This is a genomic window from Paenibacillus qinlingensis, assembly GCF_013204845.1.
In the GTDB taxonomy this organism is placed as follows: Bacteria; Bacillota; Bacilli; order Paenibacillales; family NBRC-103111; genus Paenibacillus_E; species Paenibacillus_E qinlingensis.
Genome location: NZ_JABMKY010000002.1, coordinates 230,685 through 288,355 on the forward strand (window position 1 = coordinate 230,685; position 57,671 = coordinate 288,355).

Annotated in this window: 40 protein-coding genes (2 of these 40 cut by a window edge); 2 read left to right on the forward strand and 38 right to left on the reverse strand. The window is 44.8% G+C overall.

Features of this window, described 5'->3' with window-relative positions; translation table 11 throughout:
* The 16 genes from HQN88_RS04500 to ybaK all read right to left on the reverse strand — a co-directional run.
* Positions 1-1,005, reverse strand: the 5' portion of a protein-coding gene (locus HQN88_RS04500) for an extracellular solute-binding protein (RefSeq protein WP_173109045.1). Its footprint begins 390 nt before the window's first position; the window shows 1,005 of its 1,395 coding nt (coding positions 1-1,005); the start codon lies at positions 1,003-1,005; its stop codon lies off the left edge, out of view.
* Between the two features lie 108 nt (positions 1,006-1,113).
* The gene (locus tag HQN88_RS04505) at positions 1,114-1,827 is read right to left on the reverse strand and encodes a DUF1361 domain-containing protein (protein ID WP_173109046.1); all 714 of its coding nucleotides are present in this window, start codon (positions 1,825-1,827) and stop codon (positions 1,114-1,116) included.
* Between the two features lie 195 nt (positions 1,828-2,022).
* A complete protein-coding gene (locus HQN88_RS04510; protein WP_173109047.1) occupies positions 2,023-2,379 on the reverse strand; it encodes a VOC family protein in 357 nt (118 codons plus the stop codon).
* Between the two features lie 134 nt (positions 2,380-2,513).
* Positions 2,514-3,068, reverse strand: coding sequence for a dihydrofolate reductase family protein (locus HQN88_RS04515; protein WP_173109048.1), 555 nt, complete (start codon positions 3,066-3,068; stop codon positions 2,514-2,516).
* A gap of 129 nt (positions 3,069-3,197) precedes the next feature.
* The gene (locus tag HQN88_RS04520; RefSeq protein WP_173109049.1) at positions 3,198-3,359 is read right to left on the reverse strand and encodes a hypothetical protein; all 162 of its coding nucleotides are present in this window, start codon (positions 3,357-3,359) and stop codon (positions 3,198-3,200) included.
* A gap of 258 nt (positions 3,360-3,617) precedes the next feature.
* The gene (locus HQN88_RS04525; protein ID WP_337995222.1) at positions 3,618-4,358 is read right to left on the reverse strand and encodes an LbetaH domain-containing protein; all 741 of its coding nucleotides are present in this window, start codon (positions 4,356-4,358) and stop codon (positions 3,618-3,620) included.
* 152 nt (positions 4,359-4,510) lie between these two features.
* A complete protein-coding gene (locus HQN88_RS04530; protein WP_173109050.1) occupies positions 4,511-5,545 on the reverse strand; it encodes a zinc-dependent alcohol dehydrogenase in 1,035 nt (344 codons plus the stop codon).
* Entirely contained in the window at positions 5,538-6,530 is a 993-nt protein-coding gene (locus HQN88_RS04535) for an SGNH/GDSL hydrolase family protein (protein WP_173109051.1), read from the reverse strand. The genes HQN88_RS04530 and HQN88_RS04535 overlap by 8 nt, the downstream gene beginning before the upstream one ends.
* 20 nt (positions 6,531-6,550) lie before the next feature.
* A complete protein-coding gene (locus HQN88_RS04540; protein WP_173109052.1) occupies positions 6,551-7,951 on the reverse strand; it encodes a sulfatase family protein in 1,401 nt (466 codons plus the stop codon).
* 51 nt (positions 7,952-8,002) lie between these two features.
* Complete coding sequence (locus HQN88_RS04545) at positions 8,003-9,649, reverse strand: ABC transporter substrate-binding protein (protein WP_173109053.1); 1,647 nt, start codon at positions 9,647-9,649, stop codon at positions 8,003-8,005.
* Between the two features lie 14 nt (positions 9,650-9,663).
* The gene (locus HQN88_RS04550) at positions 9,664-10,557 is read right to left on the reverse strand and encodes a carbohydrate ABC transporter permease (RefSeq protein WP_173109054.1); all 894 of its coding nucleotides are present in this window, start codon (positions 10,555-10,557) and stop codon (positions 9,664-9,666) included.
* 13 nt (positions 10,558-10,570) lie between these two features.
* The gene (locus HQN88_RS04555; protein WP_246320043.1) at positions 10,571-11,545 is read right to left on the reverse strand and encodes an ABC transporter permease; all 975 of its coding nucleotides are present in this window, start codon (positions 11,543-11,545) and stop codon (positions 10,571-10,573) included.
* 96 nt (positions 11,546-11,641) lie between these two features.
* Positions 11,642-13,447, reverse strand: coding sequence for a sensor histidine kinase (locus HQN88_RS04560; protein ID WP_173109055.1), 1,806 nt, complete (start codon positions 13,445-13,447; stop codon positions 11,642-11,644).
* Entirely contained in the window at positions 13,447-14,469 is a 1,023-nt protein-coding gene (locus tag HQN88_RS04565) for a response regulator transcription factor (protein WP_173109056.1), read from the reverse strand. The genes HQN88_RS04560 and HQN88_RS04565 overlap by 1 nt, the downstream gene beginning before the upstream one ends.
* A 251-nt stretch (positions 14,470-14,720) precedes the next feature.
* Positions 14,721-16,943 carry a glycosyl hydrolase family 95 catalytic domain-containing protein gene (locus tag HQN88_RS04570; protein WP_246320044.1) on the reverse strand — a complete coding sequence of 741 codons (2,223 nt, stop codon included), beginning with the start codon at positions 16,941-16,943 and terminating at the stop codon, positions 14,721-14,723.
* A gap of 192 nt (positions 16,944-17,135) precedes the next feature.
* Positions 17,136-17,609 (reverse strand): Cys-tRNA(Pro) deacylase, encoded by a 474-nt coding sequence (gene ybaK, locus HQN88_RS04575; protein WP_173109058.1) that lies wholly within the window; start codon positions 17,607-17,609, stop codon positions 17,136-17,138.
* A gap of 251 nt (positions 17,610-17,860) precedes the next feature.
* Between ybaK and HQN88_RS04580 the strand changes: the two genes are divergently transcribed.
* Positions 17,861-18,925: an LLM class flavin-dependent oxidoreductase gene (locus HQN88_RS04580; protein ID WP_173109059.1), complete on the forward strand. Its 1,065-nt coding sequence runs from the start codon at positions 17,861-17,863 to the stop codon at positions 18,923-18,925.
* A 214-nt stretch (positions 18,926-19,139) separates the two neighbouring features.
* Here HQN88_RS04580 and HQN88_RS04585 read toward each other — a convergent pair whose 3' ends face one another.
* From HQN88_RS04585 to HQN88_RS04630, 10 genes are all read right to left on the reverse strand, one after another.
* Entirely contained in the window at positions 19,140-22,355 is a 3,216-nt protein-coding gene (locus tag HQN88_RS04585; RefSeq protein ID WP_173109060.1) for an ATP-binding protein, read from the reverse strand.
* A complete protein-coding gene (locus HQN88_RS38280) occupies positions 22,352-23,023 on the reverse strand; it encodes a response regulator transcription factor (protein WP_274320564.1) in 672 nt (223 codons plus the stop codon). The genes HQN88_RS04585 and HQN88_RS38280 overlap by 4 nt, the downstream gene beginning before the upstream one ends.
* A gap of 137 nt (positions 23,024-23,160) precedes the next feature.
* Positions 23,161-31,842, reverse strand: a complete 8,682-nt coding sequence (locus HQN88_RS04595) for a fibronectin type III domain-containing protein (protein WP_173109061.1) — start codon at positions 31,840-31,842, stop codon at positions 23,161-23,163.
* Positions 31,843-32,106: 264 nt separating this feature from the next.
* Positions 32,107-33,039 (reverse strand): D-2-hydroxyacid dehydrogenase, encoded by a 933-nt coding sequence (locus HQN88_RS04600; protein ID WP_173109062.1) that lies wholly within the window; start codon positions 33,037-33,039, stop codon positions 32,107-32,109.
* Between the two features lie 898 nt (positions 33,040-33,937).
* The gene (locus HQN88_RS04605) at positions 33,938-35,005 is read right to left on the reverse strand and encodes a metallophosphoesterase family protein (RefSeq protein WP_173109063.1); all 1,068 of its coding nucleotides are present in this window, start codon (positions 35,003-35,005) and stop codon (positions 33,938-33,940) included.
* A 199-nt stretch (positions 35,006-35,204) separates the two neighbouring features.
* Complete coding sequence (locus HQN88_RS04610; protein ID WP_173109064.1) at positions 35,205-35,804, reverse strand: ABC transporter ATP-binding protein; 600 nt, start codon at positions 35,802-35,804, stop codon at positions 35,205-35,207.
* On the reverse strand, positions 35,794-36,711 hold the full coding sequence (locus HQN88_RS04615; protein ID WP_173109065.1) for an oligopeptide/dipeptide ABC transporter ATP-binding protein: 918 nt from the start codon (positions 36,709-36,711) through the stop codon (positions 35,794-35,796). The genes HQN88_RS04610 and HQN88_RS04615 overlap by 11 nt, the downstream gene beginning before the upstream one ends.
* A gap of 31 nt (positions 36,712-36,742) precedes the next feature.
* Complete coding sequence (locus tag HQN88_RS04620) at positions 36,743-37,600, reverse strand: ABC transporter permease (RefSeq protein WP_173109066.1); 858 nt, start codon at positions 37,598-37,600, stop codon at positions 36,743-36,745.
* Positions 37,597-38,589, reverse strand: coding sequence for an ABC transporter permease (locus HQN88_RS04625; protein WP_173109067.1), 993 nt, complete (start codon positions 38,587-38,589; stop codon positions 37,597-37,599). Before HQN88_RS04625 ends, HQN88_RS04620 begins: the two co-directional genes overlap by 4 nt.
* Positions 38,577-40,178: an ABC transporter substrate-binding protein gene (locus HQN88_RS04630; protein ID WP_173109068.1), complete on the reverse strand. Its 1,602-nt coding sequence runs from the start codon at positions 40,176-40,178 to the stop codon at positions 38,577-38,579. Before HQN88_RS04630 ends, HQN88_RS04625 begins: the two co-directional genes overlap by 13 nt.
* 195 nt (positions 40,179-40,373) lie before the next feature.
* On the opposite strand from HQN88_RS04630, the gene HQN88_RS04635 reads away from it, so the two are divergent.
* Entirely contained in the window at positions 40,374-40,811 is a 438-nt protein-coding gene (locus HQN88_RS04635) for a DUF6376 family protein (protein WP_173109069.1), read from the forward strand.
* Between the two features lie 86 nt (positions 40,812-40,897).
* On the opposite strand, the gene HQN88_RS04640 is transcribed toward HQN88_RS04635, so the two are convergent.
* From HQN88_RS04640 to hepB, 12 genes are all read right to left on the reverse strand, one after another.
* Positions 40,898-41,335 (reverse strand): SRPBCC family protein, encoded by a 438-nt coding sequence (locus HQN88_RS04640; RefSeq protein ID WP_173109070.1) that lies wholly within the window; start codon positions 41,333-41,335, stop codon positions 40,898-40,900.
* A gap of 5 nt (positions 41,336-41,340) precedes the next feature.
* Positions 41,341-41,838, reverse strand: coding sequence for a MerR family transcriptional regulator (locus HQN88_RS04645; protein WP_173109071.1), 498 nt, complete (start codon positions 41,836-41,838; stop codon positions 41,341-41,343).
* Positions 41,839-41,976: 138 nt separating this feature from the next.
* Positions 41,977-42,495, reverse strand: coding sequence for an SRPBCC family protein (locus HQN88_RS04650; RefSeq protein WP_173109072.1), 519 nt, complete (start codon positions 42,493-42,495; stop codon positions 41,977-41,979).
* A gap of 53 nt (positions 42,496-42,548) precedes the next feature.
* Positions 42,549-42,896, reverse strand: coding sequence for an ArsR/SmtB family transcription factor (locus HQN88_RS04655; protein WP_337995223.1), 348 nt, complete (start codon positions 42,894-42,896; stop codon positions 42,549-42,551).
* Positions 42,897-43,043: 147 nt separating this feature from the next.
* Positions 43,044-46,211 carry an ATP-binding cassette domain-containing protein gene (locus tag HQN88_RS04660; RefSeq protein WP_173109073.1) on the reverse strand — a complete coding sequence of 1,056 codons (3,168 nt, stop codon included), beginning with the start codon at positions 46,209-46,211 and terminating at the stop codon, positions 43,044-43,046.
* A gap of 144 nt (positions 46,212-46,355) precedes the next feature.
* Positions 46,356-47,984 (reverse strand): response regulator, encoded by a 1,629-nt coding sequence (locus HQN88_RS04665; RefSeq protein ID WP_173109074.1) that lies wholly within the window; start codon positions 47,982-47,984, stop codon positions 46,356-46,358.
* Positions 47,944-49,797 (reverse strand): cache domain-containing sensor histidine kinase, encoded by a 1,854-nt coding sequence (locus HQN88_RS04670; RefSeq protein ID WP_173109075.1) that lies wholly within the window; start codon positions 49,795-49,797, stop codon positions 47,944-47,946. The genes HQN88_RS04665 and HQN88_RS04670 overlap by 41 nt, the downstream gene beginning before the upstream one ends.
* 125 nt (positions 49,798-49,922) lie before the next feature.
* Positions 49,923-50,795, reverse strand: a complete 873-nt coding sequence (locus tag HQN88_RS04675) for a carbohydrate ABC transporter permease (RefSeq protein WP_173109076.1) — start codon at positions 50,793-50,795, stop codon at positions 49,923-49,925.
* Complete coding sequence (locus tag HQN88_RS04680) at positions 50,789-51,751, reverse strand: ABC transporter permease (RefSeq protein ID WP_173109077.1); 963 nt, start codon at positions 51,749-51,751, stop codon at positions 50,789-50,791. Before HQN88_RS04680 ends, HQN88_RS04675 begins: the two co-directional genes overlap by 7 nt.
* Before the next feature lie 80 nt (positions 51,752-51,831).
* A complete protein-coding gene (locus HQN88_RS04685; protein WP_173109078.1) occupies positions 51,832-53,451 on the reverse strand; it encodes an extracellular solute-binding protein in 1,620 nt (539 codons plus the stop codon).
* 111 nt (positions 53,452-53,562) lie between these two features.
* Entirely contained in the window at positions 53,563-55,041 is a 1,479-nt protein-coding gene (locus HQN88_RS38285; RefSeq protein ID WP_173109079.1) for an S-layer homology domain-containing protein, read from the reverse strand.
* Positions 55,042-55,088: 47 nt separating this feature from the next.
* Positions 55,089-57,671, reverse strand: the 3' portion of a protein-coding gene (gene hepB / locus HQN88_RS04695; RefSeq protein WP_173109080.1) for a heparin/heparin-sulfate lyase HepB. 3,492 nt of this gene lie beyond the right edge of the window; 2,583 of the gene's 6,075 nt are visible here — the last part of the coding sequence; its start codon lies off the right edge, out of view; the stop codon is at positions 55,089-55,091.

The window sequence follows — 57,671 nt, forward strand, 5'->3', positions numbered from 1 at the left end:
CGGCGCGATATCATAATCAAACCCCGCTTTACGCAAATGATTAAGGCTATAATAGCTCGTAACAATCATGGAAGCTTTTTGCTGTACAAAGTACATTTCGCAATCGGAATCCTGTTCAGACAAATAGGAGCTTTCCGGATTCAAACCCTCAAACAATTGCAGGCTTAAGCGCATCGATTCCCGAAAGGGTTCATTGTCTACTCTCAGCTTGCCACATTCATCGCGATCAAAAACGACCTTATTTTGCAGCAGAAAGAGCGGCCAACGATTAATCGATTGTAAATGAAAAAAAAGTCCGAACCTTTCATTTTTATGGGTCAACACACGCGCAGTGCGCTGTACATCTTCCCAACTCCAACTGCTGTCTGGCTCTTGTAGATTGGCTTCCCTGAAATGGTCTTTGTTGTAACCCAAGATAATTGGCGAAAAAGTGAATGGCTGCACATACAGATTACCAGCACGTGTAAACGGCCTCAGTAGAAAAGGATAAACACCTTCTCTTGGTTGAAGCGGTTCCAATATTTCCTCTACGACTCCCGTATCCGTAAAAGCCTCGTAGTTCTGCAAGTTTAGCGTGAGCACATCCAGTCCATCTCTCTCCATCACTTCTTGCATATTCAGTGTAAAATACGAACTCGACAGTGGAATCATGTGAAGTTCGATATGTGGATTCTGTTTTTTAAATGTATCGACTAGTTGTAAAAGATTAACCTCCGAGGTTAGTGTCGGGTAATACCCGAACTTCAACGTCAGCTTCTCGAATAAACCTGTTCCAATGACGCGTGTGCCGATTCGTGGCACTTTTTCAATCATTTGTTGGGCGAGTAATTGATTCAACCCTTTACGTATCGAGTTTTTACTCAAGTTATACTGCTCCGCAAGCATTAATTCGGATGGCAAGTAGTCACCGGGCTGAAGTTTTCCGGTTACGATATTATGGCGCAGAGAGGCAATCATCTCCTCCAAACGTGTTCGAAAAGTAGATCGACTAGGTTTACCTATCATGAAACTTCGAACCTCCGGGTCTTTCTTTATTGGTATGTATCTGGGTTATATTATATCGTACTAATCTGATTATTGTCATTTCAATATTCCACTCCATATGCCGTATATCTATAATTTCCTTACCCGAGTAATGACGTAGATCAGTACGTAACTAATAATTAAAACCATAAACATAAACTTGCAAAAAGTGAAAATATGATAGAGTTTACTCCTATCTGTTAACATGATAACTAATTCTTTTAATATATAACCTGGACGCATAATCACGTCCCAACTATTCCATCGAATGAATCTGCCAATGTAGATTCCGAAACTACTTAGCAGAAGAACGAAAATAGCAAAAGACCAGCTAGCCACGGCTCCATAAGATACTCTCACCAAATGCTGTACCGAGAAAAGCGAATACGCTCCCAGTAGAAGGCCTATCATAGCAATCGTAAATATCGTAAATAAATGCTGCCAAAAATCGACATCTGCCCAAAAACGCTTTGTTGGGTCAAAACTGTACCGAGCGAAAACATGAAGTAAATCAGTCACGAGGTAAGGTGCATTGGGATAGAAGAATAACCATGAAGCCCCGACGACTATGCTGATTAATGCACGTGTTTTCTTACGGGTATAACTAAATATGAGATCTAGCATTACGGCAATTCCTACCGGTACCCATGCAAGAAAAGTATCCCAAAAGATAAATAAATACGGTCTATTTCCTGACGCAGATTGGATTGTATAGACACTTAGTAAACTAATTAAAGTAGCAACACATAGAACAATAATAAGATAAATCTTTCCTGGGTAATGTAGAGATTTAAGTTTTTCCAAGATTCGCCTCCAGAATTGTGATGTACTAGATATTGGTTTTTTCAGCTTTTCAAAAATATTCCATATTAGGATTCTATCATTTTATTTTGGTTTTAGTTAATATTTTACTGTTATTTTAATTTTTTAAGTTAGACTCCTTTTTGGGAAATAAAAAAGACTGCCTCACGGCAGCTCCCATCGAATGAAATTTCGCACTTAAAAGTTCCCATCCTTTATCTCAATTCGATTACCTTCTGGATCAATAATGATGCCAATGGTTCCCCAATCGGCTCTTCTTACATCCACCTCTACACCTCTAAGCTGAAGCTCGAGCACGGTTTGGTCAAAATCATCCACATCCATTCTTAAACATACGGAACTCTGCGCTCTTGTTTTCTCACGCTGCGATGCTACTCCCTTTCCTTCGATTAATAAGTAACTATCCCCAAAATCTAAAAATGACAAATCTTCCTTCTGTAATCGTAATGGTAATCCAATTTGGTTTATGTAATAGTCCACTGCCTTCTCATAGTTCTCTGCAAATAAAATAATTCCCGATTCTTTAATTTTCATGGGTTATACCTCCTTTATAATAGTTATGCGCACAATTAATAAACTTACTATACATTTATGTTTATAAAGTAGCAAGAAATTTCTAGGAACTTAAAAAAGACCCCCAGCAATTGGCTGAGAGTCTACTTTACCCATTATTTCCCGCTCAATTGATAAATGAGTTGCACAACACCGGAGGAGTATGTTCGTGTTTTTACTATCTTCAAATTTAATCTCTGTTCGATATCACTAAACAACGGTTTTCCTTCTCCTAGAATAACGGGGTGAACAGATAATCTAAATTCATCAACAAGTCCTAAATTGATAAAAGTTGTAATAAGGCTTGCTCCACCATACAGCCATATATCTTTTCCTGGCTTTTTCTTTAATTTCATTACTTCTTCAAAAATGTCTTCATTGATATAGAGTGCTTTACTATCCGTACTTTTTTGTGTCTTGGAAAATACATATTTTTCTTTACTATGAACTAAGCTCCACATTTCTTGATCAGAATCAGCCTGTTCAATCTCTGGCGTGAATTCTCCCCATAAATCATAGCTTTTTCTGCCATACAAGATGGTATCAATTTGGTTTAAGAACTCAATAAATCCCATTTCAGGATCCATGACACACCAATCAACTTCCCCATTTTTCCCCTCAATATATCCATCTAACGTAACTGCTAAGTCTACAATTATTTTCCGTTCCACGTGTTGTTACTCCTTTCGTTGATCTACCACTACCACTTAGTATAGACATCGAATATGTCACCTTATGTCATAATAAAAAGCCGCGTTAAACGCGGCTGGGTTTTGAAATATAGTTATTTCGGAGATTTGTTAAGCTTTCTTAATTGTGTAAAAACCAAAGCGTTCGATTTCTTCAAGAGCTTTACTTCCAAATGACTCTACAAGCTCATCGGATCGGATTTTGGTTCCCCCTAGTGTAAGCCCGTCCCAGCGTACAATTCGACCGTCCTTAACCAAAAAATAATCATCCATATTATAGCCTCCCGAATTAATATTTTGGATATCTCTGTGTGCATGGATACGCAGAGCATGAGGTTGCCCTATCCATATTTTAACACACTATGACTAAGGAAACATAACGAACATTTAAAGATGCAGAAACTCTGCATTTATTACTAGGTTAACCACTTTTTACGTATTTCACCACATTTGAAATCATAAGTTTCCGATACTGGAAGGCCGCCGATTTTTTTACACGACAGCCTGTTGTATAAGGTGCGTTTAGTAACATTATTTCAATAACAAATTTTTCTCATAGGCAACCCCGCAGGAGCAGCGAGCTCTACCGAATAACAGATGATAAGAATGAGGAAACTCCCGGTTTACCCGTTGGACTTCACGTGCAAATTCAACTTGATCCTTGGGCACTCTGCGAAGGGAGTCTGCTTTCGCTTGCGTATCCACATGCGCGCCAGGCGGAACGAATCGATTAGGCGCTATTTTTACTCCGCCGGTAACTACGGCATCCATCGATATAACTGACCCATGACCAATAAAGGCATTAAATATGATAGATTTGAATCCTACGAATACTTTTTCCCCAATAAAACAAGGACCATGAATGAGTGCCCCATGAGCAATGGAGACACTGTTAGCGAGGTAGATCGAGTACTTTTTGTTATCGACCAAGATATATTCGTGAGCGAGACCATGTAAGACGACCCCATCTTGAATATTCGTATTCTCACCGATATAAAAAGGCGTTCCTTCATCTGCACGTAAAGTAGCATTTGGTGCTATATATATTTTTTTACTAAGGGTTACATCACCAACAACACTGGCATACTGGCTGATAAAAGCCGTGTTATGAATGTTTGGGAAACGTTGTTCGGGTGTGAATGATGTAATTGGATTCGGACTGATGTAGCGAGCAAACAAGTTAAAGGGCCCGCGAGGCAAATCGCCACTAGATTTCTTAATTCTAATCTTATTCATGAATACAGGTTTCCAAAGATTTCTGACCTTAGTCATAGTTTCACTCCTAGAAGATTTCTGCGTGTCTTACATTAAGCTATTCAGGATATAGGCGAATGTCACAGATCCGTCCACTTACATAGCAAAAAAAGCCCTAATGCACGGCAATGAGTAACCGGGGCACTATGGGCTTACTAAATCACTCACACCTAAACGTTCGTTTCACAATCAATCATGACGTGGATCGTGTCCCCTTTATGCTCATTGCGCAGCTTAAACGCTTCGGCAATGTTACTTAAGTGAACCACATGCGTAATCATTTCCTCCGTATTAACCAATCCATCCAGCACAAGCTGCAAGCCTCTATCAAAATAATGACGATTATCGATATCTCGCTTCGGTTCGGTTGAGAAAATGTCCAGTCTCTTCTTATGAACTTTAAAGAAATCGACCGGCTTATGGCAAGTACCAATACACCCGTACATGATAATACGCCCATTCTGGGAAGCCGCATCAATGGCATCAACCATTCCGTCCCCCTCCAGCAAGCAAGGAATGACGACATCGAAACCATCCGGGAAGTCTTTACCCACAATATCCATCGTATTCGCATCTGAAGAGGGGAGCTTATAGGTATGAGTTGCTCCATACTTGCGAGCCAGTTCCAGCTTCTCGTCGAATAAATCCGTTACGATAAGGTTACGAGGACTGTACAAGCTAACTACCTGCGTCATCACCAAGCCGCTGACACCTTGTCCGGTAATTAGCACATTTTTGTGAGGAGAGATATCGCCAAGTTCTGCCGCATGAATAATGCCGGGCAGCACTTCAATGAGCGAACCTTCAATGAGAGGCAGCGTCTGCGGAAGAACTTTTACAGAAAAAGGCGTACAGCAAACATATTCAGCAAAGGCCCCCCAAATATAACGTAATGCAACAGGATCCCCCACCTTAAGGCCAATCACATTGGGTCCTACTTTATCAATAACGCCAGCTACTTCGTGGCCTAGCCGTGTTGGATAGGAGACAAACTCTGGCTCACGAGCACCGCGAAAAACTTCTACATCGCTGCCGCAAATGCCAACCCACTTCACCTTTACCCGTACTTCCCCTTCAACGGGCTCGGGAATTAGTGCTCTTTTTAACGTAATATTCCCAATATCTTCTACAACTGCACAAAGCTGCGTACCCTCACCATCATAATCGACCAGCTGCATGGGAGGAACTGACATTTTTCTAACCATTCTTAGGACTCCTATCGTTTAACTTTCCGAGTACATGATGTGCCATTATTTTGTAGCCTTCAGCGTTGGGATGCAGATGGTCTGGAAGGTAGTCTACATAACCTTCTCCCATGATATCCAAGCCGTCTACATACGTAAGGTTCGAATCCCCGTAAGCAGTAAGGATATTCACTGCTTCTTGGATCTCTTTCCTCATGATAACCAAATTCATCCCTGCTACGTTTTCATCCGTCTCCCTGTGAGGACAATAAATAGGAGAAAATAAAAAGATTGGCGTATGGCGATGCTTTTCCCGAATGATCGATACCATGCCAATGACAGCAGAACGGAACGTACGGATATTTAAAGTTTGGCCCCCCATCACATTAATGCCGAGACACAGGGAAATGACATCTGCTGGAAGGTCACGAATGACGCGGGCAACCATCGGTTCCAAATGACATTGTCCAGCAAACCCCATACAGGTGAGGTCCCAACCGTTGTGGCGTGCGACGATTGCCGGCCACGTATGCGCTGGACTTTCAGCTGTGTTGCATTGCGTTATGGAGCTGCCGTATGTAATCCACCGGGGTTGATCGTTTGGCACGGGAATAGCCGATGTCCCGACATCGACTTTGAGTGCTTCCACGATGACGGCAGCATTTTGCGTAAAATAAATGTCAACTCGTTTCTTGCGGTCTGGTAAATTAGTAAATAAACAAATGTCATCTCCTGCAAGGAGTGTCTTCGTGCCAATGAATTCTTCTTCAATAACGATATCAAATTGCCTATCTTGATCCGATCTTGTGACATGCAGCTCTATGGACGTAGAGTCGGTTAGACAAGCTAGTCTTATCCCTGCTGTTTCTCCTGCTCTCTCCACTACTTTCGATGCAAATAAGTTAAGCTGACCATGAGGTAAACGCCATGGCCGGAAGTTCGCTTCATTCGTTTCTATTGAAACGGCCCCACGAAACCATGCTTCATTCATTTCAATTGTTTGCATGTTGTATTTCACCTTTCAATCTACACTAGAACTGGAATTACAGATTTATCTTGCAAAATATCACCGCTTGCTTTCATCCATGTGGCTAATTCAGAAGCAAGTCGTTCAATGTTCTCAACCTGTGAAGGTTCCTCTGACAAATCATTGGTTTCCCAAGGATCATTGAGCAGATCAAATAACTGGATACGTTCCGTCCCACTGTTCGTAATTGGCGAACGATAATATCGAATCAGCTTCCATCGACCATCCGTCACCATCCGCTGGAGATCTCGATAAACGGATCCCACGATCCCACGAACGCCATCACTCTCTTCTGATAAGATGGTATGCAACGAGATCCCTTCTGTTTCCTCTGGGAGGTTGACTTTGCATAACCCGGCAACTGTCGGGAAAATATCAATATTACTGGCAAGTGCTCGCAGCTGCTTGCCTTCTGGCACACCAGGCCCACGGAAAATAAGCGGAATTCGCACGCTATGCTCGTAAAGGTTTTGTTTACCCATCAATCCGTGTTGTCCAACCGCCAAACCGTGGTCCGCTGTATACACGATGAGCGTATTGTCATAGATGCCCTTCGACTTCAGCGTTTCGATGACCCTACCCATTTGTGCGTCCAAATGGCTTATCATTCCGTAATAATCGGCCATATGCTGTCGAATTTCGTCCTCATCCCTCGGCCAACCCGCAAGCTTCTCGTCGCGCACAACCATATCCCCAGTATCAAAAGGATGTTCTCCCATAAAGTTCGGAGGCAGCGTTATATCAGACTTGCTATACATACTTGCATACGGCTCAGGCGCAGTTCGCGGATCATGAGGCGCTGTATAAGCGATATACAGGAAAAACGGCTTTGCATCCCCATAATCCTCGATAAAGTTGACGGCTGCATTGGTAAATAACTCAGTAGAGAACGTATGTTCCGTGTATTCATTTTCTTTCGGATACAGCCCAGTCGCATCATAATCAAACACAGGAACCTTGGAATGATCACTCATCCCGTGAAAATGCAGCTTATCTCCCCCTTCGAAACTCCGGGTGAGGCTTGCCTTGTCGTTATGCCATTTGCCAACGGCATGCGTGTAATATCCGGCATCTCGCATCGTCTGCGCCATAAGACGAACATCCGAGCGAATTACGCTCGAATGTTCTCGGTTCGTCATATCCTTGCCGATCGTTGCCCGAAATAGTGGAATACCGGTATGGACGCATGCTCGGCTCGGCGCGCAAACCGCACCGGTTAGAGCACCGAAGATATGCGTATTCCGACATGCTGTCCCGCTAGTGACCAGCGAATCCAGCACCGGCGTCTGCACGGCTTCATTGCCGAAAGCTCCGATAGCTTCACCACGATGATCGTCTGCTATAAGAAAAACGACATGAGGTCGCTCAGCTACATGATTCTTGATGTTTTTCTCTTTCATAGTACATACTCACTCCCATGCGATATCATTCAGTATGAATCTGAATGTGTTCTATTTCTTGGCTTTAAATTGATCATAAGCTTGTTGATAAATTTCCAAATAGCGTTTAATGTTCATTTTGTCCAGCGTGCTCAAGTAGTTGTTCCATTCTTTCTCAACATCCAGTGAGCCGGTGACTGTTTTGGCGAAAAATTCAGTTCGATAATCGGTCAACGTCTTCTCAAGCGTAGAAAGTTCCTCTGCCTGTTCGTTGGTGAAGAATAATGGCGGTACAATTTTGCTCGGATTGGTTCCAAAAGGCTCGTATTTCTTAGTTTCATTATACAAAACAAGTTCAAGTGAATTTTTCGGATCCGCCGCCACGCTTAATCGCAATTCGTTCGTTCTCAGTGATGGTCCTGCCTGTGCCCAGTGGATATTTTGCAGCTTGCCGAATGTGGCAATCGGCTTCCATACCGCTTGCTTCCCATTTACACCAAGCTCGCCTTGTGCTGGACGTACCCACTCCTGATCTGGTCGGCCCTGTGTACTGCGAAGTGTCGCTTCCTCTGAAAGCAGCAAGTCAGCCATACGGAATGCGGCAGCAGGATTTTTCGCTTTGTTTGTAACGACATATTGACCTGCAGAAACTGCATATGGATTGTAGGCTGTAGAACGTATACCCGTCGGCCCTTTGAGCGGAGGTACAGAGACGTAATCTTTGAATCTCGCGTTGTCGACTTCAACAAACACCGTTTGATTTTGTGAAGCAATCGCGCCTAAGATTGGAATTTCAGGGTTCATCCCCATCTGTTTGAGCTGGTTTCTATCTTGTGTAAACGTTTGCGGAGAGATTAGGCCCTCAGCAAACATTTTATTCATATACTTCAAAGCCTCTTTCCACTCCGGTTGATTAAAAGCAAGTTGAACCTTCCCATCTTTCACGTAGCGCAGGTTGAAATCCTTTTCGATAAAAGCGCTGGGCAAGAATAGATCTAATGTCGAAGATGGTCCATTCGTTGCACCAACAAGCGGAATCTCATCTGCTTTGCCGTTGCCGTTTGGATCTTTTTCTTTGAAAGCTTTGAGTACTTGATAAAACTCTTCTGTCGTTTCAGGCATTTTTAATCCAAGCTTATCAAGCCAAGGTTTATAAATCCACATTTTCTGCCCAAGCGAGCAATGGTAACAATCATTCACCTGTGGAACGGAATAAATTTTACCGTCAGGCATCGTAATCAGATCTTTTACATAGGTAACCTGTTCAAACATCTTTTTCATTTCGACACCATATTTATCGATATAAGGATTCAGCGGAATAAATACGCCATCTTTCCCATAAATCGATTGTTGAACCGGCGATACATTCATGTTTAACAGTACGTCTGGATAATCACCACTTGCAAGTGAAACGTTGAGCTTCTCTGCGAATGTTTTTTCCGGAGCGACTTCCCAGTCAATATGAATGTTCGTTTTCTCTTCCAGCCACTTGGTGAATTCGTTCGTTGCAAAGTTTTCGACAATACTGGAGCCTTTGACCATAACCTTGAGTGTCGTCTTTTCTTTCGTAATTGGGAATTGTCCTGCTGGTGTTACTTGGTCATCGATGATAGCTTCTGTCTTCTGAGCAGCCTCCTTCGATCCGCTGTCTGAACATGCACTTAGGAGTAATACTGACGATGCTGTGATAGCTGCTAAAGCTTTTAACCCTCTTTTCATGTAAAAACCTCCCTTTAGCCTTTTAATGAGCCAATCATCATGCCTTTGACAAAATGCCTTTGTATGAATGGATAGATGATGAGCACGGGCAGCGTAGACACGACGATAAGGGAAAACTTCAACAGCTCCCGCAGACCATCTCTTGCCGCTTGATCAGCAATGTCGGTTATCATCGACGCGTCGACTTCGTTTTGCACCAAAATATCCCTTAACACCAATTGAATCGGGTATAACTCCTGATGTTTCAAATAGAGTAATGCACTGAAATATTGATTCCAATGTCCGACTGCGTAGAACAAGGAAATGACAGCAATGATAGGTCCTGACAACGGAAGTACGATCTTTCGGACAAAGGTAAAATCACTGCATCCATCCATCTGAGAGGCTTCAAGCAATTCTTCTGGGATGGTCGTTTGAAAATATGTGCGGGCAATGATCATATTCATCACACCAAGTGCTCCCGGAATAATTAAAGACCATCGTGTGTCAATCATGCCGAGCTCTTTCACAACGAGATAGGACGGGATCAATCCTCCCGAAAACATCATGGTGAATACGAACAACGCCATAACGGCATTCCGTGGCATAAAGTCTTTCCTAGAAAGCGGATAAGCGGCAATAAGTGTAAATAGCACATTGATCGTCGTTCCTACCACAGTGTAAAATACGGAATTCAAGAAACTCGACATAATCAATCGATGCTTAAATACGGCTTCATATCCCGCAAGCGTCGGCTCAACCGGATATAACCAAACTTTTCCAGAAATAACCGCGGTGGACGAGCTGAAGGAAGCACTGACAATGTAAATCAGCGGATATAGAATCGTAATTGTAAAAATAAATAGGATTATATAATTCAGAATTGTAAAAAGCCTGTCATCTGCACTTTCTTTAATGCTTCCCGTCATTGACGCGCCTCCTTTACCACAGACTGGTTTGTCCTAACTGTCTAGCTATCCGATTAACGAGAACCAGCAGAATTAAATTAATGACTGATTTAAACAATCCAATAGCAGACGAATAGGAATAATTGATTGCGGTTGATGCCAATCCAACTTTGTAGACAAACGTATCAATGACCTCAGATGAGCTCATATTCAGCGGATTCTGCAACAGCAACACCTTTTCGAAGCCGATGTCCAGCACGTGACCCGTGTTCATGATGAGCAGAATGACCGCAACCGGCATGATACCCGGCAAATCGACATGCCACATTCGCCGTACTTTATTGGCACCATCGACAACGGCAGCTTCATGGAGAGAAGGATCGACGGCTGCAAGCGCTGCCAAGTAAATGATGCAGGAAAATCCAACATTTTGCCAAATACCGGACCAGACAAAAACATGTGAGAACCATTCGGGTATGCCCATGAAATTAATAGTGGGTAATCCGAAGAATTTCATAATTTTCTGAATGAGACCAACCCGAGGGTCCATCATTTGCAAAATAATACCTACCATAACAACAACGGAAATAAAATGGGGTGCATAGGTGATCATCTGCACGGATTTCTTAAAGAACCGTGAATTGACGTAATTTAGAGAAAGCGCCAGGATGATCGGGAAAGGAAACCCGGCAAATAAACTATAAATGCTGAGTAAGACTGTATTTTTCATAATCCGAACAAATTCATAGGAATGGAAGAAGCGGTCGAAATGCTTCAACCCCACCCATTCGCTGCCCCATACGCCTTTTGTTGGAAGATAATTTTTGAACGCAATCAAAGCGCCATACATCGGCACGTACTTGAAAATGATCAAATAAATAATCGGCAGGAGCATAAGCAGGTAAAGCTGCCAATGGTTAGATGCGTTTTTCTTAAGTCTAAATAAGTAATTTTCTTTTTTAATAACAACTGTAGACATTGTGTTTGTCTTGCTAGCCGATATGTCCATAAATCCCTCCCTATTTCGATGACAATGACTCGGTATGTGTCATGTACTTCTGTCTATAGCATACAAAAAGTAGGGTATTGCGAGCATTGTGTTCATTTATACCGCTATGACTTTTTTTGCACTGGAAGATGGCATGTGAATCGTCACTTTCGTGCCGATCCCCTGCTTGCTTTGTATAGAAAGCCCATATTGCTGTCCGAACACCATCTGAATGCGATTATGCACATTAAGCAGCCCGATACTGCCTTCGAATGTGGGTTGCGTATCCACCAGCTTCTCTTGGCGGCTGTTCCCAAGTCGTGTGTTTAATTGCAGCAGGGATTCCGTGTCGATGCCGCAGCCATTATCTTGCACGATGACATAAAAATCCGCATCATTCTTCCAAGCGTCAATAATGATTGTGTGCTTTTCTTCGATCCCATAGGGAAACGCATGCTTAAATACATTCTCGACCAAGGGCTGCAGCGTCAAGCGAACCATGCTGTCCAGCAAATAATCCGTAGAGATTCGAACATCAATCTCGAATTCACGCTGGTTGCGATATTTCATAATGGACATGAAATACAGAATGTGTTTAAGCTCATTCGCTACCGTAATTTCCTCCAAATCCGTGCGTATCGAGTAGCGCAGCATATAGGATAGTGAACGTACGATGTCTTTAATCTCACTTGATTTCTGAATAACGGCATAACAAATAATAATTTCCAAAGTATTGTACAAGAAGTGCGGATTAATCTGTAATTGCAGGGATTGAAATTCGGCCTGCTGCCGTTTCATTAAATTGTCCTGATTGCGTAGTTCGGTCTCGTAAACCCGCTCAACAAGCTCTTCCAACCGAGAGACCATCGTATTGTAGCTGATAATAAGCTGATCCATTTCATCCAGGCTTCCCGTTAGAGGAACTCGGGTCCATTGACCTTTGGCCGTCTGACGCATGCCGTTCTCCAGTAGTCGAACTGGGCGAACAATGGATTGACCAAATCGATAAGCGAGGAATGTGGCCAGAATTAGAGTGACGATGCCTACAATTAGCGTGGTTTGCCGCAAGTCTGATATGGGCTGCCGCAGTTCAGAAATGGACATGCTTGCCACTAACGTCCAACCGGAGTAGTCCGACTTTCGACTAAAGAATACTCTTCCCGGTTCTCCTGGCAATTCAAATACTTGGTCTGTTTTGGCCTCAACTGTATTAAAATGCCTGCCATTCAACTGTTTCCCAATTCGGCTCGGATCTGGATGATAGAGTATTTTCCCGCGATCGTTAACAATAAAAAAATACCCCGAGTTCCCGAGTTTAATGCCCTTCCAAAGCGTGTTTAACTCCCCTATTTTTAGCTCAAACCCCATTATGCCTTTGAATACGGTAGATGAAGTTCGATCCGCCAATTTGCGAATGAGTGTGAGATGACCATCCAGAAATCCGGAATCTCGGATCGTCAGCTTCGCATTTATCGTGTCGTCTTCCTTCATCTGTTCCACGTATTCTTCAAACCCTTTGTAGTTAAAAGGGACAATGTGGACATTAAAATCGGTTGCTTTGAACCCGTTATAACCGACGATGTACGTCATGGAAATTTCTGGATTGTTAATGAGAACCGGTTGAAATACCCCTTTCATAGCCATTTCTGCCGAATAAAATCCAGACGTTGAACGAGCAGGAAGATCTAGTGCTTCCTTCACGACAGGAGAAATTAGAATAGACAGCGTTGCTCTTTCGTAACTTTTCAGAAATAAATCGGTTTCATGAAGGACATTATCAACGATCTGTGTTAAAAGTCCTTCATACTGATTCTCCAGTTCATTGGACGACCGCCAATAGCCGGTGACCCCCAACGTCACCAACGCCATCGTGATAATAACAACGAAGTAAATGTACACCTTCCGAACGAGTCTGCTATTCATTACTTGATCCCGAGCAGTCCGCGATATTCGGTGGGGGAATATCCAGTTGCCTTTTTGAATACGCGCGTAAAGTGCGGGTAGCTCTCGTAACCAACCTCGGCTACAATATCGATAATTTTGTAATGCGGTACAGCAAGCAGTTGTTTGGCACGTTCGATTCTTTTCCGCATTCGGTGTTGCACAAAGGTTTCATTCGTATGTTTTTTAAAATAATGGCTGAAATAGGTCGGCGTTAAGCCTAGTTTTCCTGCAACCTTGTCCAGTGAAAGCTCTTCCTCGAACAGATGCTCATCAATGTACTGAATCGCTGCCTCCAAAACATCGATTCTTTCATGATTACGATACTCGCTCAGTCGCCCAATCCAGCTTCTGATTTCGGACTGAAACTTTGCGTACGTAATTGTGATGTCCATGTTCTCATCTGCAAACGGCTTTACCTCCATCCTGTAAGCCCCTCTGGCATTCACTTTCTTGTGAAGCAGCCTGATAGCGTCAGATACCCGCAAGTGTTGTTGGAACTCTGTATCACGATCGAACATCTCTCGCTTGCCGTCCTCAAGCAACTCATCGACCCGCACACTGTCCATAATCCAAATCGCTTCCTCTAATTGATCGATCCACGCTTCAAAATGGGAGAAAGAAATAAGTGCTGCTTCCCGCATAGAAAGCATTTTATCCAAGACTGGAAATAGCTCGATTTCTGTAATTGGCTTCAATAAATATTCCTGTACACCGTACGACATACATTTTTGCGCATAGGCAAAATCCCCGTATCCCGAAAGCACAACGACTTTGGTAAATAACTTAAGTTGCTGAATATGTCGGCAAAGCTCTAAACCGTCCATCCGAGGCATTCGAATATCCGTCATCACGACGTCAGGAGGGTTAGCCATGATGTTCGACAATGCTGATTCACCGTCAGTAAACGTCTCGATTTCACTAAACCTTTTATATTCCTCAATTAATGTCTTGAGGCCAATTCCAATGATGGGTTCATCGTCTACAATACAGATTCTAGCCATTCAATCGCCCCTCTCGTGTTTCAAAAAGTGAAAACCTTCGATCGCCTCGACAAGAGGGCTATACCTTAATTATGTTCTGGTTCACTTTCGTCTGAATACCCCTCAAAACCTGAACAGCGTCATCAAAATCGAAACTGCCAACCTCTAATAATACGAGTGGGTATGCAAAATAAAGACAGACCACTCGGCAAACTTACCGAGCGGCCTATTGATGTCTGATTCATCGAGAATACAAAAGTCAGCAAAATACATTATTGAATCGGCAGTCCATATAGACGCCAAGGCTTGTTTCCTCCAAAAAATCCGCATAAATGGGTTGCCGCAGGTACGGGTGTGATTTCCCATGAACTTGATTCAGCAACGGTATGCTTGGCGTTGTAGAGAACAGCTTCCTCACCTTGCGGCAATTCAAGCTCATACAACCCATCGCCAAGAGAGCGAAGTTGTACCCCTGAATTTGCAGATAGACGAATGTCACCTAGCATATCCGTTTTCATGCGGCACGGCTGTCCCGCTAAGCTTTTTACTCGGATCCAAACAGTTGCACCTTCGGATCGAGTCGCACTGATTTCAAATGCGCCCTCGGTTCGCAAATTATGAAACACAACTTCCTTCCAAGTGGTAGGAACGGCTGGGAAAACTCGGATCTCTTCTCCCCAGCTTTGCAGCAGCATATCGTGGATAGCTTCGGCTCCAGCAAGCGGCGATTCGATGACCGGGCCTGCTTCCCTGTACATTGTGTTCGGCTTCAGTAGATGGATCAGGGTCTTTAAGTATTTGAGCGATTCATCCCCTTCCCCCATAGCAGCAGCAATGGAAGCAGCACCCGTAAAGGTGAATCCGCGCAAATCTCCTTCACGTGAAAACCAGTGGCGAAGCGAACGTACGATAAGCTCTCGTTCTTCAGGTGAATCACCGCTCATTAGATGAAGTGGGAACACAGCCATCAAATGACTGAAATGTCGATGACCAAATTCCAACGGTTGGCCAGCGCCAATCATGAAGCCAGTTTCATCGACAGGCAGTGGCGTTAATCGCGCCAACGTCTCCTCCCATCTTGCACATCCGGCGTCCTCAATATCAAGAATACTGCATATCCGCAGTAAAGTTTGGCAGCCCCATTGCAGCAATGCAAGATCATAATGGGTATCTGGTACGGCTAACTGCAGGAACGACCCATATTCAGGCGATATCATAGGAGGCAAATGCAGTTTGCCGTCATCGCGTTCCTCCAGCAGATGTAAATAGTATTGTACACTTCGTTTCAGCAATGGAAACAGCAGTTCTTCAAGCATGGAAGCGTCCATCGTATGACGGTAATGCCGCCATAAGTTATGGCATACCCACGTCAAATTGCCAACCTCGGTGCCTACACTGCCAGCTAAATCATAGCTCATACTACGACCCAAGCCGGCTGAATCTTCACGGTACTGCTCTGGAACGTTACGAATTAACTGCGCCATATTGTCTTGAAAAGCGTGAATGAGCGATTCGCCAAGTTCCAAACGGCCTGACGTATAAACAGGTGAATAACTCATCTGTACATTCATGTTGAACCAAACGCCTGCCCATGGCGTAGTCGTGAGCCACGGTCCTTGGTTGTCCATGATCATCCCGTCAGAGCGGGTCGCCGAGGCCAACTTGTACATTTGTATCCAGTAAAAACTTTCTAGTATTGTATCTGGTATGGAAACAAAGCTTTGGCGATAGTAATCATGCCACCAATGTCGGTGAACGTCTACCCAAGACTCCCATTGCTGGCTTGAAGCTAGTCGAACATTCGATTCTATCCTTTGCTTCACTTGCGAATCATAACCATTTCCTATCGAAAGCCAAAGCCGCCTTAGGTTTCTGCCCTCTTCTGCTTCTGCTTGCGCTTCCATCCACGCCGTCGTACAACCTCCGTCATAATCAAATCGTTGTACACCAATCGTCACCCCGTCCTCATTTGATTGGCGCATTACTTCTGCATTAGGGAGGTATTGATTGAGGTTGAAGCCGTCAGCATTTTTCAACACAGGATCAACTTCGCTGAAAGCATACCATGTCATTCGAGCGTCTTTCTCTCCCTCACTTGTTTCCAGTTCTACGGCCAGCACCTTGTCCAGGCTGTGTACGAAAGCGCGAAGCTTTACTGTGCCTACTGTCGTTGTAATCTCTGCCCGCATCTCCGCATTCCACAAATCAATCCGAATGCTTGACGGCTGATAATACCATCCTGCCAGTTCAAGGTGCAATTCCCCAACCGGGACGCGTGGTGGAAATCCGCCTCTAGGTTTTTGCGCTGTTACGTCCGTACACCCCAGCACAAATCGCAGCACATGACGTTTTTCCCGATGCTCCTCACTATATATCATGGCCCCGATAAATCCGTTGCCAATAAAAGCTCCTTCGTTCCACGAATTTGGTTTAACGGACCAAGTTAGATCATGTCTCGCCATAAAGGAAGGCCAGTCAATCGATGTCTTAATCATCCTATACCCACAACCTTTCATGCATCCTTCATCATAGAGGGCGGATTGGTTTTGGTCGCACCACACTCTACGTAAATATACGTTTGTATATGTGGCTTATCATTGTGTTAATTTATTGGCATATGACTTTTTTTGCTTTTTTGCTAGATCAAAAAAACCTTCTTTCCGCATTACGCAGAAGGAAGGTTTAAATTAGCTATTTGTTATATCCACAAGACATGCTTCAGTTGCAGTAATTAAATCCGCGCCGCTTAGGAAGATTTGTAACCCACGCCGACCGGCACTTATACTAATAAGATCCATAGATTTCGCAGATAAGTCTACGTAAATTGGATATTTTTTCTTAATACCTAGTGGTGAAACCCCACCTCTGATATAACCTGTAAGCTCTAAAATTTGCTTTAGTGGTACCATCTCGACCTTTTTATTTCCACTGACCGTTGCTAAACGTTTTAAATTGAGCTCACAGTCACCAGGAATACAAGACACCATCACACCTGTTTTATCGCCTTGGACAATTAATGTTTTAAAGATTTGATTAGATCGAACCCCAACCTTCTCAGACACGGTTTGAGCATCTAATTCATTTTCATCCCATTCGTATTCATGTAACGTATAAGGAATTTTAAACATATCTAACTTTCTACAAGCATTTGTTTTACTCATGTTCGCACCTTTCCATCTGTTACTAATCCGTTAAAATATAAAATAGGTAGTTCACGCAATTAGAGCATCCTAGTTCCCTTATCAATGGAGGACTTATGAGACAACCCCTTTTCGGGAAGTCTATCAGGTAGATTATTATACCACAATCCTAAATTGGCAGTTATTTTCAGCCAATAGGAATTAGCTTACTTTTGTTGAGTTACATTAAAATATATAGTATAATGAACATATCTTGAAAGGAGCGATCCACTATGTCCAATCATACAACTTCTTCTATTGAAATAGGAATAAGCACATTCCTCGAGGCTGCTCCAAGAGCCAATGGCATCACGCACGCTGAAAGGCTTCGCCAAGCAGTAGAGGAGATTAATTTGGCCGACCAAGTTGGCCTGGATGTCTATGCCATTGGCGAACATCATCGAGCAGATTATGCGAGCTCAGCACCAGCTGTTATTCTGGCAGCAGCAGCTTCCACGACTAAGCGAATCCGCCTCTCAAGCGCTGTGACCGTGTTATCTTCGGATGATCCTGTCCGCGTTTACCAAGCGTTCTCCACCTTGGATGGCATATCTAACGGACGTGCAGAAATTATGGCGGGCCGTGGCTCATTTATCGAATCATTCCCCCTATTTGGATACGACTTGAATCACTATGACAGCCTATTTGAGGAAAAATTGGAGCTCCTGCTCGCGATCCGTGAATCGGAGAAAGTAAACTGGAAAGGCGGCCATCGCCCAGCAATCAAGAACTTAGGCGTATATCCGCGAGCTGTACAAGAGCCCTTACCTGTATGGATCGGAACTGGTGGAAATCCAGAGTCTGCGGTTCGCGCTGGGATGCTAGGCTTGCCTGTCGTCTTTGCGATTATTGGCGGCATGCCGGAGAGATTCGCACCACTAGTCAACCTGTATAAGGAAGCAGCCGAAAAGGCTGGACACGATGTGAACAAGCTCCAGATCGCGACGCATTCGCATGGCTTCATATCGGATACTAGTGAGAAAGCTGCCGACATGTTCTATCCAGCAACGGAAGCAATGATGAACACCATCGGTCGTGAGCGCGGCTGGTCGCCTTACACGCGTGACACATTCGATGCCGCACGCAGTCTTCGCGGCGCACTGTATGTCGGCGATCCCGAATATGTCGCAGAGAAGATCGTGCTGCTTCGCAAGAATCTAGGCATAACGCGTTTCCTTCTCCACGCGGACGTCAGCACCTTGCCGCATCATGAATTGCTACGCACGATTGAGCTGCTCGGTACGAAAGTCGCGCCAATCGTTCGTAGGGAGCTTGATCGCGAGGCATCTCAAGGGTGAGGTTACGCAGGAAGCCGATTCGTATATCGGCTTCCCCTTCGCTCGCCTATACTCAACGTAAAGAGGGTCCCCAAAGCCACATATGTGGCGAGGGACCCTCTTTTTGCAATTGAGTCGCGGAGTAGCGCCGATTTCTTCCGAGTTAGTCGATGATTTCGACTAACTCTGCCCGCCAACGTCGATCTCTATCTCCAGTCTTCGCTTTTCACATCTATTAGAAGCCCACAACTGGCAATTCAATGATCAACATGCATCCGCTCGTGCCGGGCTCCTCGTCTCCATATATCCGAAGACTCCCTCCCAATTGTGTGATTCGCTCCATCATCGACTGCAGACCGAAACCTAGGGCAGTCGCCTCATAGCGCTCTCCGTCGTTCCATAGCGAGAAGATCAGCTTGTCATCCTGCGTTTTCAGCATAAACTGAAAACTCGTGCAGCGACCGTGGCGGATTCCGTTGGTGAGTCCTTCCTTGAGCGCGTGGTAGATCGCTTTTTTGTGCATAGAGCTTAGTGGCGGAAGCGGAGAAATGCTATGTTCGACTTTCATCCCTGCTATTTCAACCGTTTGCTCCAGCAACTGCTTGAGTGCAGAGTCCAGCTGGAAATCTGCTCCTTGCTGTTTCAAGGTACGGACCGATTCACGAATATCGTCCAATCCTTTGCGGACCAGCTGCTGTGAAAGAGCCAGCTTATCATTGCCGCGGGGATCGCCTCGTTCCAGCAGCATTTTGGCAGCCTCCATTTGCACGATGGAGGTGGTTAGTGTATGCCCGACGTGATCATGAATTTCCTGAGCGAGCAGATTCCGCTCTTCCATAAGCGTCAATTCGTTAAGCGTCTCCGCCGTTTCGCGGACGGACTCACGAAGACGATTCGTCGTAAACTCCAGTTCGGAGGTACGCTCCTGGACCATCCGTTCTAACTCCAACGTGAAGCGCGATAGCTTCAGTTGAATACCAACACGGGCTAGCAGCTCATGACGGGTGAACGGTTTCACGATATAATCATTTGCCCCGGCATCGAAGCCTTCGAGTAGATCCACCAGTCGTCCTTTGGCCGTTAGCAGGATGATCGGTAAGGTACTTTCGTCATATCGTTCACGAAGACGACGACAAATGTCATAGCCATTCATATCAGGCAAAAGCACATCCAGCAACAGGAGATCAGGCACCTGCTGCTCGATAAGCGCTAGCGCCTCTTGCCCATTCGCTGCCTTCAACAAGCGTAGTGAGGATCCGCTCAAATAATTGTCCAATACTTGGAGATTAACAGGCTCGTCATCCACAAGGAGCACCGTAGCGGAAGGCAACGGGTTTCGCATTAGTTGCGCAGGGAAACTCCCTGCCTCATTCGGAGACCAATCCGCTGCAGCAGCAGCCTCCCAAGCGGGCTGTGAATCAAGTACGGGCAGCAGGAAGCTGCTCTCCGAAACCGAAACATACGCCTCTTTCTGCCAAATGGGGATTGTAAAGCTAGCTGACGTTCCGATTCCCTCCGCCGCGTCTAAGTGAAACTGTCCGCCATGCATAGCAATCAATTTATGCGAGATGGTCAATCCGAGTCCCGTCCCTCCTCTTCTTGCACCAGATTCTGCCTGCTCAAATGGGGCAAGAACGGTATGCAGTTTGGCTGTGGGAATACCAATGCCTGTATCTACGATGGAAACCTCTACAAACTCCCCTACTTGTTGCGCGGTTACGCGCACCTCGCCGGTATCTGTAAATTTCACTGCGTTTCCGATCAAATTGTACAAGATTTGCTGCAACCGATTCGCGTCCCCGCTCACGAGTGGAAGATCTGCTGGAAAACTTTTCACCAGCTGAATGCCTTTTGTTGCAGCTTGCGGCTCGAAAGCAGCTAACACGAGCGAGACCGTATCCGGTAATGGTAGAGAAACGAAGTCTAAAGCGATATCCTGATGGTTAAGTTTAGACAAATCGAGCAAATCATGGATTAGTCTCGACAAGCGTTTGCCGCTGGACACGACGAGCTCCAGGTTTGTTTGAACTTTGGGCTGCAGTTCACCCGCAACACCATCTAGCAGGGATTCCGTAAGCCCGATAATGCCCTGAAGAGGTGTTCGGAGTTCATGCGACGTATTGGCCAGAAAGTCGTCTTTCAACCGATCGAGCTCTTGAAGCCGGCTGTTTTGGGCTTGAAGACGTTCGGAAATGACTTGATTTTGCACAAAAACGCTGCGTAATCTTGTAATAAAAACCATGCCTAAGGATAAGACAAAAATGAAAACGCCGAAAATCCCGATATTTTCAATCCAATAAATATAATAATAAGGTGCATGCTCATACGCGAATTTACCAAAGAGCGGAAAGAAATACGTAGCGTAATTCAAACATAATCCTAGTGTTATTGCACCTATCCCCATGACAAGCCATGCGGCTTCTCCATCTCGTTGTTTGTTGTATATACGCATTAAAGGAATGGCAAGAAATGGAATGATGATGGCCAGAACGACGAGGTAGATATGGATGAATCGGCCAACCCAAGGCTCATGAACATAAGCAATTAGTATACATGCCAAAGCAAATAGCGTTAACAAATAACGGCTTATACGGAATCGCTTATGAAGACTGATGTCTGTCAATCTTTCAAAAATACCGACAACGGCAACCATTCCGACAGGAATACAGACACTGTAATAATAGGTGATGTGCGACCAGTCTCCGTAGATCTGCAAGGTGTAGGTAAGTGCTAGGCAGGCAAATGCACAAGTGAAATTAAGCAGTGAGAAATAGGCATATAGAATATCTCGATGCATAATAAAAACACCCAAGGAGACCACGCTCAGAAATAAAAAACACGCAATAAGTGCCCATTTTATCGTATCTATTCGAATCAACTCGATCAGATTGTCCTCAGCTTCTACAATTCGCATAGGCAGATACATACCCATAGCCGAAGTTCCATAGGAAGTTCCGTCGGGGATAATCCGTACTTGAAGCCATTTGTCGGTAGCATCATCTGGCAGTGGAACCTGCTTCCAAATGAAGATGGATTTCGTCTTTGTTTTCTGGAGATCCGCATTAATAGAAGCAATTCTATGATCATCCACGAAGACTTCAAAAGACTTCGTATCTTGAATATTCAGCTGGGCATCACGCAGCGATGCAACGCCACTAGGAAGGCGAACGCGAACCCAAAATTCAGCCATATTGGTTTGTCCTTCTGGGGTCGAAGCTAGCTGCAAATAGGATTTCCAGTCGGATTCTGTATCCTGCAGCGTGTTATCCACAATCGGCAACTTTCCTAAGTGTGCCTCCCATTTGCTCATGCCAGGCAATACCTTCGGAGGAAGTACCTGTAGTCGGGAGAATCCGTCATTCACAAAATAGGTGGCTCCAACCGAGCAGAGAAGAATCAATAGCAAGAATAGGATTACACCTGTGAAACGGTTTGGGGCACGCCTGTTCAAGTATCCCCACCACCCAACAGCTGGCGTAAAGTCAATATGGCCACAGTTCGGTCATTCGTTCCGATTTTGGCATAGATAGCGCTCACATAGTTTTTAATCGTACCTTCGCTCATGAACATCCCTGCTGCAATTTCCCGATTCGTTTTACTCTCCAACATCCAGCGCGCGACTTCAAGTTCCTTGTCGGATAAGGTGATACCATCTGCGATCGCACGTACGGTATGCTTCATTCCCTGAATCGATGCCGAAGCAGACGACAATCGCGCAGCTAGTTTGCTAGCAATGACGGAAGGTAGCAGAAAGTGGCCCATAACAGCATCGCGTATGGACTGTGCTAGCTTCTCACCTGGAATGTCCTTGAGCAGGAATCCTGTAGCTCCTCCAGCAAGTGCCTCTATAATATAATCGTCATCGGCAAAAGTAGTAAGAATCAGTACTAGGGTGTCTGGATGCTCGGCTCGGATGTGCCGGGTGCACGCAATACCGTTCATGACGGGCATCTGAATATCCATTAGCACGACGTTAGGGGATAATGTCTTGACTAGCTGAATCGCTTCTGCGCCATCTTTGGCCATTCCTACTACATGGATATCTTCTTGCAGGCTGAGAATGGTTTGCAACCCATCCCGCATTAATGTTTGATCATCGGCTATTACGACTGATATCACTTGATCTACTCCCTGCCCTGTTGGAATCTACGTTCTTATCGAGTGAACCACACAAATCCATATTTTTCAATACAAAGGTTGATTACTTGTTCTGGAGAAAAAACCGTCAAGGCCAACAGCCCTAACGGTTTCTTCCATCACCATTTATATTGCAAGCATTGCTTCACTTTCGCTGCAGCTTCAAGCTTAACAGATGGTTTGAACAGATCTTTCACATTTTTGCGCAAATCATCAAATTTCCCCTTAATCGCGGATTTAGAGAGATCCGTGAGATCTAGCTGAACCGGTCCAGCACCCAGCTTGGCAATGAGAGATCCTTCCCCTTCTTTGCATGGATCCCATGCCTTGAAGTATTTGGCCCCTAATTCACCCTTCAATGGACCATACTGGGCTTTGGCTGCAGCTTCGAAAGAAGAGCCGCCTTTGGACAGGTCCTCGAAAGGATCGACTTCCAAGCCGCCGCCTGCGCCAACGCCTGCTTCCGCACAGGCGGATACGCCATCTTCTGTCGCGCACACTTTGCCGCCGATACCAACGCCGGCATATGCGGATACTCCTATGCAGAACAAACCACAGGGATCACGCAGTACGATTGGATTGTTACCGACATAGGCATAGACGTTCGCCTCCCCGCTGTCCAGCAGAATCGGATCACGCGCTGTCCATCTAGCGGATACAGGGTCATAATCTCTTGCGCCGAAGCGCACAAGACCAGTAGCCCGATCCTCGAGCCCTCCTGCGAAGCCAATTATCAGCTCGAATCCGGGATTGGAATCGCTTAGCAAAACGCCGAAGGAGCTATAGCGAAGCTTTTTAACAGAATCACCTTCCTTATTCAGAACTTCCTTCGGTGTACCTACATTGTCCGTCATCACATAATAGCGCTGACTTTCACGTTCCAAGCCGATAAGCAAGCCCTCTTCATTATAGAAATAATTCGTTAGTACACCGTTCTTATCGATGGAAGCCGTCAGCATTTGGATGAATTCTGGGTGACCATACAAGTATTTTTCCATAGAGCCGCCACCTTCCCGAGCTGTCCGTCGCCCAATGGCATCATAAGCATAACGGTAAGTATTGCCAGTGACAGTCGCTTCCAACAGTTCGCCACGTATCCCATAACGATAGGTTTCCCCGCCTCGATTTGTCAGGAAGCCATCAGCGTCAAAGGCATACCCAACGGATCCTACTGTTAAGAGCTGGCCATGTGTATCGTAACTATTCATTACTAAAGCAGAATCATTCACCTGTTTACTCATACGGTTCTTACTGATGTCGTAAGTGTAAACTTCATCATAGGTACCTTCTGTACCAGTTTTGAGCGCAGCTAAAAGTTGACCATCCGCGTCGTATTCGTAATGAGTTTGATTCACTGCACCTCCAGAGAAAGTTTCCTTTTCATCAGAAAGAAGTCCTCGTGTATCGTACGTAAACTCGCTGCTGGATTTGAGCTGGCCTCTCCAAAGGTAGTTTCGCTGTTCGAGTTTACCTAGATCATCGTAGGTATTCAAAATCTGAAACGAACCGTCTGTGATCGAATTCACAAGACCATTAGCTTCATGTGAGATTTGGAAAGGTCCGAACTCCGTCATTTGTTCGTCGCGATCCCAGCCTATCTCAGTGTTATGAACGATCGTCTTCGGCTGCCCGTAGACTTCCTCCGTAACAGTTGTGCGGATATTCGTAATGTTCGTCACATTGGCACCCCTATCAAAACTATAATCGAAAGTGGCGTTCGCTGCTCCTTGCAGCACCATCTGAAGGACCTCACCTCCGCCATACGTGTAACCAACAGATTGCCGCAGATTAGGATTCCCAACTTGCTCGGTTACCATCTGTGTAACGCGGTCTGTTGCGTCCCCGTACGTAAAGAATCGATTCAGATCAGGATCATTCATGCTTTGGATTCGCTTGCTGCCACCAGACTCAAATCCATACTGTAGAGCGCGCCCACTGGCAAGAATCGCCTGGTCAATGAATCCAGCAGTATCATGTGTCAGTGTTAGCCAAGGCTGCCCGCCTTCTGAGGTAAATGTGCTTAGTTGATTCAAGTTATTATACTGTTGCGTGTAAATGGTTCCATCGGGCAGCGTCGTTTGCGCTGGATTCCCATTCTCATCATAGTCTTTGTAGTAGGTCTTACCACTAGGTTGTTTGATCATAGTTAAGAATCCAGCCTCATTATACCCATATTCCTTCCTGTTGCCAGCTTCGTCAGTCTCCGAAACCAGCTCTCCGCTTGGGTTATAGGCATAAGTGATGGAATGACTGCCCTGTGAAATCGTATGAAAACGTCCACGCTCATCATATGTGTAGAGGATCGGCTGAAGCGGTTGATTCGGATATTCAACACGTACAATGCTGCCAGTATTGTCCAAATGGGATACTTTAATGAGCCCTTCCGCAGACGTCTCCACATACGTTCGTGCAGTTGCATCATATTTGATGGAAGACGAAGCACCATTGACAACCGAGGTTTGTGTTAAAGAAGTAAACTGACCTTGATTGTCTCTTTCTACGACACGCGTCTCCGAATACGTAACAACGCGTCCGTCAGGTGTTGTAATTTTCATCTGATTGAGTACAGGTGCATCCATGCCGTAACGAGGATCACTTTCGAGCTTTTGCGTAACCTTCGTGCCATCCGTATAGGTCATTTCTTTGGATCCATCAGATTTATAAACGACAACTGACTTGGCGCCACCTGGCTCCGTAATAGTACGCGTTGTAAAGCTGCCAACTTGGCGGGTCTCATACACCGTTTGACGATTAGCAGCATCGGTGAATGTGACGGAAAAACCATCGCTAAGTTCGTTGCGTGTTAACGTTTTCACCCCGCCAGCAGGTGTTTTCGTCTGAACAAGATAGCCTTTGTCATCATAGAGATAGTCCGATTTATGCCGATTCGGATCCGTAAAAGATGTCAGCAATCCTTTCGCGGTATACATCATGTCGTACTGATAGCCGAGCTTGCCACGTACGGTTATTAGTTGACCTCGCTCATTGACCGTTAGCTCTGTCCGTTGACCGCCAGGCGCAACAATCGCTGTAGGCTTGCCAGAAGCATCCCGCACGATCGTCGTACGATTACCGCTGCCATCTTCAAGCTGAATCAACCGCCCCTCTGCATCATAGCCGAAACTTTGCATCACTTTGCCCGTTAGGGCATGAACCGTCTGTGAATGACGTCCGTTTAACGTATCGATCTGAGTCAATGTGATACCGTCATCGTTCGGAATACTGGTCTTACTCACCTCAGCGCCAATACGGAAGAAATTTGGTGTAATTCCACGTTGGTCATACGTTATATACATCGGATTCCCCTTCTGATCCACACCAATTAGTCTCACGTAGTTAAGGGTAAAATTATTTCTCTTTACGTAGGCCAGCGCATCCGTCTGATCGACAAGATGTACAATGCCATCCGGCGTTATTTTGAAAATGGGTCCTAATGTCGTGTTGACGGCGTCTACCTGCATGTAGATATTTTCTTGTCCGTCCACAAAAATCTCTCGTACTAAGAATCGCGAGTTGATTGCGTTCCTCCCATCTGCTATGACGGGATCAAACTTGCCCATGCTTGCATCTCCTGCGATTAATTCCAGTGATCCGTTTTTGGTTATCTTCCGAATACGGCTCTTTACACCCCAATAGTCATACATGTTATCCAGCACATAGATCGTACCGTTTGGACTAGAGAAGATCCTGCCGTAACCGATATTAGCTGGTGTAGCTGATCCATTATCAGGGCCATATCCCGTCCTGCCTGCATGATAGACATAACCACTTGCATCAAGCTTATAGTATTGGATTGTAGTAATAGTGCTGCTAGGATGGTTGCCTTCAAAATACAAATTACCTTCGCTATCCGTCGAAAATGCGCTGAAGTCGCCGCCTCCAGTTTCCGTTCCCTTAGTTCCGTCTGGAATAACGGCTGAACCATAAGATCCCTTGCCGACAACACGCTGCCAATCAGAATCGTTAGGTCCTTTTTTATATATGCCATCAAACAAATAGGACAGATATAAGGTGCCATCCGGACTCACTGTAAAAGCTTTTGGAAAGCCTTGTGAGGGGAACGTTGCCACTTTGAGGGAAACATTGTCTGGTGTTACCCGCACGATCGACAATTCATTGAGCACACTCGTATTTCGAACTAAGAAATAAAAATCAGAGCCAACTATTGCGTACAGAGATTGATCTACATAATATTGTTGTTGCCCCATTTGCGGACTGAGCGGGTTGAATTGACCACTGTCCTTTTTCTGCGTTTGCCCATCACCATTAAGCAATTTCTTAGTCGTATTATCAAAAATATGATGCGTATCCAAGCTCCACCCTGCCACACCTTGTTCTTCATAAGGATTTACAGGTGAGATAATCATTCCTTCATACGATCTCGTGACCATCATTTCCGAGCTTCTTTGCGAACCGATCCCCCCACCAACAGAAGGAAGTCTTGCCCAACTCATTGCGAAGCCTTCAGGTGTAGGATAATATACCGGTTTATAATGATATCTCACCGTTACTTGATAAGGATGATCGCCAATAAGCTTGCGGCCATAGCCATCGACGCCATCCCATTTGAACGTATACCATTGGTTACGCGTTAATGGCAGCGATTCATAAACGGATTTGCCAGCCACATGGATGATAACTGAAATTCCTAGAACGGATGCTGGCAGCGGCGAGGAACTTGTAACTGGAAACTGAACCGTTGAACGTTCCTCATACCCTGCCGTCCGTTCACTTTGGTAACGAAGCGTATACGGTGTGCCAGGAATGGCTATCGTCTCGCCAATTGATTGATCCTGACAACCGATGATGGAGCCCGGCTGTTTGCAAGGTTCTTCTCTCGGATCCGGCTGAGGCGATTTTTTCGGTGTTGGATTCGGTGGCGCAATAGCGTCACTTGGCGGTCCATATGGCCAGTTATGATCCCAAGGTGTGAAATGAGGAATTGGTACACGCCACAAGCTTTGACCCACCGTGTATAACCCCGCTAGTTTCTGCAGTTCTTCGTCTGCGATTTGGTAGAATCCTAGCTTCGTACCGCTATCAGCTGCACCATCACCGTCCGTATCAACCAACGCCTTACCTGCTTCAATCCCAACAATCTGAATAATAACCCCGTTCTGTGCTGGCACCCAGATCCCTGACTTGCGGTCATAGTACGCATTAGGCACGGAAGAACCTACAGGGAATTCAAGGAAATTATCAACATAGTGATACAAGGGTTGGTTAAAAGTAACCTCTGTCGCCCCCGCCTCCACAGCTTCGTCAGCCGACAGCTCCACCGCATAGGTATAGCCGACATTCTGCGGCAATACGCCAGGCATCGCTTCAGTTCCTCTACTACCGACCGTATATTCCGTGGCTCTGAAATGGATCTGCGGAAGCGATTGAACGGTTCCATCTGGCAGTGTCATCGTGGCTGTTGTGCCCTTAGGTACAACAATCGTCGATGTACGTTCCCCATCTTCATCTTGGACCGTTGTTCCACGGGCTACTTGCGTGTCCGTTGCATTGGCAAAGTTAAGCTCCGTTACTTTGGCATCGTAGGCGAGCAGCACCACATCCTCCAATGTGGTATAGGTGCCCCATGTCATCTTCTCCGGACGCTGGGCTAGCAGATAACCTATCTTGCTGAACTGGACAGTTAGTAAACCTGTTCCGTTGACCACCAAATCATAGGCCCCATCCAATCGACTTAACGTTTGACCATATTCGGGATGATTCAGAATACTCACTTTCACTCCGCTTAGAGGCAGACCCTCCGCATCAAGCACTTTACCGCGCAGCACAGCTGAAACATCGGTACGAATCGCTCCTGGGATAACCCCTGCTTGCACGGCATTGCTGCCTGTATACAGGAATTGGGTTTGATCAGCGAAAGAAGGTATGCTCGTCAGCGGAATCTCAGGCGCTGCAGAAGCGGGATCGTCCGGAATGGCTTGCTTGACTGGCGTAAGATTGATAGATGCCGATTTAGCGGATTCATTGCCATTACTATCATAAGAGGTAACGGCGAAGTTGTAAGTCGTTCCATCTGTTAATCCTGCAACGGTATAAACAGTCAACTTCTTAGCGTCTCCATTCAAGTGCCAAGTGGCGCCGTTGTCCGTTGACGAATAAATGTTATAACCGGCTACATCGCTCTCATTGTTCGCTTGCCAGATGAGGGATGAACTGCCGTCAATTGCGCTGCCGTTCAGACCAACTGGTGCAGCAGGCGCTGTCTGATCGGCGCTGATCGGCGCAGCAGTTACCCATGCAGATTTGGCCGATTCGTTGCCAGCATAGTCGAGTGCTGTCACTGCAAATGTATATTGTTTTCGGTTGGTTAAGCCCGTTGCTTGATATGTTGTTGCATACCCCGTTGAAACACCGTTGCGCCATGTCGATGCGCCATCGTCGGAAACATAAAGCTTATAGCCTGCCAAATCTTCTTCATGATTCGGTGACCATGTCAGCTGAATTTTGGTGTCTCCGATGGTGGCAGCAAGCCCCACTGGTGGAGCCGGAAATTCTGTGTCTGGCTCCTCCTGTGGCGTGAGTGAGACCATATCGGATTTATCAGACTCATTGCCGTCATTATCATAAGCGGTAATGGCGAAGCTGTATGTTACGTCATAATTTAAGCCCGTGAATGTATAAGAAGATAGATAGGGATATATCTGCCCCTCCAATATCCAGTTGCTTCCATTGTCAGATGAAACATAGAGATTGTATCCGGCAAGATCGCTTTCGTTATTCATTTGCCAAATCACAGTCACCCGATCTTGGCTCGTCGTACCTGCAAAACCTGAAGGTATAGCAGGAGCCGTCGTATCTGGTATTACTTCTCTACCGGGGGTCAGCTCAAGAAATGAGGCAGCTGATTCTTGACCATCATGGTTATAAGCTGTCAACTTAAATTTGTATGGCTGACCGTTGGTTAAACCGGCCCACGTCAGCGTCGTGTTGTTGGCGGCATCCCATTCTTCGTAATAAGATGCGCCTTCATCATCGGCCGATGTGATTACCATATTATAACCTTCCGTAACCGTATCGATATTCGGGAGCCAGGTTAAGTAAACTTCACTGTCGCCAACCGTGCCGTCAAATCCTGTGGGTTTTGACGGCGTCTGCTGGCTGAGCTGCACGGTGAGCGGGCTTGATTTTGAAGACTCATTGCCGGTCTTGTCAATTGCCGTTACAGCAAAAGTGTACACGGTACCGTTCACTAAGCCTGTTGCCGTATAGGAACCCGTCGTTATGGCACCGGCTGCAAGTGACCACGTTACTCCGATATCTAAGGAGACATAAACGTTATAACCTGCCAGATCCGCTTCCGTATTTGCTGTCCAACTCAGCGTAGCCTGCTGATCTGCTCGCTGGGCTTGCAAGCCAGTTGGCATCGCCGGTGCTGTTACATCCGCTGAACCACCACCCGGAGAGACGCCTCCACTTCCTGGGCTTCCACCTGAAAAGCCACCAACTGGACTAACCGTTCCGTCCAGCGCGGACAACCGGCCAATTTCAGTTAATTGGCCCGGTCCTTTCGCGTGTACTTCTTGCTGTACCTGGACCAATTGGCAAGCACATCCGTGTTTCTTGCTGTCTTTCGTTCCTAGATCAAGGACCTTCAGGATGTCCTGGAATGCACCATTTGTAAGAATGGAATCCGCTATTCCTGTTTGATCCGTGAATAATTTCCAATTTTCCAACGAGAGCAATGATAATTGGTATGTACGATCTGGCAGTACGGACGCTTTAAATGTCCCATCTATCCCTGATACTGCGAAGAACGTCGGGTTCGTTGTGAAAGTCACGATAACACCCTGAAGCGGCTCTGCGTTCTCTCCTACAACCTTGCCCGAAAGTGTTGCAGCCGGGTTAGTTTGCACGTCAACCATTTGGTTGGGTGAGCTTAGCTCCACAACTTGATACGCAACGGATCCGCTATCGCTAGTAGCGTTGACATCGTAAGAACCATAGGGCAACTTAACTTCATAATCGCCCAAAGCATTCGTCCTTCCGGTAGCCAGAAGGGCTCGCTTGCCTTTGTCATGAATCTGTACGAGGGCTCCTTGCAGAGGACGTCCGTCAGGTGCTTTTACTAACAGCTTTAAGCTCCCCTCTTGTTTAACCGCTGACAATTTCCAAGCGCGATGCAGCATAACAGCAGCTTCAGCTCTCGTTACCTGATTGTAAGGACGATAGGTCTGGTCTTCATATCCTCGAACGATGGCCGCTTTGCTCATGGCCCCAACGGCTAGTGCTGCCCATCCTGGAATCTTAGACTGATCAGCAAAATCTGACGAGTGGGATGTATCCAACTTCAATACGCGTTGTAACATTACGGCAATTTCGATCCGGGAGATCGATGCACTAGGACGGAATGTGCTATCCTCATACCCCTCAATTAATCCCAATTCGGCTGCTTTGACAATATCACTGCTATGCCGTTGATCATCAATATCATTGAAAGTTGGGTTATTTTTTTTATTTGTAGTATCCATACCACTGAACTCGGCGACATGAAGGAGCCAGACGGCAGCATCCGCTCGAGTTAATGCTGTGCTCGACTGAAAAGTGCCGCTTCCTGATTGTTTATCTACAATACCTTTACTAAGCAGCTCCTCAATCTCAGCTTTAGCCCATATAGGTAGAACATCTTTCTCTGTCGTATTTGGAGTCGTTGCAGATGTTGCAGGTGCACCCTGCAGCATCTCATCTACCATTTCAGCACTCATCACGGCAGGTAAAGTCGATTGAAACAACACCAATAAGCTGAGCATCATCGCCCAATTCCTATACCACTTACGCATTCTCATTTGAAACCTCCTGACCTTATATCACATCTCCCTTCATTATGAGTTCGACTAGAGGCTCGGAGTAGAGACTAATTACATAAAAATCCCAGTGACTCGTCATCATTCTTCTCATGACAAGTCATACGTTCTGCATGCAATCGTCATGATTCATCCAGTTCAATGTAGCTTTTTTTGAGATTGTTAAGGTTTCACTCCTCCTAACTTATTCAAAATTCTTTTCTCGCCAACGCCAAAAAGAGCCCTAAGTGGGCTCATAGGTATGTTCTAATATCCTCTTTTGACATCTACCGATTGGCTAATTCGTTCCTGTCCACTATCCATTTCTCCGAGCACTTCGAGCAACCCTTCAATAGCTTCATCCACCCCAGTAATGGCAGAAATATGCGGAGTAATCACTACGTTCGAATGAGCCCACAACGGCGACTGTACGGGCAATGGTTCCTCTCTAAAAACATCGAGAACAGCTCTACGCACCTGTCCTAGTTCAATCGCTTCCAGTAGTGCGTTCGCATCCACCGAAGCTCCTCTCCCGACATTCATGAATCCCGCACTTTGCATATAGGAAAATAAGCGTCTTTCAAATAAACTTTCCGTGATGGATGTTAAAGGCAGCGTATTTATGACCCAATCGGCTTGAGGCAACACAACATGCATATCCGAAATCGGCAGAACTTGGTTAAACGGAAGGTTCGCTGCGCCACTGCGAGAAATGCCATATACAGTTACGCCAAATGTTCGAAGCATTCTCGCTACTTCCTCGCCAATCGTACCCGTTCCGAAAATGATGATGTTCAGTTCATGCAGCAGCTTCTGTTGTGTAGGCAGCCACACTCTTTGTGTCTGAGCATGTTGGAAATCTGCATGCCGTTGCAGATCGGCAAGTATATAACTTAAGCAATATTCCGCTATTTTCCGCCCAAAACTGCCTACCGTGCGCGTTAACACAACATCCTCTTTCCACTCTCGATTAGTTAGAAATGCATCAACACCAGCTCCAAGAGCATGAACCCACTTCAGCTTACCGAAATGAAACGACTCCGTCGGTTTAAATGCCACATAACCATCCGCCCATTCGAAGTGATTCGGACGTACGTCCGCTTCTGGCAGAAACAGATACTCCCTTTTCGTGTCCAGTAAAGCAAGCTGTTCTAGCTCTTTATACATTCGTCCAGTCACTATGATTTTTTTGATATCCAACAAAATTGCCCCCTCAGAGTCCGGAATAATACATGATAGTAACTTATTGTACCACGGTAGATAAATTAGAGGGAAATGTCGACTGGTCTAAGGGGCAGGGAATGGCTAGTGATAAAGATGGTTAAATTTAATGCTTGATACTGGATGCGGAATGGGGATCTGGGATCTGGGGTCTGGGATCTGGGATCTGGGATCTGCGGTCTGCGATCTGCGGTCTGCGGTCTGCGGTCTGGGTCTGCGATCTGCGGTCTGCGGTCTGCGCACTGAGATCTGAGTCTGGAAACTGAGATCAGGGAGTTTAGAATTTGTTGGTGGGATTGTAGAACGTACGCAACTTTTTTGTATTTTGTATTAAATGGAAAATGTCCATCTATTTCAGGCTGATTTCCTCGAAAAATTGATTTAACTGTAAAATATGTAGTTAAAACAACCTCTTTTAACCAGATCGAGAAAAATATCTAAAATTAACTGTAGGTTATCCATCTATTCTGATTTTGAACGCGAAAAACCAAATTTTAACTGTATAAAATCCATTTATTCTCATCGGATCCTAAGAGATTTACTAAACTTTCAACAAACCTACTCACCATTCGAACGCAACAAATTTCAGTACCCACACTTCCTTTCCTTTCCTTTCCTTTCCTTTCCTTTCCTTTCCTTTCCCCCTCCCTCTACTCCTACTCATATCCATCTACTTTCTACTTTCTAACTTCTCCCATCTCCCTTCTCCCTTCTCCCTCCCCCTACCCATACTCCTGCACATACTCCCACTCACTCTCTACTCGCTCCTAGCATGACACATAACGCACTTTAGTAAATAAGTGGGATCTTCAAAAAGAAAGGACATGCCCCATGAGCACGTCCTTGTCCTTATTTACAATTTACGTGGTTTATACAACTACGTTTCTTTTATATGAACCATTGGTACGGTGTACTTAGCCGATTCGATCCAGGTCTTATCGGAAAATTCTCGACCACGAACCACCACTTCGTTATTGTAGATTTGCACGTACATGCCCTGCGAACAATTGAGATTGTCAGCACTTCGTGTTTTGCCGACAGACGCATTATTGAACCAGTGAAAGGTGTTCTGTGTATTATAATGATTCTCCGTTGCAAAATTACGATGGGTATGTCCGGATAACACAAACACATTCTTATATGGCGCTAAAATGGCCCGGAATTCCTTCGCTCTGAGCAACTGAGGCGGTTTCCCATCCATATCCGGTGCTGGTAACGGCTGGTGGATGAAGATGAAAGCGGGCTTTCCATCCTCATGGGACTTCATACAATTCTCGAGCCAAGCAAGCTGCTCATCCGAATACCATGCGCCTTCCCCCACTTCTGGCTTCTCCTGCACATACGTCTCTTGAGACATTATAATTAGATGCACATCATTCATCCATACATCCTTATAAGGCTTATCCTTATATCCAAAAAATTTCATGAAGCGTTCGCGGGACATTGCGTCGGTTTTCCCATTAGGCACGGTATCAGCAGACCAATCTCCCTTACTACTTATCCAAATGTCGTAATAGTCATGATTACCCATATTCGCGTAAATAGGAGGTAGTTTGTATTTGTCCAATACTTTTCGGAACAGCTTGTAATCCACTTCACGGCCCACATCCGTAACATCGCCTCCGAAAACAATCGTATCTACCGGCGTTTCAAAGTGACTGATATCCTTCAAGGCGGAATGTAGTTTATCTGTAATCGTAGAAGTACCATTGTCTGAAATATGCACATCGCTGAGTAAGAAAAAAGATAGCAATAATCGATTATTGTTGGAATCAACCGAAACTGGTTGTGCGGAAGCTTCCGGGATGATTTGCTCCTCCGAGACATCAGCTAGCGCTACATTCGTTTCAGGCCCCTTTAGCGTTTGTTTGAGCAGCGCGCCAACACCAGTTAATGCGAACGCAGTTGCTAGCAATCTTTTGATAAACTGTCTTCTCGAGATCATGAACTTTCCCCCCAGGGATGTACCATCTTATTAAATTAGCTAGTTATAATTTAATTTTATCATATTCTGGCGTTGATTTTGGTAATATTCTTTGAGATTTTTTCAATAAAAAATCGAATCCTCTCTTCATGAAGAGTGACTCGATTTTCTTGTTGGATTTTATGGAAACAGTTTGCTTCGTTATTTTCGCATAAGTCAATCAACGCATAAACTCCACGACCCTATTGCATAATCTGTTCACTAATTGGCGCTCATGGCTAATCACCAGTATACTTGTATGATTTCGCTCAGCCCATTTCAGCACCGATTGCCAAATTTGTGCTTGCGTAATGGCATCGAGCATCGTAGTCATTTCATCCGCGATCAAATAACGAGTGCCGGAACCGAGCGCCCTAGCGACACAAATCCGCTGTAACTCTCCACCAGATAGTTCGCTAGGATAACGATTTAACCACTCTTCCTCAATGGCTAGCTCAGTTAGCAAGTTATCGTCCATTGTTCCAGACTCCGCTAAAGTTCTCCCCAGCTTCCATTTCGGGTTCACTGCCTGTTCAGGATGCTGCAGAACTAACTGCACTGGGTTTCGTACGCCTGAAGGAATCGGACCGCCATCAAGAAGAACATGACCTTCAGTAGGTTGAAGGTGTCCCGCAAGTAATTTCGCAAGCGTAGATTTGCCGCAACCACTTGGCCCGACAAGCCCGACGATCTCTCCAGCTTCCACCCCAACATTCATGTGCTGCAAAACCCATTTCCCTTTGTTATAGCGATAACCAAGAGATTTCCCTTCAAGTGGCATGCAAACACCTCACTTCACCGTTTCTAAGTGTTCGCGGCTCTGGTTGTAACGCTTCGCATTCAATTGTTGCAGACGAACAACGCGGAGCAAACACGCAGCCTTTAGGTAAAGAGTCCGGTAATGGTTGAGAACCGGGAATTGCGACAAAGTGTTGGCCTGGGAGCGCTCTCCATAACGCTTTCGTGTACGGGTGTCGTAATCGCTCTCCATTTCCCGTAAAATCGCTGCGAAGCGCAATTTCTACAACCGTTCCTGCATACAATACAGCAATTCTATCCGATACAGTTAGCGCTGCCTCGATATCATGCGTGATCAATATCACCGCGCAGCCATCATCCGCCAACTGACGGAAACGACTCCACGTCTCCGCCATCGCCAAAGTATCAAGTCCAGGCGTTGGCTCATCAGCGATTAACAATCGAGCTCCGCTAACGGTTGCAGTCGAGACAAGAATTTTACGCGCCATGCCGCCAGACAACTGAAAGGGAAACCATTTTGCCACATAATCAGCGAGATTATACTTGTTAAAAGCCTTCCGCCTAAGTTCCACTGGATCACCTTGACGAACGGATTGCTGGACTTGCTCCCCAACACGTATTAAGGGGTCTAGATACGCTACAGACTGTGGGATGAGCGCGATTTCTTTCCCTCGTATCCGTCTTTGTCTTTCAGGGGTCAATTCTTCGCCTTTAAATTGGATACTTCCCGAAACCTGTGCATTATTGGGGAGAATGCCTAATATCGCATGCGCGAGTAGACTTTTACCAGAACCGCTGGAGCCTACAACGGCTAGAATCTCATGCGCTGCAACGGAGAGATGAAGATTATGTATCGTTTCTGTATGTACCTGTCGCATCCGGCGATCCCACCGATTAAACCGGATGGATAGCCTGCTAATTTCTAGCATAAGCGAACTCCTCTCTCTTCCATTTCCGTCCTTATTTATCATGCGTATGTTGTGGATTCACGAAATTCTTTAAATTTTCACCTAGCAGTGCAATAGTCCGTACCAATACTAACAAGCACAAGCCAGGAAACAAGGCTAACCACCACAGACCTGAAGATAAATAACGCATGGATTCTGATAAAATAATACCAATAGCAGGCTCATGTGGCGATAGACCCATCCCGAGAAAGGTAATCGAGGCTTCATGTAGGATGGCATGTGGAACAACTAGAATGATGCCCACCAATATTTGTGGAACTAGATGAGGTAGGAAATGTCTCGTTGCGATCCACCAACGGGATTTGCCGAAATTCCGCGAGATAACAACATAAGGTGCCGTTTGAATCTGCATAACCTCGGCGCGAATAACCCTCGATAAGGCTGGCCAATGCGTCAACGCGACGCCGATGATAATGCCTTTAGCCCCCCCGCCTAGCACAAATGAAATCAAGAGCAGCGTCACTAAATGGGGCACGCTAAGGAATAAATCCGTCAACCAATGAATAAAACGATTCACAACTGGACCCATGACGGCAGCTGTAAGTCCCATAATACTGGCAATAACTACACTTGAAATACCAGCGGTTAGCCCTACTTTTAGACTCAGTAGTAATCCTTTCAATGTGCGGGTAAACATATCTCTGCCCAACCAGTCCGTCCCAAAGGGGTGCAAGATGGATGGCTCTACATTACGCTGTGCCAAATGAGTCGCTAGACCGGAGTCATCCCACCAAATGGACATAACCGTCAAAGTTAGTAATACGAATACAGCAATCATACTGGAAATCCATAATCTCAGTCGGTGATGAAGCTTGGGAAGCCCCATTCCAACGCGCAAAATCTGCTTCATGAACGACTCCCCTCCTTCATCCTCGGGTCAATCAACCGATAACTTAGATCAGCCATCGCATTTCCTGCGTACACAAATAAGGCACTAAATAACACAACGCCCATTAACAACGGGATGTCGCCGCGAAGCCCGGCTTCTACAGCTGCTTGTCCCAAACCAGGATAAGAAAATACTTGCTCAGCTAAGACGGCTCCACCGAACAGTTCACTGAATGACGCGAATTGAAGTGTAATAGCCGGTAAAGCCACATTTCTCAGCCCATGTCTCCAAAAAATAGTGAATCCTCGCTCGCCTCGAGCTCTAGCAAACAACCAGTATTCTTTTTCTGTCACATCGATTAGCTTTTCTCGCGTATGCAATGCAATGGCTGCGATCCCTGTCACGCTAAGCGTCAGCACTGGGAGGATCATATGCCGAATTCGATCTATGAAGTGAACCTGATCCGAAGTGGTGCCAGCAGGAACAGCAAGTCCTACGGGCAGAATGCCTAGCCATACCGCAAATACAAGCATAAGCAGCAAGCCGACCCAGAATGTTGGTGTTGAGCTAAGGGTATAACAGTACCAGCGAATACATCTATCGACCCACGTATTTCGATTCATGGCGGCTACTACGCCAGACACGAATCCGATCAGTCCGGACAAAATCCATGCAGCCCCCATAAGGGCTAGTGATGCGGCGAAACGCTCCCCGATCACCTCTAACACAGGCCGACGGTAAATCATAGATGTGCCTAAATCGCCACTCAATATAGCGCTCAACCAAGACCAGTATCGCAGGAATGGCGGATCATGTAATCCCCAATATTGCACGATGGCCTCGCGCTGCTCTGCACTAACCCTCATCATATCGGCGCCAACATAAGCTTGAATCGGATCAATTGGAGATAAGTGAACGAGCATAAATGAAATCGCACTCACAGCAAGCAGCAGTAGTCCTAAACCTAGTCCTTTACGTAGGATAAATCGAAAAAGTTTTATGAATTCCATCGCCATTCCTCAATGTTATCGGTGACTGGCCAACCATGTCCATGCGGATGAATCTTTTGTTTACCGATATCGAGACCAGATTTAACCAAATAGAGATGATCTAGATTCACTAACCATGCCCATGGCGCATCACCGTTAGCGCTTAACCCCGTTTCGCCATCCCATTGTGCCTTTTTCCAAAATGCCCAAGCATCTTTCTCATTCGTTGCCCGTAATGCTTGTGTCATATAGGTTTCAACCTTTGAATTGTTGTAATAGCCAGGATTGTAATATTCTACGCCGCCAAATTTATTGCTGTAGACATTATACATCTCCAGCGGATCATGGCTGCCCCAGCCCAAAAGGACCGGACTCGCATGCATCTGTTTCTCAATTTCATCCCAGCTTTTCCCCTCTGCCTTAACCTGAATACCTAGAGGTTTCAGCATATCTGCGGCAGCAATGGCAAGCGATTGACGAGTAACATCACTAGAAGGATAAAGCAGATTAAACGCTGCCTTTAATGCTCCTTTTTCAACAATGCCATCATTATCCGTATCTTTCCATCCGTTATCTGCAAGGAGCTTCTTCGCTGCACTCATGTCTGCATCCGTGATGACGGACTCTTGATTAAACCATGGGAGACCATCATTTAGAGTATAAGCTGGTGTACCATGACCTTCAAGAATACCTTGCACTAAGCTTTTTCTGTCAATGGCGAAATTAATAGCCTTCCGAATGGAGGAATCGGCTGTAACATCATTACCTATTGGATAGCCTTCTTTCGTTTTACTACCTGCTTTCACATAAGGAAACATAATGCCGCGATTGTCGACAGTTCTAACAGCTTTCAATTCCATTCCGCTCACCGCTTGTTTACTAAAAGCTGCTGGTATGGCAGCCATGTCAACCGTTCCCGCCTTCGCAGCAGCAAAAGCAGCATCTTCACCTAGGAAGAGGAATGTGATTTTTTGAAAAAACGGCTTATTCCCGTAGTAATCTGGATTAGCTTCCACGATCAATTGCTGACCTTTATCCCATTGAACTAATTTATAAGGCCCTGAGCCAATCGGTTTCAGCGCATAATCTTTGTCATGATCATGCTTGGGAACAATACCAGTTGAAACTAGCATTTGTGTAAACGTTGATTGGGGTTCTTTGAGCGTAAACTTAACCGTCGTTTCATCAGTGACTTCTACGCCTTTTAAGTTGCTCAGATCGATGGATGAACCGCTTGATGAAGCGACTTGGAAGGTATATTGAACATCTGTCGCAGTTAGTGGTTTACCATCGCTGAACTTGGCGTCATTTCGTAGTTTTACTGTCCAAACCATGCCATCCTGACTTACTTCATACCCTGTAGCTAAATCATTGACAACATGTAATTCTTTGTCTCGTTTGAGTAAGGTGCTTTGGAATAAGGGTGAACCGTAGCGCCCCCATCCCGTTGTGGGATCAAAACCTGACTCAGGCTCTCCCCCAATGGCTAGAACAATCTCCTTCTTAGCTGATTCAGGCACTGGCTGAGGCTTTGTTTTCGTACAAGCAGTTACGAAGGTTAGTACAGTCAATACAATCAGAATCATGGATAATCGGTGATTCAAATTCATCTCTCCCCTCAATGTTCACGTGTGCAGTGTTACGATTTGATAAAATAGTAACACAAGTTGAGCTGGAAATGAACTTATTTTTCCATTTTGCCGATAAGCCCAGCGATGCTTGAAACCCGCTTTCTAGAAAAACGTAATAAACAACAAGAGGAGTGTTTTCTATTCTGGAAAAAGAACCGTAAGGGAGTGAAAAACATGAGGATACGGATGTTACTATTTGTAGTTGTATCAACCCTTCTATTGAGTGCCTGTTCGTTAGTGGAAAAAGTAAACAGTTCGTTGGATTACGTAAATCTGGCCACTGAACATATCAACAAATTGAGTACTTTTGCTCAACAAGCCCCTCAAATGATGAAAGATGCAGCCTTGAATCCAGAGACCAAACAAGCACTCGAAAATCAATTAATCGGGATAAAAAATGACATCGAACAATTTAATTTGAAAAGTGTCCCAACGATCGCAAAGGATATTCATCAACAATTGGTAGAAAAAAATAAAGTGTTGCTGGATGAGATCAATAACGTGTTAGTCAATGGTCATTTGGCACTTGATTCGCTTCAAAATTCACAAATACTCACAACAATTAGTGATATTACAAACTTCATCAATCGAATTCAAAATTTAGGATCTTAAGAACTTCACACTGGTGTGAGGTTCTTTTTTTTATAAAGAACGCAATAAAACCGGCCTCTCGGCCGGTCTGTTTTATCGTTGATCTATTAATTTTCCAACTGCTTGCCCAGATTGTCCAACATGATCGTAGTCCCATGTTCACGTTGTTCAGGTGTATCATGGCCATCTAGAAAGACGCCTTGTTCAGTAAAAATCAGCTTGGTACCTGTTCCCTCAGGCTTGAACTCGACAGTTGTCACAGAACTCGACATCCGCTTCTCATCCATATCCAATGTGTAACTATAAACAATGCGCTCATTCGGAATAATATCTTGATACGTGGCATCAAAGGTGAAGATGGGTCCACCTGGAGGGCCTCCTTGACTCTTTTCCTTACCACCAACCCGGAAGTCGAATTCATCGGCTTTGGAAAACCACATCTCTTTTAGTTTAGGATCCTCCCAAGTAGCAAATACACGTGTCGGCGAGGCTTTATAGATGCGTTCAACTACGAAGGTGTTATGTACGGCAGTTCGTTCATTCATACTTGTCAGCTCCCTTGTTTTGAATCATCGGATTTCCCGTCTAGGAGTTCACCTAACAGATCTAAGCGGCGTTCCCATGACAACCGACGTTCGATAATCAATTTCTCATGACTCTTCTTCATGGTTTCCAATAATTTGGTGAAGTCATCAACCGTCACAGGTTCTTTCAACGACATCAGATTGGATACGTACTCTAATTCGAGTAAAAGATTCTGCTCCATCCGAATATTTTCTTTCAGTCGGGCAATTTGCAACGAAACGATCTCCAGTGGACTGAATTGCTCGCCTGTTAATACGGACCTGACCTCATCTAATGATAATCCGAGCTCTTTTAACGATAAAATTTGCTGTAGCCGCGACAGATCTCCCTCATTGTACAATCGATGTCCCGATTCGGAATGTGCTGAAGGCGAGAATAAGCTGATTTGATCGTAAAATCGCAATGTCCGTATCGTAAGTCCTGTTAGTTTAGCAAGCTCTCCCACTTTCCAAAGCTGCTTCATAATCATCTCCTTTAGGCTGTGCTAGCTGTTTACCGGTAACTATACTATAAATCATGACGTTACGTCAGGTTCAAGTGTTTCGATGATTTCTTTTGTCACACTGAAAAAAGGCCGCAAATTAGCGGCCTTATGAAACGTTTATGCACTTTCTTGTATAGACTCCAAATGTTCACCAAGTCTGTTCCAAGTATCCGTGATACCTTCCATCATGCCCATATCCAGCACCTGTTGCAGGCTTTCAGCTGATGCATATTCTCCGCGGTTAATGAGCTTGGTACCCGTTTCTGTTTCGATGAAGGTCAGCGTAACGCGCGTAGATGGCATGTTTTCCGCTTCATTGCCTTCTGCATCGGAGAAAAAGTCTACATACACTATTTTCTCGGGTACAACAATCTCGCTGTAAACTGCCTTACCCCATGATTCCATGCCAAAGTAATCGCCCTGATTCTTGTCTTCGCACTTCATGCAATAATGCCAAACTCCGCCGACGCGGAAATCAACATGACATACTGGAAGTGTCCAACCTCGCGGTCCCCACCAATGTTTTAGATGTTCTGCCTGTGTAAATGCCTGGAAAACCAGATCACGTGGAGCATTGAATTCACGCTCAAGAATAAGAACTTTGTCCTCTACTGTAGAAACCATTTGATTTGTCATGTTAAACTTCCTCCTCGAATTTTCATTATTTTGTATAAAGTAATCTTATCTGATTAATCTTGTTGTTCTTTCCGTACATCCTTACCCTGAAGTGTCTGTAAATAGTCATCTAGACGGTTATATCGTTCTTCCCAGATGACGCGGTAGTTCTCGAGCCAATCGTTCAACTCTCGGAAAGGATCTGGCAACAGCTTGTAGATACGGCGATTTGCGTCCACCCTTACCTCAACAATGGCAGCTTCACTAAGGATGCGTAAATGTTTGGATACTTGAGGCTGACGCAATTGCAGCCGTTCCGCGATTTCCCCTACTGTGAGTGGCCGTTCACGCAAAAGATCAACAATTCTCATGCGGTTAGGCTCTGCCAATGCACTCATGACGTTAGGATTCATGGTCATCATCCGTCCTCATGCTGTAATTGCATGTGTTTCTCATTCGTTCTTGGAAGTTTTTTCTTACTGAAATCAATATACCACATTGGGAATATTCTCACAAGTGAATATTGAAAAATAAGAAAAACGCTAACCACGAAGGTTAGCGCTGATTAGTCACTTCAAGCTATGATAAACCGCCATCATATCTTGTTTATTCAGTTCACGTATACGGTTGTAAATCGGTATATCTGCAACAGACTCGTTCACTTTGCTTTTATCAACAACATCACTAACTTTGCCAGTAAGCCATGTTTGCACAGTTACGCCATCGACGATTTCCTTGCGTCCCTCATCATTGATGCCACTAACATAACAACTTACACATGGGACGGATAATTTCTGTACACCATCATGAAGTCCATCCTCGGAAATGACTCTCTTACCGCCACAGAATGGGCACGGATGACTTCCTTTGATTTTATTAATTTGGGTAACAATTTTATTGTAACCAAATGCTTCATAGACATAAGTGAGTTTTTTATATTTTCCATTCGTGAAATACTTATCAATAATAGTTTCTCTTGTTTCCATAATATTGGCAAAATCACAGATGGTTATCAAGTTTTTGGAGCTGATCGCATCAAGATTACCTTTAATCCCATCCCAGAAAGGCACGGCATTTTGTAAAACCACTTCATAACCCACAAAGCTAGCAAGCTCTAGCTCGTACATTTTAAGGGCAACTTGTGTTTCCCTTGGCAATAACGAGACATCTTCCGAAAGTGCGAAGTCTCCGCCAACAATGGATCTTAATTGCTCTAATTGTGGCAAATTCCCTACGGCTTGAATGACCTTATCTACAGGTTGCTGAATAATTTCGCGAATATCCGCGCCATTAAATTTTAATTTCTTATGATGATTTAATACAGTTCCATGACATACAGGGCAGGTGATCATTTCTCTAGAGGCTTTCATTGCCTCTTTAATCGTCAGATTTTTCGAAATAACCATATACCGTCCGAGGATAAGATTAAAACCTTCCCACGTTCTCGATGCCTTACCCGCTTTATCATAAAATGACTTTTCCCAATATCCATATAGGAATGTATTCTTTTCTGCTTCTGTCATCTCATGATAACTTTTACTAATATCGTGACCAAGTTCATTCTTGATCTCTTCGAAAAGGAAGTGCAGCTTCGCATGCTGATAGTATTTCAAGACATCCATCACTTCTGGCAATAATAAGCCATCGAAAAATGGCACTGTTTTATCTTGAATGAGCACATCCATATCGAATCTTTCAATGACACGACGACCCGAGCAACATGGACAATGATTATCTTGATAATAGAAATCGAAGCTTCTTGTATCTTTATTGGTCGGATGAGAAGCTACAATATGGTTGATTAGCCCGCCGATTTCATAGAGAAAGCTATATTGACTATATAGGTGTCGTTCAAGATCAATCGCGATCACAGGTGCAATTTTGTCAGATTCATATTCTCCATAGATCAATCGAGCCATCGAAGATAAGCTTTTTAAAATGCCGCCCTTATAGATGTTTTCTGCCTGTTTAAAATAGTTGATCTGATTTTCTTGTAAGTGTTGAATACCTTTTTGTTGCTTAAGAGCAGAAGAAATATGCAAAGGAGCTGAATGATCTTCCTTATTTTTTAGACGATAGTAGTCATCATGAGAAACAACATCCAGATGCCCAATCGGTTCCTGCCGTCTTTTGCCAAAATCAACGATAAAATCAGAGCTTTCTAGCATATAGGCATTATGTTCAATCATCAGGATTGAGACCGATTCATCTTCCAGAATGACCCTCACGCTATCGATGAATTGGTTTAAAATATTTTGCGATAACCCTTTCGAAGGTTCGTCAAAAATAAACAGCGTATGCGGGTTTCTCGAATTCGCGAATAACTCCGATACTAAATGAACACATTGAAATTCACCCGTGGATAACGACTGTGTTTTTCTTTCTAATGTCAGATAGCCAAGACCAAGTTTATTCAATAAGCTCAATCGTTTACGAGCGATATCTTCGTTCGGCAAATCTTCAATAATATCTTCAATTGAACGTTGAAAAATATCATCCTCTGTTTCTTCGTTATACTTGGTTAGTTTCTTCTTAATATCAAGAAAAGTAGCAACGGTTGACCGGCTCGTGATCGATTGATTGCGATCTTGTCCAACCATGACCAGTTTATCTTTGGGATAACGTTTCTGAAAATCTTTGGACATACACTCATTCACGAGTGTTGATTTACCGCATCCTGACTCGCCAGTAAAGGTGACTAATCTATTCTTGGGAATTTGAATTTCAGCCATTTGAATATTCCGACAATAGAGGTCCAGAAATTGATAAAAGTCAGTTGGCGCCGCCGGGTTTTGTTCCCAAAGGACTGGTTTAGGACGCGGTGATTCTTCGACAATTTTCCCGCCATATTTCCCACTGCCTGGTCCGAAGAACAATTGCTCATCCGTTGTATCCAGCACCGTATCGGAATGATCAATGAGCCATATTTGATTCTTATAGCCTAATTGTTTTATTTGTTCTAGAATTTTCAAAAGCGTTTCATGGTCAAGACCAACAGAGATTTCATCAATAATAATGACCGTATTTTCACTGGTAGCCATGAATTCAGCCAAATAATGACGAGTTAATTCACCACCTGATAATGTTCCCATAATCCGATTTAAGGTTAAGTAACCGATATTCATAGAGATCAAATTTTGAAGAATATGCTGCTTGGCTTCACTGATATGTAATTCTTCTGCAAGAGAAAGGATTGTTTCAATGCTTAAGTTATTGATATCGGAGATGCTATGTAGTTCATTCCTTAGATTCAACTTATATTGCTCAACTTCGGGATTATAGCGCTTCCCTTTACACTTGGAACATTCAACATTTTGTGTTGTGCTGCGCCCTTTACAATCCGGACACCAGCCTAAAGGGTTATTAAAGGAAAATACTTCTGGAGATAGATTGAATTGTTCGGCCATACGATCGCGAATCTCTTTGAAGACGCCAGTATGTGTGCCAATGGTTGAACGAGGATTGGATGAAATCGATGATTTTCCGAGAAAAAGGACTAGCGGCATGTCCGCCATCTTGATGGCACTGAAATTTGTTTCCATAATCTCAGGAAATAGATACTGATATTCAGCTTTAGGTAATAGGGAAACGAGACGTTTCTTGGATTCTTCCCCGATAGTCTGACAGAAAGTTGTTTTACCCGATCCAGATAAACCAGCAATACCTAATGATTTATCTACGGGTATGGTTGCATCTAATCTGTTAATGTTATTCGAAATTAATTGATTGATTTGCATGTGTACATCCTTTCTATTGGTTATACGTATTGCTTCCATATTAGCACATTCTCTGTATTGTGATGCAACTACTGCCATGGTATAGTTTCGCGGCTATTAGCGTAGCCAGTTGTAACCCGACACCATTTGGTGTCGGGTTACCGTTTATGTAACTATTTTTTTATTCTTCACATCAGCGGGTGTAACCCCCCACATCTTGCGAAATACTTTTGTGAAATAGCTGAAATCCCGATATCCCAGAAGGTTTGCTGTCTCTGATACTTTCATGCCATCCGTCAACCACTGCATAGCCAGTTTCATTTTGCGTTCCACGATATAAGAAGTAAAAGATTGCCCCATATGTTGCTTAAATAACCTAGATAAATAAGAGGCATTAATATATAACTTGCTTGCTACCTCATGCAGACCAATATCTTCATCGATGCTCGCTTCGACCAAACCAATCATTTTACTAATCAGTTCGTGCCGGCTTTTATTCTTACTTTCGTTAACATATAAACAGATATGATCTACGATCCCATAGAGCCATTGAAGCGTCTGTTCTTTGGTAACTAAGGCACGAAGATTATGAAAATAATCGAAATGATGTCCGACAACTTCCTTCAGTGGCCACGCTTGTAATTGGATAAGATGAACGATGAGTGAGCTTAGGATTAAAATATTTTCGTGCACCTCGCCGCTTGACTTTGCCTGTTCCACATGAAGATAGAACCATTCATCGATTATCGCGATGGCCTTATCTCTTTGACCAGACTCCAAGGCATGAGCCAGCACCTTTTCCATCTGAATATCAGAAGCTGGAGCGTTATGCGGTTGTCGCTCGTCTCGATAAGGGACGACGATATCGTGCCCGTGCACCACTCTTTCTTTTAACGCATGAAAAGCTTCTCGGTAAGAATTGCTCACTGACATTTTCTTGTCAACAGCTCGGCCGATACCTGCGCTTGCGGTTGTCTTCAGAAACTCCTTAAATACAGACAATAGCCTAGTCATATGCAGGTGAACTTCCGCCATGAAATCATTCACCGGACGAAGTTCCTTCTCCTTATATGAAGATTCAAAGAATACAAGCACCGTGGCCCCATCAGATTCGGAGAAAATGAAGCAAGGTACTTTATCCAGAAATTCTTTTGCCATCCCAAGCAAAGAGATTTTCAGTAACGTGATATCCTCAGCGATAAATCTGCCATTCGAGTTAGTCAAAGGATCAGGATCGACGACCGCTACAGTCCATAAGCCATCATATGGAAGAGTAATCATTAATTCACGACTGCGCTGTTCGATTTCCCATTCCGCATATTTTCCTGCAGTCCAGTTTTGATAAAATAAGTCCTGAAGCCTTGGCAAGTGCTCCATCCACTGCTTTTGCATTAATTCCTGGTTATACTTTGCTTCCAAATCCTGTCGAATGATTTCGCGTGCATCCAATACCGCTTGCAGCACATCGGCATTGCTGGACGGCTTCAGAAGATACTTCACAACATGAAGCTCAATTGCGGTCTGCGCATATGTGAAATTATCATGCCCGCTAAGCACAATAATTTTCACGAGGGGATCGGCTTCGCGTATATGTTTAGCCAAAGTCAACCCATCCAATTCCGGCATCTGAATATCCATGAGTACAATATTTGGCTTTACTTGCTCAAATAGTCTGAATGCATCTGCTCCATTATCCGCTGTAGCAACCACCTCAATCCCCTGCTCTTCCCAAGGAATGTTGTGAGCGATATTATTAAGAAGCCGTAATTCGTCTTCCACGATCATCAGATTCATAAGCACCTCCGATTGGGATCCATAAAATAACAGTGGTTCCCTCATTTTCTACACTTTCGATTGTCAAATCTGCTGACTCGCCGTAATACAGTTTAAGCCTAGCTTTTACATTCCATAAGCCGTATAGATCGTTCCTTCTTATTTCTTGCACCCATGCTTTTCCTGTATATACCGAAACCTTCGCAAGTTCATCCCGAATATAGCTAAGTCTCTCTGGATGAATACCTTTTCCGTTATCGGACACTTCCAGACGAAGATTCCCTTGATCCAATCGACAGTCGATCCTGACAAGTCCATCCTTCTTCTTTTGTTCCAATCCATGCAAGATCGCATTCTCTACAATCGGCTGTAGCAGCAACTTTAAGACGAGATAAGGCTTGCATGTTTCGTCAACCGTGATGGACACAGAGAGTTTATCAATGAACCGTAATGCCTGAACCCGTAAGTAATATTGAAGATGTTCAATGGTTTCCTCAACGGTGAACTCATCATGGCCTTTACTTAAACTCAATCGGAAAAATTTGGATAAATTAAGCGCCATTTCCGTTATCTCTTCGGCTTCATAATTTTCAGCCATGCTATATATGGTATCCAGTGTATTATAGAGAAAATGCGGATTAATCTGCGATTGAAGAACACGAAGCTCCGCCTTCAGCCTAAGCAGCTGTTGTTCATAGATGTTCTCGATTAAATGCTTCTGCTCCAACGCCATGTCGTTGAAAGCATTCATCAAATATCCGAACTCATCCTCTCGCTTGTTCGGCAGATTCGTGTCCAGTCGGCCAAGCCGTACCTGCTTCATCCCATAAGCAAGCGAGCTCAGAGGCGAAGCTATGCCCCGATAAACGATCCACGAGATCAATATCGTCAATAAGAAGCTCATCCCGATAATAATGTACATAAACGTCCTTAACTGGTTTAGTTCTGCATACATGGCAGTAGCGGGTTTAACCATAATAACCGTCCATCCAGAAATGGATGAACGGTAACGTACTAACATTTCCGATTCACCCGTTTGCTCGGATTTGCGAATCAGCATGTTTTCCGTATCGTCTGACCATAAGGGAGGAACTTCATTTGTGCTCGTTCCTGCAATTAAACGGTTATCTGAAGTAAGAAGATAAACGCTTTCATAGTTGTCATTGATAAGCGTATCGAGATGCTTCCTAATATGATTGGCATCCAAAGTGATCATCAGTACATGTTTGCGGTCACCTGGTTTAAACGGGTCCATCGTGCGCATCAATGTGATATAACCCGGTTGAAACGTTTGGTCTAACTGCTGATATGAATTGAATTCGCTTGTCCGCGGAAGTAAGAGCTGACTCTTGCCTCCGGACTTTAATAAATTCATATACCAGGACTGCTCTGGCAACTCGTCCATCCTCCTGCCTCCGTATTTAGAAGATAGGACGGTTTGGGAGTACGCATGATAGATGGATAATTGCGCTAAATAAGTGTTGACAGAATTCATGTTCGACAGCTGCAAAAGCACTTTTTGAAAATCCATGGTCATCTCGGCAGTCAATTGCGGTTCCTTGCGGTTCAATAGTTCATTCAGATTGGTATCAGTAGCGAGCACCATGGACATATTCTCGATATTATCCATCGTCAAATCGATGGCTTCCAAAGCGGAAGACAGTGCGACCGTTGTTTGTTCGTTTACTTTACGCTCCAAAATGTGTTCAGAACGAAGACTGGCAAACATACTGACTCCAATCAACGGGACGAGAATGATCAGAAAATAACTCGTTAACCGAAACTGGACAGATCGTTTATACGCCTTTGTAATCCTTGTGAGTAAAGCGACCATTTGTAACTATACCTCCGATGTGAAGGATGGATGAAATCAAACAACTATGAACATAGTTTAACATATAACTAACATAGGGCTGCGGCTATTCGGAAAGTTCCGACTATGCCGAGCCCTTTATATCACTATCCCTTGATCGCACCGATCATGACGCCTTTTATGAAATACTTTTGCAGAAACGGATACACAAGTATAATGGGCAGGATCGCAACCGTTACTGTCGCCATCTTGATTGTTTCCGGCGGTAATTGCGCCAGATTCGTCGAGTTCAGCGATAGTTCCTGGCTCACGCTTGGTGTCTGAATCATGTTTCGCAAGACAACTTGTATGGGAGCCAAACTCTTTTCCGTTACGTACATAATGCCCTTGAAATATTCGTTCCAGTGACCGATCCCATAAAAAAGGCCGATAGTTGCCATAATGGGAGCCGATAATGGAAGCACAATTCGAAAAAGTGTTGCTAATTCACCGCATCCGTCAACGCGCGCAGCTTCTTCAACTTCCTGTGGAATTCCTTCAAAATAAGTTTTCATAATTAGAAAATTAAACGTGGATACCATCCCAGGCACGATAAGTGCCCAGACTGTGTTGTACAAGCCAAGTCCTCTTACGACTAGATAGGTGGGAATCAATCCACCATTAAATAGTAAGGTGAAGATGATAGCCAACAATATGCCGTTCCGCCATGGTGTAGATCTCTTGGAAAGCGGATAGGCCAGCAGCGTAGTCACAAGCAGATTCAAGAAAGTGCCCACGACAGTGACGAAAACCGTTATTTGTAAAGCATCTGGAATCCTTTTACTTGCGAATATTTGCTTATATGCATCCAGCGTAACCGAACTCGGCCATACAATAAAACCGCCATTACGCAGAACCTCCGTATACGGCGTTACCGACATAATAACCACGAAATACAGTGGAAACAACGTCGATAAAGCAAATAATGCCAGTACCGTATAAAGTACAATGTCGACAAGGCGATCTACTTTGGTTACCATATGCCTGAACCTCCGACTTTTTTGGCTATTTTGTTCGCCCCTAGAATGAAGACCAAACCTATAACAGATTTGAAAACCCCTGTTGCCGCTGCGAGGCTGAAATCCAGCTGTTCAAGTCCTTGTCGGAAGACCCACGTATCAATAATATCACCAACATCGTATACCCTCGCATTCAGAAATATATAGACCTGATCGAATCCTGCATCGAGAATGTTACCCATCCGAAGAATAAGCAGCAGTATGAATACCGATCGTATACCGGGCAGCGTAATATGCCACATTTTCCGCCATCTTCCTGCCCCGTCCACAACAGCAGCTTCATACAACTCTTGATTGATCGTCGCAAGTGCAGCCAAGTAAATAATGGCACCAAAACCTACATTTTTCCACAAATCAGAAACAATTAGCAGTGGGCGGAAATAATCTTCATCCGTAAGCAGATTCAGTTCGCCCCATCCCATATCGCGTACAAACGTTGATATTAGTCCCGCTCCAGGAGCAAAAAAGGAAAAAACAATTCCATAAACAATGATCCACGAGAGAAAGTGTGGACCATACGTAATGGTCTGCACAACACGTTTAAACCAAGGGGAACGGATCTCGTTAAGCATGAGCGCTAACAACATATCCGGAAGCATATTGAACGCAATCCGATAGAAGCTTATTAACAGCGTGTTTTTCATAATGAGCGGAAAATCGGGGGACTTAAAGACAGTTACAAAATTATCTAATCCAACCCACGGGCTTCCCCATACTCCCTTAAGGAGATTATAATCCTGAAAGGCAATCAGGATTCCTGCCATTGGCACATAATGAAATAACAAATAATAAAGCAGACCGGGAATCATCATAATGATCATCCATTTGCTGCGATAAATTCTTCTTAGTGATTTACGCAATCCGGTGCTTTGCGGGGTGGCAATCGATTGCTTCGTCGCCGTTATGTTTCGGTTCATTGCCATTTCTCCCTTTCTTGTCAGGTTGCTTTCCGAGAAGAAGAAAACCCTGCATTCAACAGGGTTTTCTTGCCATTATCTTACTTGAACTCGCTCAGTTTTTTATCTTTCATGACAGAATTGATTTGATCCGTATACCCTTGGAATATGGCTCTTCCACTGAACTTCGTCATGAGTTCTTCACGGTATTGCGGCCATTTATCGGCGTTCTTGTCTTCAAAGATCATTTTAATGTGCAACTTGTTCATTTCCTTGCGCAAATCACCGATATTCATCCCCTGTGGAGGTTGGAGCGAAACAGGCGGAAGCGCGTCATGTTTAGGGAACGAAGCCACCGTTTTCAATATAGCTTGGTCACGTGGGGAAACGCGTGGATCGTTAATTTCAAATCCGAGAACAGCCGGCTCTTCCGGTGTAAAGAAACGATAGATGCCGAGCCAGTTGCCCGCATTCGCGATATCTGCATCAAACGCTTCCGGAACAAGTGTAATTTTCTTGCCATCCCTCTTATAATGCTTACCGTCTTGACCATAGTGGGTCAATAAATATCCTTCTTCACTAGCCAACCAATTCAAAATTTCGAAAGATCGTTTGATGTTTTCCGGCTTTTTCTCGACTACCGTTTTGCCGACCATTACGGATGTTTCAGGTACACCATTTTTCCAGATCGCAGGTTTATCCGGGAACGGATTGAATGGCTGCCAATTCGCTTTGGGATCAATAGCTTTTGTTCGGGCTTGAACACTGTTCGGAGTGCCTTCCAGCGCGACATTCTCAGTTCCACTGAAGAAAATCCCTATTTTATTCTGAACCGCTTTATCCAAATGTCCAGGAGATTTACTTAAGAACCAGTCCGGGTCGATAATGCCTTCATTCGTCACATTAATAATATCCTGAATAACTTTCTGAACACCTAGGTCAGTCCGATTATCAACGAAAGTGTTATTGGCGATTTGGAAATCAGCCACAAATCCGTTGGCCAGCCACATTGGGAAATCAAAAGGTACGCTCGCTCCATTACCTGATACCGAGAAACCATACGTATCTTTTTTACCATTCCCATCCGGATCGCCATTGGTGAATTTGCGCATAACCTCAAGCATCTCATCGTAAGACTTTGGAGCTTTCAGATTAAGCTTTTCTAACCAATCTTGACGTACATACCACGCTGGATATTGATTTCTTAAGAAAGGTAGAATCCCACGGTTGATGTTCATCCCTTTCATCTGGAATGATTCTAGCTCTTGTTGCTTGACCCATTTGAAGTAGTTAGGCATCGTTTGTTGATTGAAATAAGAGGTCAAATCAGCCAACAGCCCGTCTGTCGCATACTTTTGCGATGCAGCGGCATCCCCGATGAAAATATCGGGTATATCGCCGCCAGCCAGCTGAACATTCATTTTATTCTTATAGTCCTCACCTGCAACAAAGTAATCGAGCTTCAGATCTACATTAAATTTCTCTTCGATTGCTTTTTTAACAAAGTCCTTGTCAGCCGCAGGCAATGTCGCATTGGCAAATTCGGTCCCAACCGGAATCATGAAGCGAAGATTGAGTCTGGCTGGTTTGGTATTTTCTGTAACTGCTTTCGTATCACTGCTTACTGTTGGCTTGCTGTTCTCTGCCGTTTTGCTGTTCTCTGAGCACGCTGTTGTTAACACACATAATCCCGTTAGTATGACAAGTAAAGATTTTTTCACCTTTCATCACCTTCCAAAGTTGTTATCTTGTATTCCCTTACGTTTATTATCCTTTAAGCGCTCTTGAATTCATAGATGAGCAGTTTGACATTCGATTGGTACTTTTTTTACCTACAAATGTTCCAGCAACCGTAAAATGACAGCCATTGACTCCGCCCTTGTTGCTTGTTCTTTAGGGAAAAAGTGGTTGGATTTCGCCCCTTCGATAATACCAAGTGCCCTTGCCTGCTTCACCGCTGCCAAAGACCAGTCGGCCATATCTCCAGCATCATCAAACGCGGTTTCCCCTCCTTGTGAGTCAACAACAGTACTTGGCAGGGAATCTACATTCACATGGAATTTTGAAAAAGTGCGCATCAGCATAACGATCATTTCTTCCCTCGTAATGGGCTCATTAGGTCTAATAGATCCCGAATCGGCATCGATGATACCATTATGGACGGCAGCAGTTATGACGGGGTTGTACCACGCCTCCTCCTCAACGTCGCGAAAAGACAGACCAATCGGGTCATGGGTGCTCATACCAAGAGAACGAACAAGAAAAGCAGCGAAACTTGCACGCGAGACCGCAGCTTCCGGCTCAAATGTATCCATGCCTGTTCCTTGAGCAATATGCTTTGCCGCCATGTGTTCGATAATAGAACGAGCCCAATGGCCTGATAAGTCCTGGAAAGAGCGATCGTACGCCATGATTGCGTACATCCCTGATTGCTTCGCAACGAACGACATCTCTATGCGGTTCTTATCGAGCTTGCCTCCGACATACACCCACTTTTGGCTGTTCATATCCAAATGATATACACCAAGCATATGGATATCCTTACTGTCTACATCCTTGACGGATAGAACAATTTTCGACTCATTTGCTGTAAATTGAATATCAACGAGTTCGCCGGCTGGATATAAGCTACCAGGCAGGCCCGATTGCGAAGCGGTTATCCGAAAGTATTCGTTCGCTTTATCCGGGGATACAGGCAGAAGTACCATCCTTGCGTTCGGATCAATTGCAGGCTGTGCAGGTGTTGGTGCTGCTGTTGATGTTCCTGTTGATGTCGGTGATGCTGTCGGCTCTTGTGTAGGCATACTACTGTTTACAGCTGACAGATGTAACTCCTTATCCTTCTCGATGGTCACACTTTGAAAACTAGAATCAACGAAAACAATCTTACTAAGCTTCAACTTGATATCCCCAGCTTTGAGGATTTTGAACTTAAATTCACTTAACGTTCTACTACCGCTATATCCAGTTTGCTTGCCCAACAGGGTCGAGGCAAAATGGAGGACTGTGCTCCCCTTCATTGAAGGGGAGGCATCATATCCATTCCATCCGGCTTTTACTTCAACAAGAGCGAGCCTATCTGGTTCAAGCTCCACAAATGCTTCGAAGGCTACCAAATTCGACAACCTGCTGCCTTTCAATGCAATCGTAAAATTATCGCCAACTCGTAACACAGTGGCAGCCGCACCCAACTCGGCATCAGCTTGAAGATCGCTTGCAGCAACAGCCGCCTCGATCCTTCCATGAGCAGGTGTAGCCATCAGCAGTGTCAAAGATGTGGTAATCAGCAGAATAACTTTTTTCCAATCCACGTCATCACCTCATCTTTAGTCTTGATAATCGGTTGCTGCATGCCTATCTAATTGATTCGCGTCGCCACAAAAGCAAGGTCGATCAAGTCGATTGTACCGTTTCTATTTACATCCGCAGCTCTCAGCTCACTCCATGTCGAACTTGTGTTGTCAATTCCCAGATTGTATGCCACCTTAGCAACATCGCCTATTGTTATGCCTGATTCTGATCCACCAACCAGGTTTCCGGTGCCCGCTGTAATTTTGCCGCTTTCGAAAGCTGCAATTCCCGCTTCCAAATCGGTAACAGCTTGATTGACCACAGCTTGAGTTGCAGCAGCATTATCCGCTACTGCTTGTGCTGCCGTAATCGCCGCTTGGAGTACCACTTTTATAGGATCTAAATTTCCTGGAAAAAACTGACCATTTTCTATACCTTCAACCGCGCTATCGTGGAAGGACGCAGCAGTTGCAATCACTGCAAGCAGAGCTTCTTTCGAAACTGCATTCAGAATGGTTATCGTCTGCAAAGAATGGCCTATGGCTGTTTCTTGACCAGTGCCTTCCGCAGAAACTGCTCTAATGACAGATATGATGCCGCTGCCGTCAGGCAATCCCGCTTTCGCACTGAAATTCATTTGAAATATGGATGCTTCACCATTAATAACACCATAAGAACCCGAATTGGCAATGATATATCGGACAGTTCCCGCTCCGGTGTCATGTTCCCAATTCGCAATGACAGATCCTGAACGGTTATTATCAGCGCCTTCATAATCGAAAACGTTTTCATCATATTGGATTGTTATGTCAAGAGCGGAAACATTGGATACATTTTGAACACCCAGCTTAATCGAGAAAGAATCGCCAGGTTTTATAGGACCAGCAGACGATAAAGTGGCAGTAGCCGTTAGACCTGAAATAATGGAAAACTTCACGGTCGAAATCGTCTTGTTCCCGGCTTGATCCGTAGCCGTGGCTTCCAGCTTATGGTTGCCTGATCCGTTGATGGTTCCTCCCGCAGTCCACGCTGCTCCATCCAACTTGTAGGTTACACTGGCAATGCCGCTTAATGTATCAGATGCCACAGCTACAGGGGTAACGTTGCCGTAAACGCCGTCCTCGGTGACTCCACTCCATGCAATTGTTGGTTTAACCGTATCAACCGCAATGACAGCCTGCTTGGCGGGCTCGACATGTCCCGCATGATCCTCGGAGCGGTATTCAAGCGTCTGAATGCCATTGCTGCTCAAATAAACAGAATCTGTCACCGTAGTCCAAGCACCGCCATTCAAGCGATATTCCGTTTTCTTAACGCCTGAAATCCGGTCGGTTGCCTCGAAATTTACCGTTACAGCATGATTGTTAAAAGTCCCTGCTCCTACATCTCCATAGATAATAGCTCTTGTTGCAGGAGCCACATTGTCGATCATGCCCATTGGTGTGAGCGTATAGCTGCCCGCTGGTGCACGAAAGGCCAACACTCCGCCTTCATCGCTTACTTCACCAAACTGATCGGATTGCCCGGCTTTCAAAATACGCCATGTCCCCTGTTGTAAATCAGCCACTGTCACCAACATCTCCGATTGCGAGCCGTATGTAGACAGTGTCACCGTTTCATTTAAACGTTTGCCGCTTTTACTGAACCAGACCGCACGGTCTGCAATCTGCGCGCCAGTCATCAGTTCTGAATCTAACCGCTGGCTAGGCAACGTCACTGTTTCTCCGCTATCCATCACCTGCATAACATTGAGGAAATAGTCCGTTTCCGCTTTGATTTTCGGTGTAACCTCGACCCGATATGCCCCTTGCTCAGTCGTATCCTGCCCTGCCGGCTGACCTGTAGCCACATAAGGCCATTGGTCATAGTTCTTGCCAAACCCTACAAAGTTATAATCGTGTTCGCCAACCGCTTTCACTGAAGGATCCAAAGGCAGCAGTGTTTCGTTGACCAGCTTGCCAGAATAACCGCCTGCATTCGTTGTTATGGTCGCAATTGAGCCATTCACTACAGGCTTCTCCATACTGTGAAGCAGCCAATATTTATTAAAATTGCTGTCTGCCGATACCACTTTATCGAAGACAACCATAGCGGCCGGGTGCGTGCTGTCTTTCAAATTGAGAAACATCATCGAGCGCTCAAATTGCTTTACTTTATCTGAGTAGGCCTGAGTCAAATCTCCTTTGATGTAGCTGTACTCAGGTGTAAGGGGATCTGCTCCATACTCTTGCCCCGTTACTTTCGCTCTGTTGTAGTCCTTGCTCACGAGATCATCAAGCGACCTGGCTTCAGCATAGGTACTATTCCCCCAGCGTTGCCCGCCGTCATTATCCAGTAATTGTCCCCGATATGCGGGAATTTCAGATGGATCGTACACGAGCATTGAATTGTGAGCAATGGTTCTTTTATAATAATTGCGATCATGAGCACTCATATAATCTTGCGTAACTTGAGAACCAGGCGTTAGAACACCTCTATACATACCGCTGTCCACCGCAAGAGCCCCCTGATAATACAGCTGAAAGCTGCCCATATCCAAATGCTGATGATTTCCGAACCAATAACCGCCCATTTTCATCTCTGCAACGACGGATGGCGAATTTTTGTTAATAGCGACCGGGTTATCCCATCCGGTACGCGCCACCATGGA

What these genes read in the sequence shown, in the direction of transcription:
- HQN88_RS04510 (WP_173109047.1), bottom strand. Translation starts at nt 2,379, where the DNA reads ATGAAAATTAAAGAATCGGGAATTATTTTATTTGCAGAGAACTATGAG.
- HQN88_RS04520 (WP_173109049.1), bottom strand. Translation starts at nt 3,359, where the DNA reads ATGGATGATTATTTTTTGGTTAAGGACGGTCGAATTGTACGCTGGGAC.
- HQN88_RS04525 (WP_337995222.1), bottom strand. Translation starts at nt 4,358, where the DNA reads ATGACTAAGGTCAGAAATCTTTGGAAACCTGTATTCATGAATAAGATT.
- HQN88_RS04530 (WP_173109050.1), bottom strand. Translation starts at nt 5,545, where the DNA reads ATGGTTAGAAAAATGTCAGTTCCTCCCATGCAGCTGGTCGATTATGAT.
- HQN88_RS04535 (WP_173109051.1), bottom strand. Translation starts at nt 6,530, where the DNA reads ATGCAAACAATTGAAATGAATGAAGCATGGTTTCGTGGGGCCGTTTCA.
- HQN88_RS04540 (WP_173109052.1), bottom strand. Translation starts at nt 7,951, where the DNA reads ATGAAAGAGAAAAACATCAAGAATCATGTAGCTGAGCGACCTCATGTC.
- HQN88_RS04545 (WP_173109053.1), bottom strand. Translation starts at nt 9,649, where the DNA reads ATGAAAAGAGGGTTAAAAGCTTTAGCAGCTATCACAGCATCGTCAGTA.
- HQN88_RS04550 (WP_173109054.1), bottom strand. Translation starts at nt 10,557, where the DNA reads ATGACGGGAAGCATTAAAGAAAGTGCAGATGACAGGCTTTTTACAATT.
- HQN88_RS04555 (WP_246320043.1), bottom strand. Translation starts at nt 11,545, where the DNA reads ATGGACATATCGGCTAGCAAGACAAACACAATGTCTACAGTTGTTATT.
- HQN88_RS04560 (WP_173109055.1), bottom strand. Translation starts at nt 13,447, where the DNA reads ATGAATAGCAGACTCGTTCGGAAGGTGTACATTTACTTCGTTGTTATT.
- HQN88_RS04565 (WP_173109056.1), bottom strand. Translation starts at nt 14,469, where the DNA reads ATGGCTAGAATCTGTATTGTAGACGATGAACCCATCATTGGAATTGGC.
- HQN88_RS04570 (WP_246320044.1), bottom strand. Translation starts at nt 16,943, where the DNA reads ATGATTAAGACATCGATTGACTGGCCTTCCTTTATGGCGAGACATGAT.
- ybaK (WP_173109058.1), bottom strand. Translation starts at nt 17,609, where the DNA reads ATGAGTAAAACAAATGCTTGTAGAAAGTTAGATATGTTTAAAATTCCT.
- HQN88_RS04580 (WP_173109059.1), top strand. Translation starts at nt 17,861, where the DNA reads ATGTCCAATCATACAACTTCTTCTATTGAAATAGGAATAAGCACATTC.
- HQN88_RS04595 (WP_173109061.1), bottom strand. Translation starts at nt 31,842, where the DNA reads ATGAGAATGCGTAAGTGGTATAGGAATTGGGCGATGATGCTCAGCTTA.
- HQN88_RS04605 (WP_173109063.1), bottom strand. Translation starts at nt 35,005, where the DNA reads ATGATCTCGAGAAGACAGTTTATCAAAAGATTGCTAGCAACTGCGTTC.
- HQN88_RS04610 (WP_173109064.1), bottom strand. Translation starts at nt 35,804, where the DNA reads ATGCCACTTGAAGGGAAATCTCTTGGTTATCGCTATAACAAAGGGAAA.
- HQN88_RS04615 (WP_173109065.1), bottom strand. Translation starts at nt 36,711, where the DNA reads ATGCTAGAAATTAGCAGGCTATCCATCCGGTTTAATCGGTGGGATCGC.
- HQN88_RS04620 (WP_173109066.1), bottom strand. Translation starts at nt 37,600, where the DNA reads ATGAAGCAGATTTTGCGCGTTGGAATGGGGCTTCCCAAGCTTCATCAC.
- HQN88_RS04625 (WP_173109067.1), bottom strand. Translation starts at nt 38,589, where the DNA reads ATGGAATTCATAAAACTTTTTCGATTTATCCTACGTAAAGGACTAGGT.
- HQN88_RS04630 (WP_173109068.1), bottom strand. Translation starts at nt 40,178, where the DNA reads ATGAATTTGAATCACCGATTATCCATGATTCTGATTGTATTGACTGTA.
- HQN88_RS04635 (WP_173109069.1), top strand. Translation starts at nt 40,374, where the DNA reads ATGAGGATACGGATGTTACTATTTGTAGTTGTATCAACCCTTCTATTG.
- HQN88_RS04640 (WP_173109070.1), bottom strand. Translation starts at nt 41,335, where the DNA reads ATGAATGAACGAACTGCCGTACATAACACCTTCGTAGTTGAACGCATC.
- HQN88_RS04645 (WP_173109071.1), bottom strand. Translation starts at nt 41,838, where the DNA reads ATGAAGCAGCTTTGGAAAGTGGGAGAGCTTGCTAAACTAACAGGACTT.
- HQN88_RS04650 (WP_173109072.1), bottom strand. Translation starts at nt 42,495, where the DNA reads ATGACAAATCAAATGGTTTCTACAGTAGAGGACAAAGTTCTTATTCTT.
- HQN88_RS04655 (WP_337995223.1), bottom strand. Translation starts at nt 42,896, where the DNA reads ATGATGACCATGAATCCTAACGTCATGAGTGCATTGGCAGAGCCTAAC.
- HQN88_RS04660 (WP_173109073.1), bottom strand. Translation starts at nt 46,211, where the DNA reads ATGCAAATCAATCAATTAATTTCGAATAACATTAACAGATTAGATGCA.
- HQN88_RS04665 (WP_173109074.1), bottom strand. Translation starts at nt 47,984, where the DNA reads ATGAATCTGATGATCGTGGAAGACGAATTACGGCTTCTTAATAATATC.
- HQN88_RS04670 (WP_173109075.1), bottom strand. Translation starts at nt 49,797, where the DNA reads ATGGTCGCTTTACTCACAAGGATTACAAAGGCGTATAAACGATCTGTC.
- HQN88_RS04675 (WP_173109076.1), bottom strand. Translation starts at nt 50,795, where the DNA reads ATGGTAACCAAAGTAGATCGCCTTGTCGACATTGTACTTTATACGGTA.
- HQN88_RS04680 (WP_173109077.1), bottom strand. Translation starts at nt 51,751, where the DNA reads ATGAACCGAAACATAACGGCGACGAAGCAATCGATTGCCACCCCGCAA.